Origin of the sequence: Curtobacterium sp. MCBA15_001 (genome assembly GCF_001864835.1) — a bacterium.
In the GTDB taxonomy this organism is placed as follows: domain Bacteria; phylum Actinomycetota; class Actinomycetes; order Actinomycetales; family Microbacteriaceae; genus Curtobacterium.
This window is the reverse complement of sequence record NZ_MJGI01000023.1, coordinates 204539-262209: the sequence shown is the minus strand read 5'-3', so window position 1 is coordinate 262209 and position 57671 is coordinate 204539. Positions and strand designations below refer to the sequence as shown.

Sequence of the window (57671 nt, the reverse complement as noted above, 5' to 3'; positions counted from 1 at the left end):
CAGCCGGCTGCCGAGCAGGCCGAGCGGTGCCGCAGCGATGGCCAGCGCGAACCCGACCATCGGGCCGATCGACCATGCGAGCTGCGCCGTGCCGACGTGGGCGGCGCGCTTGTCGGCGGGTGCCTGCTCGGCGATGTACGTCCAGCTGGCGGGGACGCCCGCGCCGACCGCGATCCCGGTGAGGATGAAGCCGACGAGCAGCATGCCGTAGCTGCCCGCGAAGACGGCGAGCAGGATGCCGAGCATGTAGAGCAGCAGGTCGTACGTGTAGATGAACTTGCGGCCGTAGCGGTCGCACAGTGGGCCGCCGATGATCGCACCGGCCGCGGCGCCGAACGCGTTCGCGGACAGGCTGGCCAGCAGGCCGACTTGCAGGTCCCCGACGTGGAACTGCGCCTGCCAGAGACTCAGGCTCGTGGCGATCGCGATGATCGACCCCGACTCGATGTAGTTCGACATGGCGACGGAGATCGTCGCCTTCCAGCCCGTGGTGTTCCGGGCTCCGATGCGGACCGCCATTGGTCCTCCGTTCGTGCGTGTTCGTCAGTGAATCGTTTCAACGGGTCAGCGAGACCATACGCCGGGCGGGCTGACGGCGCAAGGGGTGGGGTGCGCCCGCCGCACCCGCACTGCACCCACACCGTCCGAGGTTGTGCACACCGTGCGAGGTTGTGCGCACCGTGCGAGCCTGCCACCTCGCACCGTGTCCGGAACCTCGCACCGAACGCCCGCGCCACACCCCGGCCGCGCCGCAACCTCGCACCGTGCGAGGTCGCCGGACCGCCCAGCAGCACCGCCACACCGCAACGTCGGACACCGCAAGCGCGCCGGAACCCTGGACGGGATGTCAGGATGACCGCATGACGGTGAGCGTTCGGGAGGTCGCAGCACTCGCCGGCGTGTCCCTCGGCACGGTGTCGAACGTGCTGAACCGACCCGAGAAGGTGGCCCCCGCGACGGTCGAACGCGTGCAGCAGGCCATCGCGGAACTCGGCTTCGTGCGCAACGACTCCGCCAGGCAGCTCCGCGCGGGACGCAGCTCGACCGTCGGCCTGATCGTCCTCGACGGCGGCAACCCGTTCTTCACCGACGTCGCCCGCGGCGCCGAGGACGCGGCGATGTCGAAGGGCCTCGCGGTGCTGATCGGCAACTCGGACGAGTCCACGGAGCGTGAGCGGACCTACATCGACCTGTTCGAGGAGCGCCGCGTCGCCGGGCTGCTCGTCTCCCCCGCCGGCGACGACCTCGCGCGCCTGGCTCGACTCCGAGACCAGGGCACCGCGGTCGTGCTGGTCGACCGGCGGGCGGACGACGAGCACTTCGCGTCGGTCTCGGTGGACGACGTCGCGGGGGGCCGCATCGCCGTCGAGCACCTGCTCGCGATCGGTCGTCGTCGGATCGCCTACGTCGGCGGCCCGTTCGGCATCCGGCAGGTCGTGGACCGCCACGCCGGAGCCCTCGCGGCGGTGACCGCTGCGGGCGCGTCCCTCGAGGTGCTGCGCACGACCTCGCTGTCGGTGCTCGAGGGCCGGCGCATCGGCGAAGCACTCCAGCGCCGTCCCGCCGCCGAACGCCCCGATGCGGTGTTCGCGGCGAACGACCTGATCGCGGTCGGGCTCGAGCAGGCGTTCATCATGCGCGGGTCCGTGGCCGTGCCGGAGGAGATCGCGATCGTGGGCTACGACGACATCGCGTTCGCCGAGGCCGCGGTCGTCCCCCTGACGAGCGTGCGACAGCCGGCGCAGGACCTGGGACGCCAGGCCATCGAACTGCTCGTCCGCCAGGTGGACGGCGGCTCCGACCTGGAGCTCGACCACGTGGAGTTCACCCCGGAGCTGGTGGTGCGCCAGTCCACCGTCCGCGAGCACTGAGACCACGAGCAGCGAGACCGCGAGCACCGCTCACCTCCCCGGAGTTCCCCTACGATCGAGGGATGGTCCAGCCGCCTCGCCGTGACGGACCGCCGAGCGTGCGCCACGTCGCTGCTCGGGCGGGCGTGTCGCTGGCGACGGTGTCGAACGTCCTGAACCACCCCGAGCGCGTCCGTGATGCCACCGCGGATCGGGTCCGAGCCGCGATCGCCGACCTCGGCTACACCCCCGACCGCAACGCCAGGGCGCTGGCCTCGGGCAGCACGCGGTCGATCGGCCTGGTGGTGTCCTCGTTGCAGAACTCCCTGTTCAGCGACCTCCTGAACGGCGCGCAACTGGCGGCCCGGGCCCAGGAGTTCGCCCTGCTGATCGCCAGCAGCGAGAACGACGAGCAGGCCCAGAGCGACCACCTGGCGTTCCTGGAGAGCACCCGCACCTCCGGCATCCTCCTGGCCACGATGACCGAGTCGCGCGACCAGGTCGAGCGCACCCGTCGTCACGGCCACCCGGTCGTCTACGTCAACTACGAACCGACCGAGGTCGATGCCTGCGCGGTCGTCGTCGACAACGAGCAGGCCGGCTACATCGCGACCGCGCACCTCATCGAGCGCGGGGCACGACGCATCGGGTTCGTGAGCGCACGCCCCGACCTGCAACCCGTGGCCCGCCGACGCACCGGCGTCCTGCGCGCGATCGCCGAGCACCCCGGCGTCTCGCTGGTCGACGTCGACGCGGGCGACATCGACCCTCCCGGTGGAACCGACGCGGGCGCTCGCATCGCCCGGATGCCCGTGGACGAGCGCCCCGACGGCGTCCTGGGCGTGACGGACCTGCTCGCGATGGCCGTCGTCACCGAGCTGCGCGCCGCCGGCATCCGCGTCCCCGAGGACATCCCCGTCTCCGGCTGCGACCACAACTCGATCGCGTGGGGCGGAGCGGTGCCGCTGACCTCGGTGACGATGCACGGGGCAGACATGGGGCGGGTCGCCGTCGACCTGCTGCTCGCCGAGCTCACGGACGACCCCGCCGAGCACGTGCACCGGACGGTCGTGCTCGGCAGCGACCTGGTCCCCCGCGAGAGCACGCTCGGTCGCGAACGTCCGAGCGCCGTCCAGGCCCGAGCGGCAGTCGTTTCGACGGACCCCCGGCGCTCCGAGCCCTGACGGCGGACCTCGCACCGTGTGCGTTCTGTCCCATCGCGCGCGTCATGGAAAGCGGGATCGCGCATTGGAGGCCCGAACTCCTGACCCCCTACGCGCGATTCGACCCCCTACGCGCGACCAGACCCCCTACGCGCGAATCGACCGCGCACCGAGCGCACCAGCGCACCACCCGCCGGACGGGAGGCGCGGGGCGGCGCCGCCACGCGCCTCCCGTCCGACAGGACAGCAGGCCGGGCCGGTGGCCTCCCGACAGATCCGGACGAACGATTGACACGCTTCAATCCTCGTGGTTCCATTCCGATTGAAACGTTCTAAACAGCACGACCGGTCCCCGCGACGATGCGGCGACCGGCTCCGTTCCACCCGGGCTCCCCCAGGTCCGGGCCTTACGAGGAGGTAAGGATGTCAGCTCGTTCCCTGACCACCCGGCTGCTCGCCATCGGCGGCGCCACGGTCCTCATCGGCGGCCTCGCCGCGTGTTCGTCGGGCGGCTCGGCCGACACCGGCAGCAACGGCGGCAAGGTCCAGATCAGCTACCTGGTCGACAACTCGACCGCCACGGCAGCCACCACGAAGGCACTCGTCGCAGCGTTCGAGCAGGCGAACCCCGACGTCACGGTCAAGGTCGACACGAAGCCGCAGGGCACCGACGGCGACAACCTGGTCAAGACGCAGCTGTCGACGGGCGAGATGGACGACGTCTTCAACTACAACTCCGGCTCGCTCTTCCAGGCGCTCAACCCGGACAACACACTCGTCGACCTCTCCGACCAGAGCTGGGCGAAGGACGTCGACAAGCAGTTCAAGCAGGTCGTCAGCACCGACAAGGGCATGTACGGCGCTCCGATCGGCACCAGCTTCGGCGGCGGGGTGATGTACAACAAGAAGGTCTACGCGAAGCTCGGGCTCAGCGTCCCCACGACCTGGGACGAGTTCATCAGCAACAGCGAGAAGATCAAGGCCGCGGGCGGCATCGCGCCGATCATCCAGACGTACGGCGACACCTGGACCAGCCAGCTCTTCATCCTCGGGGACTTCGCCAACATCACAGCGCAGCAGGCGGACTGGGCGACGAAGTACACGGCGAACAAGGAGTCCTACGCCAAGCAGCCGGCGCTGGCGGGCTTCCAGCACCTGGCGGACGTCGAGGGCAAGGGCCTGCTGAACCAGGACTACGCCTCGGCCACGCAGGCGAACGGGTTGAAGATGCTCGCGGACGGCACCGGAGCGCAGTACCCGATGCTCACCAACGCCATCTCGACCCTGCAGCAGGACAGCCCCGACGCGGTCGACGACATCGGCGCCTTCGCCCTGCCGGCAGCCGACGCGAGCGACACGAACCTGACGATCTGGGAACCCAACGGGCTGTACATCCCGAAGACGACCACGGGCGACGAGCTCGCGGCGGCGAAGAAGTTCATCGCCTTCGCCAACTCGTCGGACGGCTGCAAGGTGCAGAACGACACCGGGACCCCGGGCGGGCCCTACGTGATCTCGACGTGCAAGCTCCCCGAATCGGTCCCGCCGATGCTCGGTGACGTCAAGCAGTACATCGACGACGGCAAGGCGAAGCCGGCGCTCGAGTTCCTGTCGCCGATCAAGGGGCCGAACCTCGAGAAGATCTGCGTGCAGGTCGGCTCCGGGATCTCCACCGCAGCAGTCGGTGCCAAGCAGTACGACCAGGACGTCGTGCAGCAGGCCCAGCAGCTCGGCATCAAGGGCTGGTGACGGCGGTGACCGCGACGCTCACGACGGCAGTGGTCCCGCCGCGACAGGCCCGCCCCGGTGGTGGGCCGGCCCGGAAGCGGATGCGCTCCTTCTACCCCGCATGGTTCTTCATCCCGGCGATCGCGCTGTACGTCGTGTTCTTCGCGGTCCCGACCTTCGCCGGCTTCTGGTTCTCGCTCACCCGCTGGACGTTGTTCGACCAGACCTTCATCGGCGTCGGCAACTTCGTCCGGTTCTTCCAGGACCCGCAGCTCGTCTCCGGGTTCGTGCACACGTTCGAGTACGGCTTCGTGACGAGCGCGGCGAAGGTGGTCCTCGGACTCGCCCTAGCCCTGCTCCTCACGAGCCCCGTGCTCGGCCGCGGCTACCTCCGGGCGGTCGTGTTCTTCCCGGTGCTCGTGTCCACGATCGGCATCGGCATCACCTTCAAGGCCCTGCTCGACCCCTTCCACGGGATCGTGAACGGCCTGCTCGGTTCGGTCGGCCTGCCTACCCCCGGGTGGCTGACCGACCCGGCGCTCGCACTCTGGAGCGTCGCCGCGGTGGACGTCTGGAAGGGCGTCGGCATCGCGACGCTCATCTTCATCGCCGGCATCGTCGCCATCCCGCAGGAGTACTTCGAAGCGGCACGGGTCGACGGCGCGAGCGCGTGGACGATCTTCAAGAACATCACGCTGCCGCTCTCGCGCCCGGCGATGGGGACGGTCATCATCCTCTCGCTCATCGGCGGCCTGCGGTCGTTCGACCTGATCTGGGCGATGACCGGCGGCGGCCCCGGGTTCACCAGCGACGTGATCGCGAGCGTCATCTACAAGCAGTACCAGGCGGGCTTCTACGGCCTGTCGACCGCCGGCAACGTGGTCCTGTTCGTGGTCGTCACGGCGATCATGGTCCCGGTGTCATGGCTGCTCAACCGGAAGGAGCCGGAACTGTGACCGCCGTCGACACCCCGAACGACACGCGCACCGCGCGCAAGCGCACCGACCGGCCCACCACCCCCAGGCGCCGCCGTCCCGACATCGTCCGCAAGTGGGTGATCGGCATCATCGCGATCGTCGTCAGCTTCGTGGTGTTCCTCGTGCCCTTCGTCTTCGTGCTGCTGCAGGCGGCGAAGTCCCCGGCCGAGGCGAACCAGCTCGGATTCACCCTGCCGACCCAGTGGCAGCTGTGGCAGAACCTGCAGGCGGTGTTCCAGACCGGCGAGTCCGGCATCGTCCGGGCGTTCCTCAACAGCGCCGTGCTCACCGTCGGCAGCGTCGTCATCATGGTCGTCTTCTCGGCGATGGTCGGCTACGTGCTGCAACGGCGTCCGGGGCGGTGGAACGGGGTCATCAACTTCTTCGTCCTCGCCGGCCTGATCGTCCCGCCCGCGATCGTCCCCACGATCTGGGTGCTGCAGGGCCTGAACCTGTTCAAGACGATGGGCGGCATGATCCTGATCGAGGCGACCTTCGGGCTCTCGTTCTGCATCCTGCTGTTCCGCGCGTTCGTCGCCACCATCCCGAAGGAGCTCGACGAGGCAGCGGTCCTCGACGGCGCCGGCCCGATCCGCCTGTTCTTCGGGGTCGTCCTGCCGCTGCTCAAGCCGGTCATCATCACGGTGGTGCTCGTCCAGTCGGTCGCGGTGTTCAACGACTTCGCGAACCCGCTCTACTTCCTGCCGGGGTCCGAGAACGCCACCGTGCAGCAGACGCTCTACGCGTTCCAGAGCCAGTCCGTCAGCCAGCTCAACCTGCTGTTCACGGACGTGCTGCTCATCACGATCCCCCCGCTCATCCTGTACGTCTTCTTCAACCGTCAGATCGTCGCCGGCATGACCAGCGGCGCAGTCAAGGGCTGACGCCCGACCCGGCCAGGAGGCCCGACCCGCCCCGCGCAGGTCGGCCCACCGCCGGTGGACCACACGACCATCGACGCGACCGTCATCGACGACGGCCGCCGGAAGGACACCATGACCAGCTGGACCGCATCGTTCATCGCCGCGGACTCGGACCTCGGCAGCGCACCGATCCTGCGTCGCGCAGTCACCATCGACGCGGGGCACGGCGCGATCCGCAGCGCGACCCTCGACGTCAGCGCCCTCGGCGTGGTCGAGGCGTGGCTCGGCGGCAGCCGGGTCTCCGACCACCTGCTCGAACCGGGGTGGACGAGCTACGAGTGGCGCATCCGCGTCGCGTCGCACGACGTCCTGGCACACCTGAGCGCGGTCGCGCCGGGCACGGAGACCGTCCTCGCGCTCGTCATCGGGAACGGCTGGGCCGCCGGCCGTCTGGCGTGGGGCGGTGGTCGCAGCTGGTACACCGACGAGCGCGCCGGGTTCGCCGAGCTCCGCGTCACGTTCCGCGTCACGTTCGAGGACGGCCACGTGCAGACCGTCGGCACCGACACCGACTGGCAGGCCCTGTCGAGCGCGATCACCACCGATGAGCTCTACGACGGACAGGACATCGACGCACGGCTCCGCGACGGCTCGTTCCTGCAGCCGGGCGAGGTGACCGTGCCGAGCGTCGACGGGCACGAGGGCCGGACCGTCGGGGTGCACACCGTCGACATCGGGTCCCGACAGCTCGTCGCCGACACGGTCCCGCCGGTGCGCCCGCTCGCCGAGATCGCCCCCGTCGAGGTGTGGACCAGTCCGTCGGGCGTCCCGCTGATCGACTTCGGCGTGAACCTGGTCGGGTGGATCCGTCTCACCGCGTCCGGTGCGGCCGGCACCGTGCTGACGCTGCGGCACGCCGAGGTGCTCGAGCACGACGAGCTCGGCACCCGTCCGCTCCGCACCGCGAAGGCGACGGACCACTGCACGCTGAGCGGCGGTCCGTCACCGGACACCTTCGAGCCGCGGTTCACCTTCCACGGGTTCCGCTACGCCTCGGTCGACGGGTGGCCCGGCACGCTCGACGAGCTCCGCGCCGCCGTGGTCGCCGTGCAGGTGGGGAGTGACCTGACCCGCACCGGCACGTTCGCGTCGAGCCACGACCTGCTGAACACCTTCCACGACAACGTGGTCCGGGGCATGCAGGGCAACTTCCTCAGCGTCCCGACGGACTGCCCGCAGCGCGACGAGCGGCTCGGGTGGACGGGCGACATCGCCGCGTTCGCCCCGACGGCGTCGTACCTGTTCGACACCAGGGCGTTCCTCGGCGACTGGCTGCGCGACGTCTGGCTCGAGCAGCAGCACGCCGACGGGATCATCCCGTTCGTGGTGCCGGACGTGCTGAAGTACTCCCCCGCCGAGGACTTCAAGGACCCGGACGCCACCGCGATCTGGTCGGACGCCGGGGTCTGGGTGCCGTGGACGCTCTACCAGGCCTACGGCGACAGCGCCGTGCTCGAGGACCAGCTCGAATCGATGATGGCGCACCTCCGACGGATCCGGGACCACCTGTCGCCCCAGGGTCTGTGGGACACGGTCTTCCAGTTCGGCGACTGGCTCGACCCGGACGCGCCGCCGGAGGACGCCGCCGCGGCCAAGGCCGACCCGGGGGTCGTCGCGACGGCGTGTGCGTTCCGGTCGGCGACGCTCGTCGCGCAGGCCGCGCGGGTGACGGGCCACGAGGCGGAGGCGACAGAAGCGGAGGAGCTGGCCACGGGCCTCCAGGCCGCGTTCCGGCAGCACTACGTGACCGACGGTCGGATCCGCTCCGACTGCACCACGGTGTACGCGCTCGCGATCGTGTTCGGGATCCTGTCGCCGGATGACGAGGCGGCGGCCGGCGACCGGCTCGCCGAGCTGGTCGAGGCCTCCGGACACCGGATCTCGACCGGGTTCGCGGGGACGCCGTTCATCACGGACGCGTTGACGCAGACCGGCCACCTGGACGACGCGTACCAGCTGCTGCTGCAGACGGAGTGCCCGTCGTGGCTCTACCCGGTGACGATGGGGGCGACGACGGTGTGGGAGCGGTGGGACTCGCTGCTGCCGGACGGCTCGATCAACCCGGGGCAGATGACCTCGTTCAACCACTACGCGCTCGGCGCCGTGGCGGACTGGATGCACCGGGTGGTGGGTGGCCTCGCGCCGCTGACGCCCGGGTACGAGTCCGTGCTGATCGCGCCGCAGCCGGGCGGGGGTCTGACGTGGGCGGCGACCTCGCTCGACACGGTGCACGGGCACGTCGCCCTGCGGTGGGAACTCGTCGACGGCGAGCTGCTCGTGCGCGCGACCGTGCCGGACGGGGTGACCGCGGTGGTGCGCTTGCCGGGTCTGCCGGAGCAGCGGGTCGGCGGCGGGACGCACGAGCTGCGTGCGCCGGCCGCGGTGCCCGCGGGGTAGCGCGGCCCGGCCGACCGGCCGACCGGCCTGGCCCGCGGCGCCGGCACGGATCGCACCCCGGTACGGACATTGCACCCCGCAGAATCGGGGTGCGATGTCCGAGGCGGGGTGCGATGCGCCACCGCCGCCGGCCCGGGGCGGCCGCCGCTTGCGCGGCGCGGTCCCGCGAGCTAGCCTATGAAACGATTCAATCGACACGAGGAAGTGACACGATGACATCAACGGACTTCGGCTCCATCACGGGGCAACTGGCACGGCAGCAGATCGAGCTGCCGTCCTGGGCGTTCGGCAACTCCGGCACCCGCTTCAAGGTGTTCGCAACGCCCGGCACCCCCCGCGACCCCTACGAGAAGATCGCGGACGCCGCCCAGGTGCACCGGTACACCGGGCTCGCCCCGACCGTGGCGCTGCACATCCCGTGGGACCTCGTCGACGACTTCGCCGACCTCAAGCGCCACGCGGAGGAGCACGGCGTCCGCCTCGGCACGATCAACTCGAACACGTTCCAGGACGACGACTACAAGTTCGGCGCCCTGACCCACGTCGACGAGACGATCCGGCAGAAGGCGATCGACCACCACCTGCGCTGCATCGACGTGATGGACGCAACGGGCAGCCGCGACCTGAAGATCTGGCTCGCCGAGGGCTCGAACTACCCCGGACAAGAGGACATGCGTTCCCGCCAGGACCGCCTGCACGACAGCCTGTCCACGATCTACGACCGTCTCGGCCCGGACCAGCGCCTGGTGCTCGAGTACAAGTTCTTCGAGCCGTCGTTCTACCACACGGACGTCCCGGACTGGGGCACGAGCTACGTGCAGACCGCAGCGCTCGGCGACAAGGCGATGGTCTGCCTCGACACCGGCCACCACGCGCCCGGCACGAACATCGAGTTCATCGTGATGCAGCTGCTCCGCCTCGGCAAGCTCGGCAGCTTCGACTTCAACTCGCGCTTCTACGCCGACGACGACCTCATCGTGGGGGCCGCGGACCCGTTCCAGCTGTTCCGCATCCTGGTCGAGGTGATCCGCGGCGGCGGCTACGACAACCCCGACGTCGCGTTCATGCTCGACCAGTGCCACAACATCGAGGACAAGATCCCCGGCCAGATCCGCTCGGTGCTCAACGTGCAGGAGATGACGGCCCGTGCGCTCCTCCTCGACCGTGTTGCGCTGACCGCGGCACAAGAGGCGCACGACGTCCTCGGTGCGAACGAGGTGTTCATGGACGCGTACCAGACCGACATCCGGGCAGACCTCGCCGCCTGGCGCGAGTCCCGCGGCCTCCCCGCCGACCCGATGCGCGCCTACCGCGAGTCCGGCTACCAGCGGCAGATCGCCGAGGACCGCGTCGGCGGCGTCCAGGCCGGCTGGGGCGCGTAGACCGATGACGATGAACGACCTGGAGGCTCGGGTGGACCCCGCAACGACAGCCACGACCGCAGACGAGACGGTCACCGCGCTCATCGCGCGCTCGAACGCGCTCGGCTCGGATCCCCGGATCACGAACTACGCCGGAGGGAACACCTCGGCGAAGGGCACCGACACCGACCCGGTGACCGGCGAACCGGTGGAGCTGCTCTGGGTGAAGGGCTCCGGGGGTGACCTCGGCACGCTGACCCCGGCGGGCCTCGCCGTGCTGCGGGTCGACCGGGTCCGGGCCCTCCAGGGCGTCTACCGCGGGCCCGAGCACGAGGACGAGATGGTCGCCGCGTTCGACCACACCCTCTTCGGCAAGGGCGGTGCCGCCCCGTCGATCGACACCGCGATGCACGCCCTGGTCGACGCCGCACATGTGGACCACCTGCACCCGGACGCCGGCATCGCGATCGCCACGGCGGCGGACGGCCCGGCCCTCACCACGACGGTCTTCGGCGACCGCGTGGTGTGGGTCCCGTGGCGCCGGCCCGGGTTCCAGCTCGGGCTCGACATCGCCGCCGTCCAGCGCGACCACCCCGAGGCGATCGGCGCGGTCCTCGGCGGGCACGGCATCACCGCGTGGGGCGACACGAGCGACGAGGCGCAAGGCAACTCCCGGTGGATCATCGACACCGCCGAGCAGTACATCGCCGAGCACGGCAAGGACCAGCCGTTCGGCGCCGTCCGCCCCGGCTTCGCGGCACTGCCCGACACCGAACGACGCGCCCGCGCCGCCGCCCTCGCCCCGACGATCCGCGGCATCGCCGGGCACGACAAGCCGGTCGTCGGGCACTTCACCGACAGCGACGCCGTGCTCGACTTCCTCGCGAGCGAGGCAGCACCGCGCCTGGCCGAACTCGGCACGAGCTGCCCGGACCACTTCCTCCGCACCAAGGTCAAACCACTCCTCGTCGACCTGCCCGCCACCGCGAGCATCGACGACACACGAGCCCGCCTGCACGAACTCCACGAGCAGTACCGCGCGGACTACCAGGCGTACTACGACCGGCACGCGGACGCGGACGCGACGAGCCCGGCGATCCGCGGCGCCGACCCGCTCATCGTGCTGGTTCCCGGCGTCGGCATGTTCTCCTACGGCAAGGACGCCCAGACCGCCCGCGTCGCCGGCGAGTTCTACGTCAACGCCATCAACGTCATGCGCGGCGCCGAGGCCCTCTCCACCTACGCCCCGATCGACGAGGCCGAGAAGTTCCGCATCGAGTACTGGGCCCTCGAAGAAGCCAAGCTCCAGCGGATGCCCGCGCCGAAGCAGCTGAGCACGCGCATCGCCCTCGTGACCGGGGCCGCGTCCGGCATCGGCAAGGCGATCGCGAAGCGCCTGGCGGCCGAGGGCGCCGCAGTGGTGATCGCGGACCTCGACCTCACCAAGGCGCAGGATGCCGCCGCGGAGATCGGCGGGCTGGACCAGGCCATCGGCGTCGCGGCGAACGTGACGAGTGCCGCAGACATCGAACGGGCGGTCCAGGAGACCCTGCTGCACTTCGGCGGCCTCGACCTCGTCGTGAACAACGCGGGACTGAGCCTGTCCAAGAGCCTGCTGGAGACCACCGAGCAGGACTGGGACCTGCAGCACGACGTCATGGCCAAGGGCTCGTTCCTCGTGTCGAAGGCCGCGGCGAAGGTCCTCATCGAACAGGGCCTGGGCGGCGACATCGTCTACATCTCGAGCAAGAACTCGGTGTTCGCCGGTCCGAACAACATCGCCTACTCCGCCACCAAGGCCGACCAGGCCCACCAGGTGCGGCTGTTGGCGGCCGAGCTCGGCGAGCACGGCATCCGCGTCAACGGCATCAACCCCGACGGCGTCGTCCGGGGCTCCGGCATCTTCGCCAGCGGGTGGGGTGCGAACCGGGCGAAGACGTACGGCATCGACGAGCAGGACCTCGGGGCGTTCTACGCGCAGCGCACGATCCTCAAGCGCGAGGTCGTGCCCGAGAACGTCGCCAACGCGGTGTACGCCATCTGCACGTCCGACTTCTCGCACACGACCGGCCTGCACGTCCCCGTCGACGCCGGGGTCGCCGCGGCCTTCCTGAGGTAGCGCGATGCACACGAGCGGCAGCGTGGCAGCGGTCGACCTCGGCGCGACCAGCGGCCGGGTCATCGTCGGCCACGTCGACGCCGACGGCGTCCGGATGGACCACGTCGCCCGGTTCCCGAACGGGCCGGTCGCCCTGCACGAGGGGACGACCGACACCCTGCACTGGGACGTCGTCGAGCTGTACCGCCAGGTCGTCGACGGGCTCCGCACCGCGTTCGGCCAGCACGCGGAGATCGCCAGCATCGGCATCGACTCGTGGGCGGTCGACTACGGGCTGCTCCGCGACGGCCGCCTGCTCGGGCTCCCCACGCACTACCGCGACGAGCGGCACCAACGCGGTGTCGCGCGGGTGCACGCCGCGGTGGACGCCGCCGAGCTCTATGCCAGGAACGGCCTGCAGCACCTGCCGTTCAACACGCTGTTCCAGTGGGCTGCGGACCCCTCGCTCGCCCTGGCCGACCGCGCGCTCCTGGTGCCGGACCTGCTCGGGTACTGGCTCACCGGCGTCCAGGCCGCCGAGCGGACCAACGTGTCCACCACCGGAGCGTTGAACGCGACCACCCGCGGATGGGACCCGGCGTTGCGGGCTGCCGCGGGCCTCCCGTCCGGCCTGCTGCCCACGCTGCGCGACCCGGGCGACCGGCTCGGTCCCCTGCTGCCCTCCGTCGCCGACGCCGTGGGCGGCAGCGCACCCGTCACGCTCGTCGGGTCGCACGACACGGCGAGCGCCGTGGTCGCGGTCCCCGCGACGACCGGCGACTTCGCGTACATCTCCAGCGGCACGTGGTCACTCGTCGGCGTCGAGCTCGACGCGCCCGTCCTGTCGGACGCGGCCCGCGCCGCCAACTGCACCAACGAGGGCGGCGTCGACGGCCGGGTCCGGTTCCTCAAGAACGTGTCCGGCCTGTGGCTGCTGTCCGAGAGCGTGCGGACCTGGGAGCGCACCGGCGACCACATCGACCTGGAGGCCCTGCTCGCCGCCGCCGCGGCCGTCACCGCACCGGTCCCCGTCTTCGACGTCGCGGACGAGTCCTTCACGCCCCCCGGGGACATGCCGGCCCGGATCAGCACGTGGTGCGTCGAGCACGGGCTGTCGGCGCCGGCATCGCGTGCCGAGGTCGTCCGCTCCATCCTGGAGTCCCTCGCCGATGCCTACGCCGCCACGCTCGCGACCATCGGCGCCGTGACGGGCAAGGACATCCGACAGGTCCACATCGTCGGGGGCGGATCACAGAACCGACTGCTCTGCCAGCTGACGGCGAACCGCACCGGGCGCCCGGTCCTGGCCGGCCCCGTCGAGGCGACCGCACTCGGCAACGTCCTGGTGCAGGCGCGGGCCGCGGGGCTGGCCGGCCTCGGCGGAGCGTCACTCGAAGCGCTGCGGGCCGTGGTCGCGCGGACGGTCGAGCCGGTCCGCTACACGCCGTCCGCAGAACGTACCCCCACCCGGACCACCCCGAGACGTAGGATGTCTGTATGACCTCGACCGATGACCAGCGACGTGTCGACCCGGCGACCGGAGCGCCTGCGCCGACCCCGGGAGCACCCTCGACGCGCCGCACGCCGGTGAAGCGACAGCTGCCCACGGTGCGCGACCTGGCGCCGCTCATGCAGTTCAAGAAGCCCGCGTTGCCGGGTCGGCGGCAGCGCCTGGAGTCCGCGCTGACGATCTGGGACCTGCGCGCCATCGCGGCCCGACGAACCCCGAAGGCGGCGTTCGACTACACCGAAGGCGCGGCCGAGGCGGAGATCTCGCTCGCGCGTGCACGGCAGGCGTTCGAGGACATCGAGTTCACCCCCGCGATCCTGCGCGACGTGTCGCAGGTGTCCACGTCGCGCGAGGTGCTCGGAGCGCCGGTGGCGTACCCGTTCGGCATCGCCCCGACGGGGTTCACGCGGATGATGCAGACCGAGGGCGAGCGTGCCGGTGCCCGGGCAGCAGGTCGCGCCGGCATCCCGTTCTCCCTGTCCACGATGGGCACCACCGCGATCGAGGACGTCCGCGACGCCAACCCGCACGGCCGTAACTGGTTCCAGCTGTACATGTGGAAGGACCGCGACAAGTCGATGGCGCTGGTCTCCCGCGCGGAGAAGGCCGGGTTCGACACGCTGCTCGTCACCGTGGACGTCCCCGTCGCCGGTGCGCGCCTGCGGGACAAACGCAACGGGTTCTCGATCCCACCGCAGCTCGGCATCAAGACCGTCGTCAACGCGATCCCCCGCCCGTGGTGGTGGTTCGACTTCCTGACCACCGAGCCCCTGTCGTTCGCCTCGCTCGACCGCTGGTCCGGCACCGTCGGCGAGCTGCTCGACTCGATGTTCGACCCGACCGTCACGTACGAGGACCTTGCGTGGATCCGGTCGCAGTGGCAGGGCAAGGTCGTCGTCAAGGGCGTGCAGTCGTTGGCGGACGCGAAGCGCCTTGCGGACATGGGCGTCGACGGCATCACACTGTCGAACCACGGCGGCCGGCAGCTCGACCGCGCACCCGTCCCGTTCCACCTGCTGCCGTCCGTGGTCAAGGAGGTCGGGATGGACACCGAGGTGCACCTGGACACCGGCATCATGTCCGGCGCCGACATCGTCGCCGCGGTCGCGCTCGGGGCGAAGTTCACGATGGTCGGCCGCGCCTACCTGTACGGGCTGATGGCGGGCGGCGAGGCCGGGGTCGACCGGATGATCCAGATCCTGTCCGAGCAGATCGAGCGGACCATGCGCCTGCTCGGGGTCGCGTCCCTCGACGAACTCGAACCCGGGCACGTCACCCAGCTGGCGCGGCTGTCACCGATCGCGCGTCCGTAGCGCGGCGCGGCGCGGCGCGTTCGCGTTCGCGTTCGCGTTGCATTGCATCGCACCCAGCAGCACCCCCGGCGTCGCCAGTAGGGTCAGCGCGACGAGATTGGGGGCTCCATGGCCGGGGCGAGCATCAGCGTGCAGGACTTCGTGATGCGGTTCGGGGACCGCACGGTCGTGGACGGGCTGTCCTTCGACGTGGCACCCGGCGAGACGTTCGGCCTGCTCGGCAGCAACGGCTCGGGCAAGACGACGACGATCCGCGCACTGCTCGGCATCACGTCCCCCACGGCCGGCACCCTGACGATCGACGGAGCGCCCTACCGCCCGGCGACCGGCGGCATCGGGTACCTCCCCGAGGAGCGTGGGCTGTACCGCAAGGAGTCGGTCATCGACGTGATGACCTACTTCGCGGCGCTGCGCGGGATGCCACGGTCCGAGGCGACGCGGTGGTCGACGGACTACCTGGCGCGCGTCGGGCTGGGCGACAAGGCCAAGCTCCGGGTCGACAAGCTCTCCGGCGGTCAGCAGCAGAAGGTGCAGCTCGGCATCACGATCATGGACCGGCCGCGCCTGCTCATCCTCGACGAGCCGACCAAGGGCCTCGACCCGGTGAACCGTCGGCTGCTGCTCGACCTGGTCGACGAGCGCAAGGCCGACGGCGCCACGGTCGTCCTGGTCACCCACCACATGGACGAGGTCGAACGGCTGTGCGACCGGATCCTGCTGCTCAAGGACGGCACCGCTGCCGCCTACGGCACGATCCCGGACGTCCAGGACCGGTTCGGCGGCGCCGTCGCGAAGGTCGCCCTCGACGGTCCGGTCCCCCGCTCCACGCTGTACCGGCTCGCCCGGCACGAGGGCCACGTCGCCTACCTGGTGCCGTCGAGCACCGCCGCCCCCGACGGCTCCGACATCCTCGCCGCGCTCGTCGCCGCAGGCGTGCACGTGACCGGCTTCGAGATGCGTCGGATCCCGCTCGACGAGATCTTCGTGCAGGTCTACGGCCACGACGCGGGCGAGGACGAGACGACGTCCGCGACCGGACCGGCGTCCGCGTCTGCGTCTGCGTCTGCGTCTGCGTCGACAGGAGGGGTCCGATGAGCCGCCTGGGCACCGTCATCCGGTTCGAGTTCGTCCGGGCCGTCAAGAAGCCGGCGTTCTGGATCGGGACACTCGCGCTGCCGGTCGTCATCGTGGTCGTGTCGCTGCTGGTCGGTGTCGGACAGAGCGCCGGCACCGACTCCGTGCTGTCGAGCTCCTCGGCGACGAAGACCCCGTTCCACTACGTCGACCGCTCGGGGCTGGTGTCCGAGTCCGTCGCGGCCCGCTGGGGTGGCACTCCCTCGACCGACGAGGCCGGCGACCGGGCCGACGTCGTCGCGGGGCGGCTCGACGCGCTGATCGTCTTCCCGCGCACCCCGTCGAGCCAGTCGATCCAGGTCACCGCGAAGGACCGCGGCCTGTTCGAGAACGGGTCGTACTCGTCGCTGGCAGAGCGGGTCCTCGAGCAGAGCGTCGCTGCCGGCGTCGACGACCCGGAGTCGGTCAGCATCCTCCGCTCGCCCCCGAACGCCGAGGTCACGGCGTACGTCGAAGGCAGGGTCGCACCCGGGTGGCTGTCGATCGTGCCGCCGCTGGTCTTCGTCGCCGCGTTCTTCGGTCTCGTGCTGCTGCTCGCCGCCCGCATGGTCACGGTGGTCGTCGAGGAGAAGGAGAACCGGATCTCCGAGATGATCCTCACCACGGTGACCGCCGGTGACCTGATCCGCGGCAAGGTCATCGCGATGCTGCTGGTGGGCCTGGTGCAGATCGGGGTCTTCCTGGTCCCGGGACTGCTCTCGCTCGCGGTCGTCGTGCCGCTCCTGGCGAGCCGCGTCGGCCACGTGGTCATCGACCCCTGGCGGATGGTCGTGGGCGCGCTGCTGCTGATCGGCGGGGTCCTGCTGGCCTCGGCCCTGTTCGTCGTCGTCGGCGCTGCCGTCCCGACGATCAAGGACGCCTCGACGCTGCAGTCGGCGGCGATCTTCGCGCTGATCATCCCCGTCTACGCCGCGTTCTTCGTCATGACCAGCCCGACCACCCCCGTCGCGGCGTTCTTCACGTACTTCCCGACGTTCACCCCGGTGACCGCGATGGTCCGGAACGCGGTGGGCGCGCTGTCACCGGTCGAGTCGGTCATCTGCATCGTCGAGGTGTTCGCCGTGGCGGTCGTGCTGCTCTGGTTCGCGCAGTACCTGTTCCGGCACTCGGTCGCGCAGTACGGCTCGAAGGTCACCGTGCGCCAGGTCCTGTCCTGGCGCCGGGGCCGGGGGCGGACGGACTCGGGCCAGTAGGCGCTGAACACTGCCTGCTGGACACTGCCTGCTGGGCACTGCGTGCTGGGCGCTAGGCGGGCACGACCACGTCGGTCACCCCGGTGTCGGCGGCGACCGGCCCGGTGGCGGCAGCGACGGGCAGCGCCATCCCCAGCGGATCGTCCTGCACGACCTCGAGCGCCAGCGCGATGGCGCCGTGCACGACGACGTCCGCACCGAGTCCCGACGCGACGATGCGTGGCACCGGGTCGAGGCTCCACGCGGCCAGCAGCTCCTGCGCGTGCTCGATCACCGCGCCGGCGGGCTGAGCGATCGCGCCGGCGACGACCACTCGATCGATGTCGAGCAGGCTCGCGAGCACGATGCAGACCCGCGCCAGCCGGTCCCCCAACTGGTCGACGACCTGCTGCGCGACCGGGTCACCACTGCGGGCGGCGGCGAACACGGCGGCAGCGTCGGTGCGGCCGGCGCGCACCGCGGTCGCGAGCGGTGTGCCGGAGGCGATCCGGCCCTCCTGGGCGGCGCGTTCGACGAGGGCCTTGGCGGTCTTGCCGAGCCCGTCGGCCGACCCCACGCCCTCGACCATGCCGAGCACGCGCATCTCACCGGCGCCGCCGTGCGCGCCGCGCAGCAGGCGCCCGTCGACGACCAGGCCGGTGCCGAAGCGCTCCCCGGCGAGCAGGGCTGCGAACGAGCGGTCGGCGCGGACGTCGCGTTCGGCGACCGCGGCGAGGTTGGCGTCGTTCTCGACGACGATCCGGCCGTGTCCGGTGACGTCACCGAAGCCGGGGTTCATCGCGGCCCAGTAGCCGCCGTCGCCGGGCAGGGAGGTGCCGTCGGCGGAGACGGGTGCCGGGACGCCGATCGTGGTGACGAGCACGCGGCCCGGACCGACGCCGGCGGTGGCGAGGGCCGTCGCGATCGTGTCCGCGACCGTGCGGATGCGGTGCGGGACGTCGAGGTCGTCGATCCCCGTGGAGCCCTCGGCCCGCGCCAGCGTGCGCCCGCGCAGGTCGGCCACGAACGCGGTGACCCGGTGCTGGCCGGCATCGACGCCGACGACCACGCCCGCGCGCTCGTCGAGGCCGTAGCGCTTGGCGGGCCGGCCGATGCGGTACTCCCCCACGGCGCGGGCATCGCGCAGTTCGCGGATCCACCCGAGCCGGACGAGCTCGTCGCACGCCGCCAGGACGGTGGAGCGGGTCAGTCCGGTGGCGTGCATCGCCTCGGTCGCAGTGAAGCCGCGCGCGGCGAAGGCATGGTCGAGCACGGTCTCGGTGCTCGACCCGCGGACGGTCCCACGACGCAGCGGCATGCGGTGAGACTACCGCGCCAGAAGTTCCTTGCGCTATTAGATTTTCTCGCTACATTTAGTCATGCGGGCGGCACCGGAGCCGGACGCGGGACCAGGACGGCAAGGATGCCGGGCCCGGTTGATCGGAGACGACGTGCAACAACACGCCACGACACGGAAGACCGCCGGGTTCAGCCGACGCTCCTTCCTGCTCGGGGCCGGTGGCATCGCCAGCGGCTTCGCCCTCGCTGGATGCGCCCCGATGTCCTCGTCCTCGAGCGGCACCGAGACGATCACGTTCTACGTCTCGAAGCCCGAGGTCATCGGCTACTTCGACGACGTCATCGCGAAGTTCCACAAGAGCCAGTCGAAGATCCGGGTCATCCGCGACTCGACGTCGTCGTTGCCCGCCGACTTCGTGCGGAGCTCGCCGCCGGACCTCGGCTGCCTGAACTACAACTACGCCATGGTGTCGTTCGTCGAGCACGGCGCGCTCACCGACCTGTCCGACCTGGACGAGGCGAAGGCGATCAACCCGGACCTCTGGACGCTCATGGAGCAGACCGCGTCCTACCCGGGTGAACGGAACGCGCTGCCGTACTCGGTGACCGCCGCGTCGGTTATCTACAACAAGAAGATCTTCGCCGAGCAGGGTCTCGAGGTCCCGACGACCTGGACCGAGCTGACGGCGGTGTGCGAGAAGCTGCTCGCCGCGGACATCACCCCGTTCTACGGCACGTACAAGGACACGTGGACCATCGCGCAGGGGATGTTCGACTACTCCATCGGCGGGATGCTCGACGTGGAGAAGACCTTCTCGGCGCTCGACCAGGAGGGGACGTCGCTCACCCCGTCGTCGCCGGTCTCGTTCTCGAAGGACTTCGAACCGCCGATGGGCCGTATGGAGCAGCTGGCGAAGTGGATGAACAAGAACGCCGCCAGCCGCGCGTACGGCGACGGCAACCTGGCGTTCGCCAAGGGCGAGTCGGCCATGTACCTGCAGGGACCGTGGGCGCTCATCGAGATCGCGAAGACGACGCCGGACATGGACCTCGGGACCTTCCCGCTGCCCGCGACCGACGACCCGGACGACCTGAAGGTGCGGGTCAACGTCGACCTGGCGCTCTGGATCCCGAAGGCGTCGAAGAAGCAGGAGGCGGCGCGGACGTTCCTGAAGTTCCTGATGTCGCCCGAGATCGCCGACCAGTACAACGCGGACAACAACGGGTTCGGCACGCGCAAGGACTCGCCGCCCGTCGCGAACCCGACGCTCAAGGGCATGCAGCAGTACTACGACGACGCCGCGTTCTACCTCGGGGTGTCCCAGCTGGTCCCCGCCGAGATCCCGGTGGCGAACTACGCGCAGTCGATCGCCCTCGGCGGCGCACCCGCTCCGCAGCTCCGCACCCTCGATGCCGACTGGGCGCGCGTGGCGCGTCGGAAGGCCTGACCCGGTCCGCGGACCGAGGAGACGATCCCCATGGCCATCGCCACGACGTCATCCGGCGGCAGTCGCCGGAACGAACAACGCCCAGGAAGCCCGGACACCGCGCCGCACGGCTCCCCCACGGCGGGCTCCCGCACCACGCGGACCCCCCGTGCCCACATGCACCGCATCCAGCCGGTGTTCCTGGCCTTCCTGCTGCCGACCCTGGTCGTGTTCACGCTCGCGATCACGGTCCCGGCGGTGATGGGCATCGTGCTGAGCTTCACGGACTCGGTCGGCTTCGGCGAGTTCGGCTTCACCGGGCTGACGAACTACCTCGCCATCTTCAGCGACCCCGCGATCCTCAACGCGTACCTGTTCACGATGGGCTTCTCGCTCGTCACCGTGCTCGTGGTGAACGCGATCGCCCTGCTGCTGGCGATCGCCCTGACGAGCCGGATCCGGGCGAAGGTCACCCTCCGCGCGGTCTTCGTGTTGCCGATGGTCATCTCGGGCATCGTCATCGCCTACGTGTTCTCGTTCCTGTTCGGCAACAGTCTCCCCGCCCTGGCGACGTCGCTCGGCTTCGCACCGCTCGAGACCAGCATCCTTGCGAACCCGGACCTGGCCTGGGTCGCGATCGTCATCGTCACGACGTGGCAGGCGATCCCCGGCACGCTCCTCATCTACATCGCCGGCGTGCTGGCGATCCCGGGCGAGGTGTACGAGGCGGCCGCGATCGACGGCGCGTCGTCGTGGCGCCAGTTGATCTCGATCACGATGCCCCTCACCGCGGGCTACATCGTCATCAACCTCATCCTCGGGTTCAAGAACTTCCTGAACGCGTACGACATCATCGTCGGCCTGACGGCGGGCGGCCCCGGAACCTCGACGACCAGCGTCGCGATGTCGATCTTCAACGGGTTCAACAGCGGCGACTACTCGTACCAGATGGCGAACGCGACGATCTTCTTCGTCATCACCGTCGTCCTCGCGCTCGTCCAGCTGCGGCTCAGCCGCGGGAAGGCCCTCTTCTCATGACGCTCCAGGCACCCCTCCAGCCGGGCACGACCCGCACCGGCAGCATGCAGTCCGTCGACGCCGACAGCGCCCGCGGACGACGGTCGAAGAGCGGCTGGAACTGGCCGCTGACGATCATCCTGGCGGTCTGCACGCTGACCGTCCTGGTCCCGCTGTACGTCACCGTCGTGATGGCGTTCAAGACGACCGGGCAGGCCATCGACGGCAACGCGTTCTCGCTGCCGGCTCCGTTCAGCATCGAGGGCTTCGTCAAGGCATGGGAGCTGACCGACTTCCCGCGGGCGTTCGGCGTCTCGGTCCTGGTCGCCGCGATCTCGGTGTCCGGCACGATCCTGCTCGCGTCGTTCGCTGCCTACGCGATCTCGCACAACTGGCAGCACCGGCTGTTCCGCTGGTCGTTCTTCTACCTGCTCGCGGCGATGTTCCTGCCGTTCCCGGTGCTCGCGCTGTCGCAGGTGAAGCTCACCGGCATGGTCCACCTCGACAACCCCATCGGCGTCGCGATCCTGCACATCATGTTCCAGCTGTCGTTCAGCGTGCTGCTGTTCACCGCGTTCCTGCGGTCGATCCCGGGCGAGCTCGAGGAGAGCGCCCGCATCGACGGCGCGAGCGTCGGCCAGGTGTTCTGGCGGCTGCTGTTCCCGCTGCTCGCCCCGATGAGCGCCACCGTCGGGATCTTCGCGTTCCTGGCGTCGTGGAACGACTACATGATGCCGGCGCTCATCACCGCCGATCCCGCGCTGCAGACGCTCCCCGTGCTGCAGCAGATCTTCCAGAGCCAGTTCAGCAACAACTACAACGTGTCGTTCGCCTCGTACCTCATGGCGATGGCCCCGTCGATCATCGTGTACGTGCTCACCCAGCGGTGGGTCATGTCCGGTGTGACCCAGGGCGCCATCAAGTGACGCGCCGCGACCGACGGAAGGACTCCCGATGACGGACACCATGACCTCGCCCGCCACCACCGCCACCCCGACCGCCTCGACGCCCGACGAGACCTGGTGGCGCCAGGCGAGCGTCTACCAGGTGTACCCCCGGTCGTTCGCCGACGCGAACGGCGACGGCATCGGCGACCTCGCCGGCATCACCGACCGGGTCCCGTACCTGGCCTCGCTCGGCATCGAGGCGGTGTGGCTCAGCCCGTTCTACCCGTCCGCACTGGCCGACGGCGGCTACGACGTCGACGACTACCGTGACGTCGACCCGAAGCTCGGCACGCTCGACGACTTCGACACGATGGTCGCCGCGCTCCACGGTGCCGGCATCCGCGTGATCGTCGACATCGTGCCGAACCACTCCAGCGACCGGCACGCCTGGTTCCGCGAGGCCCTGGCTGCGTCGAAGGGCTCCCCCGCCCGGGACCGCTACGTGTTCCGCGACGGCACCGGCCCCGACGGCCAGGACGCCCCCGCCGACTGGGTGTCGATCTTCGGCGGACCGGCCTGGACCGCGGTCGGCGACGGCCAGTGGTACCTGCACAGCTTTGCGAAGGAGCAGCCCGACCTGAACTGGGCGAACCGCGAGGTCCGTGACGACTTCCTGCACACGCTGCGCTTCTGGTCCGACCGCGGGGTCGACGGTTTCCGCATCGACGTCGCACACGGGCTGTCGAAGGACCTCGGCGCGGTGCTGCCGACCTGGGCGGAGCTCTCCGCGATGCCGAAGGACGGGTCGCACCCGCTGTGGGACCGCGACGACGTGCACGAGATCTACGCCGAGTGGCGCCGGGTCTTCGATGAGTACACCCCTGCACGCACCGCGGTCGCCGAGGCCTGGGTCGCCGCTGACCGTCGTGCGCGCTACGCCAGCGCTGAGGGGCTCGGGCAGGCGTTCAACTTCGACCTGCTGGAGGCCGACTTCGACGCCGGGTCCTTCCGCAGCATCATCGAGTTCAACCTCGGTCTGGCCGAGCAGTCCGGGTCGTCGACGACGTGGGTGTTCTCGAACCACGACGTCGTGCGGCACGCCACGCGCTACGCCCTGCCCGACCGGAGCGACCCCGACGAGAAGCAGGGCGGCGCCTGGCTGCTGGCCGGCGGCGCGCCGGACGCCCTCGACCGCGAGCTCGGCCTGCGCCGGGCAAGGGCCGCGACGCTGCTCGAGCTCGCGCTCCCCGGTTCGGCGTACCTGTACCAGGGCGAGGAGCTCGGCCTGCACGAGGTCGGCGACATCCCCGATGCCGACCGGCAAGACCCGGCGTTCTTCCGGAACCCGGGCATCGACATCGGGCGCGACGGGTGCCGCGTGCCGCTGCCGTGGACGCGCGAGGGCTCGTCGTTCGGCTTCGGTCCCGGCGGGTCGCACCTGCCGCAGCCGGCGTGGTTCGGCGAGTCGAGCGTCGAGGCCGAGGACGCCGACCCCGGCTCGACGCTGAACCTGTACCGCCGGGCGCTCGCCCTGCGCGGTCAGCTGCAGTCCGACGAGCACCTGGAGTGGCTGGAGACCGGACGCGAGGACGTCCTGGCCTTCCGTCGCCCGAACGGCTGGACGAGCGTGACGGTCTTCACCGACACGCCCTACGACCTCCCCGCTGGGGAGCTCCTGCTCGCCTCGGCACCGGTGGCAGACGGTGCCCTGACGGGCGTGGGGACGGTCTGGTTGCGCGCGTAGGGACGCGACCAGGAGACGGACGGGCGCGCCCCGCTCAGCGGCGACGCGAAGCGTTGCGCGGGGCGCGCCGACCGAGCCTGCGAGGGAGGACGGTGCTGGCAGGCACCGGGCCTCCTGTCCGTCCCAGGACCGGCCTAGGGCGCCTGGTCGCTCCCCGCGATCTGGCGGAGCGCGTCGAGGTGGTCGCGCCAGGCGGCGCGACCCGCGCGCGTCAACGTCAACGAGGTCCGCGGTGTCTTGCCGACGAAGGCCTTGCCGACGTCCACGTACCCTGCCCCCTCGAGCGCGGCGACCTGCTTGCTCAGTGCCGAGTCGGTGACCTCCACGGCGTCGCGGACCTCGCGGAACCCCAGCGTTCCAGCACGGTCGAGCGCCGCGACCACCGAGAACCGGACCGGGTTCTGCAGCAGGTCGTCGAGCCGGTGCCGCGGGTGCGTGCCCTGCTCGACGCTCACGAGCGCGACTCCCACGCGGCGCAGGCCAGTGCGACCAGCAGGACCAGTCCGGACGTGGTGGCCGACCACACCACCGAGCCGTGCACCCAGGCGACCACGGCGATCGCGGCGCAGTAGCTCACGGCCCAAGCAGCGATGTAGGCGGTCCACCGTCGGCTGCGTGCGAAGGCCGCTCGGCCGCGGATCGCGACCATGAACCCGAGCAGGAGCGCGAAGACCGCGGCGAGGGTGCCGACGTAGACGGCGGCGAACGCCGTCCCCGTCGTCAGCCCCATGCCGAGGGTACCGAGCGAGGTCGCGACCCCCAGCGCGGTGATGAACGTGACGTAGGGCCAGCGCACCGCGTCGTGTGCGCGGCGGCTGGTGCGCTCGGCGTGGTCGAGCAGGGCGCGGGCCTCGGTCGGGCCGATGCTGCCGGTGGTGGAGTCGGTCATGGTGTCCCCTCTCGGTGACTCCATCATGGCAACAAGTTTCCACTTTGGCAAGTGGTTTCCGTGCGGACCGCCACGACAGATCGGATCGGTCGCGGCAGACCGGTCCGGTCGTGTCAGACCGGCAGGATCGGCGAGGTCGGCACGGAGTCGAGGTCCCACGCCGGGACCGGACGCGGCTTCCGCCAGCCCTCCCGCAGACCGCGCACGGCTTCGTCCCACTCTGCCAGCACGTCCACGCCGGGACGGACGAGCAGCTGGATCTGGAAGCCCTCGTACAGGGCGAGCAGCTGGGTCGCCGCACGCTCCGCCGTGATGACGGACTGCTCGACGCCGGTGTCGAAGTCCCGACGCAGTGCGGTGGCGAGCTCCGTGGCGTACTCCTCGTAGCGCTTGCGGAACAGCTCGGCGAAGCTCGTCTCGGCACCGGCGATGTTGATCACACCGGCGAGGACCCGCACGAGGCCCGGGTCGGCGACGTCCTCGGCCAGGGTCATGCGGACGTGCTCGATCGCGCACGAGGCCTTGCGGCGGCGGGTCGAACCGCGCAGCTGGACCCAGTAGTCGTAGGTCACCAGGAGGAGCGCGTCCCACGAGGGGAAGGCCCGGTGCACGTCCTCGAGGGTCACGCCGGCGACCTCGGCCACGACGGCGGCGTCGACGTCGGTGAACGCGTACATGCGGTAGGCGCGGATGGCAGCCCGGGTCAGGCGCTCCGCGATCGTCTGTTCTTCGACGATGGTGTCGTCAGTGCGAGTCTCCACGAGGACATCCCACCCCATCCCCGCGCTGGTGTCGTGTCCCAGAGCGGGGGGCGTGTCCGCTCGCTCGTCGGGCAGGCCGCTCGCGCTGCCGTCCGCGCGACAACACCGCTGTCGTACGACATCGACCGTGTCGCCGGAGCCGCAGCGCCCCCGCCCGCAGCGCCCGCGCGTGCCCGCGCCCCCGCCCGCAGCGCCCGCGCGTGCCCGCGCCACCGCCCGCGCGACAAGACCGCCGTCGTCCGACATCGACCATGTCGCCGGAGCCGCAATCGCCGCCCGCTCCACGGCCCGCGCGACACCACCGCTGTCGCACGACATCGACCGTGTCGCCGGAGCCGCAGCGCCGCAGCGCCGCAGCGCCGCCGCGCCCGCCGCAGTCCCCGCCCGCGCCACCGCCCGCGCGACACCACCGCTGTCGTCCGACATCGGCCCTGTCGCGGAGCCGCAGTGCCCCCGCCGCAGTTCCCCACCCCCAGCACCACGCCGGGCTCACTCGTCGGGCAGGACGACCTTCGACCCGCGCGGCTCTGGGTTGCGCGGGCGCAACGGCGACTCGGGCTCGATCGGCGGCAGCGCAACGACCCGTCGTCGCGTCAGCTCCGCACGGCCGAGCCAGACGACCGCTGTGATGGTGGTGCCACCCTGCACCAGCGCGAACACCGGCGGCAGCAGGAGTGCGACGACACTCTGCGAGGCGAGCCCGAGGGCGATGCCACCGACCCAGGCGGCGAGCCACATGGCGGGGATCCAGCGAAGCCGGTCGACCGTCACGACCGCGGGCGCCACCACCTCGGCCGCGCGCGCGAGCACCGCGTCCCGGTCCTCGGGCAGGAGCTCGGGCGGGCGGGCCGAGAACTGCGCGCCGATCCGCTCGGATCGCCGCCAGCCGCCGGGGAGCGGCGCACTCCGCGTCGCGGAGGCAGTCCGACCGGTCCGGCAGAAGACCGCGACGAGGCACCCGACCGCCGCAGCCGAAGCGACCAGACCGACCACGGCCTCCAGGGCGGGAGCACCCGTCCAGCCGGACAGCATCTGGGACACGACCAGGACCGTCCCGGCGAGGGCGGCGGCAGCGCCGCTGACGACCCGACGGCGACGCACGCGCGTCGGGTCGAGGACCTCGGACCGGTGCGCGCGGTACTCCCGCAGCCCGGTGACCAACACGCCATCGTTCACCGGCCCATCCTGCTCCGGGCAGGGGCGCGGGGTCAGCCGACCGTCACGGGCGCCGCCGACGGCCGGGTCCGCTGGCGCATCCACACGAAGAAGCCCGTCAGCGTGAAGACGCCGTAGACCACGTACATCAACCCGGAGGCGTAGTAGCCGGCGGAGAACAACAGCGGCACCCCGACCAGGTCGACGGCGACCCAGATGAGCCAGAACTCCACCCAGCCCTTCGCCATCCCGTAGGTCGCCAGCAGCGAGCCGACGAAGATCCAGGCGTCCGACCAGACGGGCTCGTAGGAGCCGAGGGCCCGGAACAGGGGCGTCAGCAGCGCGGTCCCACCGACGAGTGCGACGGCCAGCAGACCGCGGGTCCGCCAGGAGGCCCAGCGCGGGTCGATCACGGTGGTCGCCTCGGCGGGACGGTGCGTCCACCGGTACCAGCCGTAGACGCTGACGACGATGAACATCACCTGGCGCCCGGCCTGCCCGAGCAGGTTCACCGGGTTCGGGGTGTCGAAGAGCGCACCCATGAAGACCGTGAAGAGCAGGGCGTTCCCGACGATGCCGACCGGCCACGCCCAGACCTTGCGGCGCATGCCCCCGAGCGCGCTGAGCAGCCCGAAGACGTTGCCGATCACCTCGCGCCAGAGCACCGTCTGGTCACCGATGACGATCTGCGCGTCGAACAGCCAGCGCACGATGCCCATCTGGGTCCCTCCTCGTTCCGCTGCGTGCAACTGTCCGAGCATGCCCGACATTCCATCGGCACGGACCCGAGGAACGGGGTACAAACAATGTCCACACTCTCGGGGACGAAAATCACCCCCGTTCTGGGTCCATGAATTTGCATCATCTTCGTTGTCAGCACTTTGGGGGACGGGTACGGTCGAAGACAGGAGCGATCCAGCCCGCCCGAGCCGCCTCCCTGCGAGCTCCGGAGCCCGGCGATCCTCCTCGGCACCGGTCAGCCGCGCCCCCGCGTTCACGCAGGGGCGACAGACACCGTCCCACCGGCACCTCGACCCGAACCACCGTGCCGCTGGCTCGAAGCGCATCCCCCTGCGCGGAAACGGACACCTCATGCACAAGATCGTCACCGGCACCATCGCCGGCGCCGCCGGCATCGCGCTGCTCCTGGGCGGCGCCGGGACCTTCGCACTCTGGAACGCCAACGCCTCCACCGCCGCCACCACCGTGAACTCCGGCACGCTGACGCTGAGCGCCGCGAACGACGGTGTCTGGACCGACGTCACGAACGGTCGGTCGAACACGATCGACCCCGCCTCGGTGCTGATGGTGCCGGGCAACAAGTACCAGTTCACGCAGACCCTGAACATCGGCGCGACCGGTCAGGACCTCAAGGCGAACCTGACCTACGCCACCCAGAGCATCACCGGCGACGCCGGCCTGCTGGCAGCGACGACGAAGACCCTGTCCGTGACGTCGACGAGCGCCTCGGTCGTGCAGTCCACCGCGGACGCGAACACCTTCGTGGTCTCGCCGTCGAGTGCGACCAGCGCCGTCAAGGTGCTCTTCACGATCGAGCTGCCGTCGTCGGCGACGACCGGGCAGAACGGCAGCGTCAACGTCGGCGCGCTCGCCTTCACGCTGACGCAGACCGCGATCGGCTCCTAGACCCCGGCGCGGTCGGTCCCTGATCCGCCGACCGCGCCGGCCCCACCACCGTCGACCACGAAGCACAGGGGGTGACCGAGGATGACCCGCAGCACGACCACCACGGCACGCCACCGCGCGCCCCGCTCCCGAGCCCTGCGCGCCCGGGTGCTGTGGTCCGCCGTCGTCGTCCTCCTCGTCGCCGTCCTGGTCTCCCTGCTCGGCACGGGCGGCACCTACGCCCTCTGGAACGCCTCGGCCAGCACGAAGGGCGCCACCGTGAAGTCCGGCACCGCCACGCTCACCGTCAGCCCGCTGTCGGCGATGTACTCCCCCGCGCTCGGACCGGGATCGAGCACCGTCGGGTCCTTCACCGTCCGGAACAGCGGGACGGTCCCGCTGTCCGTCCGGGTCATGACGACCGCGACCAAGGTCTCCTACGCCGGCACCACCGACGCGGTCGTGCTCGGCACGCAGACGCTCAAGCTGGCGAGCGTGGCGTCGGCGTCCGCCTGCCGTGCCGGCCTCGGCGGTGCGAGCGGACCGCTCGCGTCGTTCGACACCGGCAGCGGGTACTACACGCTCCCCGTCGGTGCGACCGGGACCGCCTGCCTGGAGGTCGTGCTCGCCTCCGACGCGCCGCAGAGCGTCTCCGGCGCCGTCACCGACTTCACCCTCACCGTGACCGGGACGCAGGTCGCGCCGTGACCCGCCGGATGCGTGTGGCCGTCGCGCTCGTGCTCAGCGCGCTGTTCGTCGTCGGCGGATCGAGCGCGGCCTGGGCACTGTGGACGACGAGCGGCACTGCGACCTCGAGCACCACGATCGGCAAGCTGGCCGCCGGGATCGCCGGCACGGACGCCATGACCGTGACGTTCTCCGACTCGGTGCCGTCGATGACCAAGCCGGTGACCCTGACGAACGCGGGCAACATCGCCGGGACGACGAGCACCACGGTGTCGTCGCCCGCCGGTGCCTCGACGGCGCTGGCCCAGGCGGTCGACGTCGTCGCGTGGCCGGTCGCGTCGACCGACGCCTGCACGGACGGCGCCGCGGTCGGCACGGGTTCCGTCACCGGTACCTGGGCGTCGCTGCCGAGCATGACCTCGTCGCTCGCGGCCGGAGCGAGCGCCGTGTGGTGCACCCGGAGCACCCTGCAGTCGACCGCGCCGGCGTCGAGCACCTCGAACGTCGTGATCTCGCTGACGACGAGCTGGGGCAGCTGGCGGTCGGCGGCGGTCACAGGCGGCTTCTACCTCAACACGGGCGCGGCGACGTCCGCCGCCGCGCCCGCACTGACCTGCACCGACCACAGCGGGAACTACGTCGACGTCACGTGGCCGTCCTCCTCGCGGCCGATGGACACGTGGTACGCCGCCTACGTGCGCGACACCATGGTCGGTTCGCGGGCGCAGATGTACTCGGGGTTCATCACCCTCGCGCCGAACGACCTGGCGCCCGCCGCCACGACCGGCACGCAGACCGTCGTCGTGAAGGTGCTGGACAGCGCTGGCAACCCGACCACGACCGTGGCCGGCAGCGGGCCGGTCACGCTCTTCACCCAGAACGACGGCCCGGCGATCCGGTGCGGCGCATGAGGTCGCGTGGCGCGGCCGAGCGGACCGGGTGGCGCGCGGTCGTGCACGCCGTCGTGCTCGGGCTGAGCACCGGCATGCTCCTGGTCGTGGCCGGCCTGGCCGTCGTGCTCATCGTCGTCCCGAAGGCGACCGGGTCCACGCCGCTGACGGTGCTGACCCGGTCGATGGAGCCCGCGCTGCCGCCCGGCACGCTGCTCGTCGTCCGCCCGGTCCCGCTCGACGACGTCCGCGTCGGGGACGTCCTGACGTACCAGGTCGTCTCCGGGCAACCCGCCGTGATCAGCCACCGGGTCGTCGCCGTGTCGTCGTCGTCCGACGGCGCGCGCACGTTCGTCGTGCAGGGCGACGCCAACGCCGAGCCGGACGCCCCGGTCCGTGCCGTCCAGGTGCGGGGCGTGCTCTGGTACAGCCTCCCCGGGCTCGGGTACGTCAACCAGGTGGTCAACGGATCGCGGGGCTGGGTGGTGCCCCTCGTCGCCGGGGTGCTCATCACCTACGGTGCCGTGATGGTCACGACGGGCGCCGTGTCGTCCGTCCGACGTCGCCGCGCCGGCCGCCGGCAGGCTGGTCGTCCGCACGGTCGCCGTTCGGCCGCACCGGCCCGGGGGCGGCGCGTCTAGGCTCGGTGGACGTGACGGACGGTGTGACCCAGGCGCGGGAGCTGCTCGACGCGGCGGCCCGACGACTGCGGGATGCGGCCGTGCCGGACGAGGCGCTCGGCGAGTACGTCGAGCCCAAGCCCGTGCTCGGCATCCGGCGCGAACCGACGATGCGGTCCCTGGGTCGCGTCTGGCGGGTGGGCGCCCTGCTGGTGGGGTCGAGCGTCGAGACCGGCGGCCGCGTCTGGGCGACCGGCACCATCACCCGCGTGACCGAGCCCGGACGTGCGCAGTTCCAGTCGGTGTCCGCCGAGACCCGACGGGCGTACCGGGCAGCGGCGGTCCGCGGGCACTTCGCCGCGGGCGACACCGTGAACCACGGCGCGCGCGAGGTGCCCCTCGACGACTCGCTCGTCGATGGGGACGGCGCGCTCTTCGTCGACGGGGACGTGCCCATGGTGCGGTGGTCCCCGACCGCCGCCACCGCGGTGCCCCTGGCCGACTACCTGGCGGACCGTGTCGGCCTGCTCGTCGACCCTCCAGCAGGCGCGACGGACTGAGCCCGGCGCGCACGGCCGAGCCGAGCCTCCCGTCCGGATCCGCTGCGGACTGCCGGCCAGCGCGCACGGCGGCCAGTGTCGGGCGCGCCGCAGACCGCTCGCGTACCGTCCGCGGGGTGACCGATGCCCCGCGTACCCGCCTGGTCCTGCCCGGCCAGTACGGCCCGCTCTTCGACGACGGCGGGCCGACCCTGGTCGTCGAGGCCACCGAGTTCTTCGCCGCCCGCCCCGTGCACCGGGCGAAGGCCCACCTGTGGCTGAGCGCACTGCGACACCGGGTGCGCGAACTCGGCGACCGGGCCGAGCACGTCCAGGTGGATCACCTGCGGGACGCCCTGGTCGGGCGGGACGACCTGGAGGTCGTCGACCCGCCGTCGCGACACCTGCGCGGGCAGGTCCGACACTGGGGAGACGGGACGCGCATCCTGCCGAGTCGCGGGTTCGTCACGAGCGAGGACGAGTTCGGCGCCTGGGCTGCCGGGCGTGGTGACCGGTTCCTGATGGAGACCTTCTACGAGCAGGTCCGTCGCCGCGAGGGCTGGCTGATGGACCGCGACGCCCCCGTCGGCGGGCAGTTCAGCCACGACGCCGACAACCGGCAGCCGCCGCCGAAGGGCGCCACGACGCTCGGGCTGCCCGACCCGTGGTGGCCCACCGAGGACGATGTCGACGACCAGGTGCGCCACGACCTGGACCGGTGGGAGCGCGACGGTGTCGTGCAGTTCGTCGGGCAGGACGACCGTCGGCGCTTCGCGGTCACCGCCGCCGAGGCCGAGGCCGCGCTGGCGGACTTCGTCGAGGTCCGTCTCGGAGACTTCGGCCCGTACGAGGACGCGGTCCTGACGAACGACTGGACGATGGCGCACTCGCTGCTCAGCGTGCCGATGAACCTCGGCGTCCTCGACCCGCGCACCGCGATCGACGCGGCGCTCTCCGCGTACGCCGACCAGTCGGCTCCCCTGCACAGCGTCGAGGGCTTCGTCCGCCAGATCGCGGGCTGGCGCGACTACGTCTGGCACCTCTACTGGTGGTTCGGCGACGAGTACGCGGCGTCCGCCGCACCGCTCGGAGCCGCTCCCCCGGGTCCGCCTGCCGCGCTGGTGGCGAGAGCTCGACGCCTCCGAGGTCGAGGCCGTCTGCCTGTCCACCGCGATCGACACCGTCGCCGAGCACGGCTGGGCGCACCACATCCAGCGGCTCATGGTCCTGGGCAACTGGGCGCTGCAGCGGGGCTACGACCCGGTCGAGCTGACCGAGTGGTTCACCGACGTGTTCGTCGACGGCACCGACTGGGTGATGCCCGCCAACATCGTCGGGATGTCGCAGCACGCCGACGGTGGCCGCGTCGCGACGAAGCCGTACGCCGCGGGTGGGCGCTACGTCGACCGGATGTCCGACCACTGCGGCGGGTGCCGGTTCGACCCGACGAAGCGGCTCGGCGAGGACGCCTGCCCGTTCACCGCCGGCTACTGGGCGTTCCTGGACCGTGCCGAACCGGCGCTGCGGGGGAACTCGCGGATGATGCGGCCGCTCCAGCAGCTGCGCGGGTTGGCCGACCGCGAGCAGGTCGTCGCCCAGGAGGCCCACCGCACGATGCCGTAGCGGCCCGCGACGGTCCGTGCTTCCGCACGACGTCGCTGCGTGCCAGAGTGCCGGTGTGGTCCTGCATCCCCTCTGGCGGCCGTTCGACGGCGGCGCCAACGCCGCCCGACAGTCGGAGCGTGTGGCGTTCCGGCAGACCGAGCCCGGCCCGTTGCAGGCCCACGACCCCGGTTGGGCGGACGCGTTCCGGACCGTCCGCGCCGCAGTGGAGGCTGCGCTCGGCCCCGGCGTCCGGCTCACCCACGTCGGTTCCACCGCCGTCCCCGACCTGGTCGCCAAACCGGTGGTCGACGCGGACCTGCTGGTGCCGGACGTGCTCGACGAGGACGCCTGGCTCCCGCCCCTGGAGGCCGTCGGCTTCCGGTTGCTGTTCCGTGACGACCTGGGCGGGGACGCGCACCGGCAGCTCACCCTCGCCGAGCCGAACACGAACCTGCACGTCTGGGCGCCGGACGCCCGCGAGCCCGCCCGCCACCGTGCCTTCGTGGCCTGGCTGCGGACGCACCCATCGGACCGCCAGGCGTACGCCGACGCCAAGCTGGCGGCCGCTGCACCCGGGACGACGCTGCGCTACAACGACGCCAAGGCCGCGGTCGTGTACGACGTGTACGAGCGCGTCTTCGCGGCCGACCCGGAGCATCCGCACGACCCGCAGCCGCGGGGGTGATCAGGCATCCGGCTCCGGCTTCATCCAGAACGGCGACCAGTGGTAGCCGTCCGGGTCGTCGAACTGGCGCTGGTACATGAACGGGTACTCGTCGGTGTCGCCGATCCGCCCGCCAGCGGCAGCGGCCCGATCGAGCAGGTCGTCGACCGCCTGGCGGCTGTCGAGGTCGAAGGAGACGGTGACCTTCGACGGGGTGTCCGGACCGCCGATCAGGTCCTCGGTCCCGCCGACGCTCGCGTACATCTCGCGGCTGCTGAGCATGACGTACTGCTCCGGCGCGACGGCGAAGCACGCCACCTGGTCGTTCGACATCTCCGCGTTGTGGGTCCAGCCGAGGGCTGTGTAGAAGGCGGTCGCGCGTTCGACGCTCTCGACCGGACAGGCGATGAAGAGGCTCATGTCGGCGATGGTCCTCGTGTCCGGGGCGACGGTCAAGGGCAGTCTTGCAGAACGGAACGCCGTTCCGTATATTCGGAACAGCATTCCGTTTGGAACGCCACTGAGGAGAGGCCATCACCGTGATCGAGCAACAGCACCCCGTCGGATCTGGTTTCCGTACCGCGACCACAGCCTCCGAAGTCCTCGCCGGGCTCGACCTGACCGGCCACCACGTCGTCGTCACCGGCGGCCACGGTCGGCTCGGCCTCGAGGTCACCCGGTCGCTCGCGGTGGCGGGTGCGACCGTCACCGTCGCTTCCCGCGACGTCGCACGCGCGTCGGCCGTCGTTGCGGGGATTCCCCGCGTGCAGGTCGAACACCTCGACCTGACGGACCCCGGCTCCGTCGATTCGTTCACCGCACGGTGGAACGCCTCCGGCCGGCCGCTCCAGGCGCTCGTGGCCAACGCGGCGGTGCTCTTCTCCCTGGAGCGACGGCTCGACGCCCGCGGGAACGAACTGGCGTTCTCGACGTCGCACCTCGGGCACTTCCAGCTGGCGCAGGGCCTGCTGCCGGCGCTGCGGTCAGCGGGGGGAGCCCGGGTGGTGACCGTGACGTCCGGGGCAGCCCGCATCGGTGCGATCCGTTGGAACGACCCCACCTTCGCCCACGGGTACGACGCCGGCGCCGCGTACGCACAGTCGAAGCGGGCGAACGTACTCTTCTCGGTCGCGTTCGACCTCCGCCATGCTGCTGAGGGCATCCGAGCCACGGCAGCGCACCCCGGTGTCGTGATCGGCCCGGGTCCGCACCGACCCGATCGGGTCGCGGCGTACCGGGAGCAGGGCCTCGTGGACGAGCACGGGGCGACGGTCATCGACCCCGAGCGCGGCACGAAGACGATCGAGCAGGGCGCCGCGACCCTGGTGTTCGGCGCCGTGCACCCGGCCCTCGACGGCGTCGGGGGCGTCTACCTGAAGGACAGCGAGGTGGCCGTGATCGACGACGAAGTGCGTCCCCTCACCGCACAGCGCATCCCCGCCGACGCCAACTCCGCGATGCTCGACCCCGACGACGCCGAGCGGCTCTGGCGACTCAGTGAGGTGCTGACCGCCCGCCGCTGAGCCAGGACCAACGGACGCTGGTGGTGCACACCGGCCCGCGTGGCAGGCTCTCGGGCATGCGCCGACACAGCAGGACGATCAGCATCCTGATGGCGGTGCAGGCCGTGGCCGTCCTCGCTGTCGCGCTGCTCGGAGCGCCCACGACCCGGCCGGTGACGGTGACCCTCGGTGAGCAGCCGACGTCGACGCTGTCGCAGGTCGACGTCGCCGTGGCGATGGTCGTGGTGCTCGCGCTGGCGGCCGTGGCGTGGGCGTGGTCCTCGCGGTGGTCCGGCACGCTCGACCCGCTCCTGACCACGCCGGTCACCGTGTTCGTCGTCGCGCAGCTCAACGGGATCCGCGACGTCGGGGCATTGGTCGGCATCTACGCGCTCGCGTCCGCGGGCGTGCTGTTCGCGGTGGTCCAGCGGCGCTCCCCCGACCGTTCGCGGGTTCCGCTCGGCCTCGGGTCGGCGGTCGGGATCGTGCCGTGGGGCATCATCGCGTTCCACCAGGTGGGCGCGGGACTCGTGGGGCATCCCCTGCCGGGCATCGTCGTGGCGATCACCCTGACGGCGCTCGTCGCAGCGGTCGCCGAGTTCGTGGCGACGTGGCGCGGGCGTCCGGCAGCGGCATCGGTGCTGCGCGCGGCAGGGATCTCGGCGGTCGCGTGGATGGTGGCAGCGGCGCTCTGACCCCGGCCGGACGATCAGCGGGCGGCACGCCGGGTGCGGGCGCTGGCCGCGGGGCCGCCGGACACACGGCACCGGTAGGGTCGGCTCGTGGCATCGATCAACGACGCGTTCACCGCCCGCTTCGACCTGCGCGAGTTCCAGCCCGGCACCGATGCCGACGGAGCTCCAGACACGCAGACCGCTCCCTGGATGGAGGCGGTCGGCCTCGGCTTCCACGAGGCGTCGCCCTCCCCCGAGCTCGCGGCGCGCATGGCAGCGAACTTCATCGCGGACCAGGAGACCTTCCTGGGCGCGTACGTCAAGGACCCGGTGCCCGGATCCGTCGACGAGACCTGGCCCGCCGGCACGTTCACCTGGTTCCGCAAGGCGCTCAGCTGGGGCGACGGGTCCTTCGTCGACACCCAGGCGATCTCCGCGGTCACCGTCCGACCGACGGAACGTCGCCGCGGCATCCTCCGCGCGATGATGACGCACGCGCTCGAGCGCGGCGTCGAGGAGGGCTACGCGATGGCGTCCCTCACGGCGTCCGAGGGCACGATCTACCGCCGCTTCGGGTTCGGGTGCGCCATCCGTGAGCGCGCCGTCCGCGTGCGCCGCAACCGCGCACTGCCGTTCGTCGCACCCACCTCGGGCGTCGTCACCATGGTCCCGACGACGTGGCTCGCGGACGGTGTCGGCAAGGACGTCTTCGCACGCTTCCACGAGCGCACCCCGGGCTCCATGGTCCGGAACGCCGGCACCTGGCCGATCGTGTTCGGCGAGTACGGCGGCGACGGCGAGAAGGCGAAGGGCGTCCGCGCCGCCGTGCACCGGCCAACGGCGTCGGACGAGGTCGACGGGTACGTCACCTGGCGCGTCTCGGAGTCCGGCTCGGAGACCGTGGTCGAGGTCCTCGACCTCGTCTACGCGACGGACGCGGCGTACCTGTCGCTCTGGGAGTTCCTGCTCTCGATCGACCTCAACGACGTCGTGAAGTACAACCGCTCGCGGCTCGACGACCCGATCGTCGCGGCGCTCGGCGACAACCGGGCGTACGACGTCGACCACGAGGAGGACCACGTGTGGCTCCGCGTGCTCGACGTCGCTGCGGCGCTGACCTCGCGGCCGTACGCGGTCGACGGCAGCGTGGTGCTCGCCGTCGCCGACGCGATGGGGTTCGCCACGGGCACGTACCGGCTCGACGTCGTCGACGGGGTCGGCAGCGTCACCCGTCTGGCCGATGACGTCGACGGGCACGACGACGACGGGCACGACGTGGACGAGCGCCACGACGTCGACGTCCGGCTCGACGTGGCGGACCTCGGCGCGCTGCTGATCGGGGCGGTGTCGCCGGTCACGCTCGCCGCTGCCGGGCTCCTGCGGGCGTCGGACCCGGCGGTGCCGGTGCGGCTGCGCGCGATGCTGCTGCCCGCGCGGACCCCGCACGGCATCACGTACTTCTGACGCACTGAACCGTCTCCGGCTGGTGACGGGTCGACCGCTCGGTGCACGGCAACGACCGCGCACCGAGCGGACGACCGCGCACCAGGCAGCAAGCTCGCACGGTGCGAGCCAGCGCGCAGCGCCTACGCCCGGCGCCGCACCCGAGGGTCGACGACGGCGTAGACCACGTCGACGATCACGTTCGCGGTGACCACGAGGAACGCCGAGAACAGCGTGAAGCCCACTACGACCTGCAGGTCGAGCGTGTGCACCGCGTCGATGAGCAGCGCGCCGAGCCCCTGCATCGAGAACACCTTCTCGGTGATGACGGCCCCGCCGAGCAACGACCCGAGGTCGAGCCCGAACAGCGTCACCACGGGCAGGATCGCCGTCCGCAGCCCGTGCCGCACGACGACCTGGCGCTCGCGGATGCCCTTCGCGCGGGCCGTCCGGACGAAGTCCTGCGACATCGCCTCGAGCATCTCGCCGCGGGTCAGGCGCGCGTAGATCGCGGCACTGATGAACGCGAGCACGCACCACGGCAGCACCAGGTGGGTCAGCCAGCCGACGGGGTCCTCGCCGAACGGGACGTACCCGCTCGTGGGCAGGATGCCGAGCACGAAGCCGAACAGCAAGATGGACAGCAGCCCGATCAGGTACGCCGGCGAGGACACCCCCGCGACCGCGATGCCCATCACCGTGCGGTCGAGCACCGATCCCCGGCGCAGCGCCGAGGCCGCTCCCCCGGCCACACCGGCGACGAGCCACAGCACCGCTGCCCCCACGGCGATCGACGCCGTGACGGGCAGGCGCGTCAGGATGAGCGACGTCACGCTGTCGTGCAGCTGGAACGAGTACCCGAAGCACGGGGCGGCGCAGTGGATGGCACTGACACCGCTGCCAAAGGTCCGCCCGGTGAAGATCCCACCGAGGTAGGCCCCGAACTGCGCGATCCACGGCTTGTCCGTGCCCAGGAACGCCTGCACCTGCGCCAGCCGGTCGGGCGTGCAGGGCTTGTCGCAGATCGCGCGCGCGGGGTTCGTCGGCAGCAGCATGAACAGCGCGTACGTCACCGCGGCGACCACGAGCAGGACGACCACGGCACCGAGCACGCGGAAGAGCAGGAACCGCAGGGCGCTCATCGGGTGCCTCCTCGCGGGTCGAGGGCGTCACGCAGGGCGTCGCCCAGCACGTTGAACGCCAGGGTGATCAGGAACAGCGCGGCACCCGGGAAGACCAGGTACATCGGGTCGGTCTGCACCCACCCGATCGCGTCGCCGATGCTGCGCCCCCACGACGGTGTCGGCGGGGTGACGCCGACGGCCAGGAACGACAGCGCCGCCTCGGCCCCGATCATCGACGGGATCGAGATCGTCGCGTAGACGGTGATCGTCGCCGCCAGGTTCGGCAGCAGCTGCGTACGGATGACGTGCCAGCGACCGGCTCCGAGCGCGATCGACGCGACGACGTAGTTCCGGGTCCGCAGCGAGAGGGTCTGACCGCGGACGACGCGGGCGACGGCCGGCCACCCGAAGAACCCGATGACCAGCACCACCAGCAGCGGCTTCGGGAACGAGGTCGGCACGACGGCCGTCAGCGCGATCATGAACACCAGCGACGGGAACCCGAACATCACGTCGACGACCCGGCTCAGCACGCGGTCGTACCAGCCGCCGAAGAACCCGGTCGTGACGCCGACGAGCACCCCGATGACGATGGACATGCCCGTAGCCGCGAGCCCGATCCCGAGCGAGGTCCGCGCGCCGTACGTCACGATGGCGAACAGGTCCCGCCCGGTCAGTGGTTCGACGCCGAACCAGTGCATCCCGTTCACCCCACCCAGCGAACCGCTCGGTGCGCCGAACGAGTTGAGCGCGTCGATGTGGTAGCTGTACGGGTCCTGCCCGCTGATCGCGGCGATCACCGGGGAGAGCACCGCGACGAGCACGAACACGACGATGACGAGGGCCGAGGCCACCGCCCAGCGGTCACCGCGGACCCGGCGGACCACCGCGCGGAACCCGGTCGAGCGCGAGCCCGACGCGGCGACCGGACGGTCGACGACGTTCGCGGTCACGAGGCGACCTCCGTCAGACGGCGCCAGGCCTCGCGGCGCGCGGTCTGACGAGCCGGGTCGGCAACGGGAGCGGCGGCGAGCAGCATGCGGGTGTAGTCCTCCTGCGGGTCGTCGAGCACGACGGCGGTCGCACCGCGTTCGACGACGCGGCCGTCACGCAGCACGACGACCTCGTCGGCGAGCTGGCGCACGACGGCCAGGTCGTGGCTGATGAGCAGCATGCCGAACCCGAACTCGTCCTGCAGCGCGGACAGCAGCTCGAGCACGGCGGCCTGCACGGTGACGTCGAGCGCCGAGGTCGGCTCGTCGGCGATCACGAGCGCGGGTCGGAGCGCCAGGGCACGGGCCACCGCGACCCGCTGCCGCTGCCCGCCGGACAGCTCGTGCGGGAACCGCTCCGCCCACGTCGGGTCGAGCTGGACGGCCTCGAGCAGGTCGCGGACGCGACGAGCACGCTCGGCCGCGTCGGAGCCGTGCACCAGCAGCGGTTCCGCGATGCTCCACCCGATGGTCTGCCGCGGGTTCAACGACGACGCGGGGTCCTGGAACACGATCCCGACACGACTCCGCACCTGCCGGAGTCGCCGGCCGCGGGCGGTGCGCAGGTCACTGCCGTCGACCTCGACCGACCCGGCGACGACCGGCACCAGGCCGGCGAGCGCGCGGCCGATGGTGGACTTGCCGGAACCGGACTCCCCGACCAGGCCGAGGGTCTCACCGGCACGCAGCTCGAAGTCGATGCCCGAGACGGTCGGCGCCCCGCGCCGCTCGTACCGGACGCTCACGTCGCGGACGCGCGCCACCACCGGACTGGGCCCACGCCGCCGGTCCCGGACCGACGCGCCAGCGGCGGGCCGGCCGTGCCGGTGGGGAGAGGCGCGGCTGGCGTCCGCCCCGCCGGTCGCGTCGTCGGAGGCGAGCTGCGTGGCGGACGCGGGTCCAGCCTCCAGGACGGGGACGGCCGCCAGCAGGGCGCGCGTGTAGTCGGCCCGCGGCGCGCGGAACAGCGCGTCAACCGCGCCGTGTTCGACGGGCTCGCCCCGGCGCATGACCAGGACCTCGTCGGCGACGTCCGCGACCACGCCCATGTCGTGGGTGATGAGCAGCACGGCGAGGTCCCGCTCGCGGCAGAGGCCCCGCAGCAGGTCGAGGGTGCCCGCCTGCACGGTGACGTCGAGCGCGGTCGTCGGCTCGTCGGCGATGAGCGCGACCGGGTCACCGGCCAGTGCCATGGCGATCATGGCGCGCTGGAGCTGGCCACCGGAGAGCTCGTGCGGGTAGGCGCGGCGGATCCGTGCCGGGTCGGACAGGCCCGCAGCGCGCAGGAGCTCGTCGATGCGCGCGGACACCCCGGCCCGGTCGAGCCCGCGCGGGTGCGCCCGGACCGCCTCGGCGATCTGCGTCCCGATCGACAGCACCGGCGTGAACGAGTTCATCGGTTCCTGGAACACGACCCCGATGCCGGCGCCGCGGACCGCGCGGAGCTGCTCGGTGGTCGCACCCACGAGCTCCTGGCCACGGAACCGGATGCTGCCCGAGACCCGGGCCTGCGGGGGCAGCAACCCGAGCACGCTCATGGCGCTGACGGACTTGCCCGAGCCGGACTCCCCGACCAGGGCGAGCACGCGGCCGGGTGTCAGGGCGAAGGAGACGTCACGGACGACGGGCTCCGCGCCGCTGAACGCGACGCGGAGCCCCTCGACCTGCAGGATCGGATCGGTCACTTGGCGAGCGACACCGTGAGGTAGTTCGGGTACGCCGGGAAGTCCGCGATGCGGAAGTTCTGGACGTTCGAGCCCGCCAGGAAGGACTGCTTGGCGTAGATCAGCGGGACGACCGGGGCGTCCGCCATGATCTTCTCGTCGGCCTCGGCCCACAGCTTCTGCGCGTCCTGCTGGTCGACCGTGCTGGTCGCCTGCGCGATGAGCGCGTCCACGTCCGGGTTGCTGTACTTCGAGACGTTGTACCCGCCGCCACCGATCTGCGACGACGCGTACAGCGGCTGCAGGTTGGCGTTCGCGCTCGGGAAGTCGGGCTGCCAGCTCGAGAGCGACAGGTCGAAGTCCGTGCCGTTCGTCGTGGCCTGCGTGAACGAGTCGTAGTCGAGCGGCTTGAGCGTGACGGTGATGCCCGCGCGCTTCAGGCCGGACTGCAGTGCCTGCGCCTGCGCGAGGTAGGTCGGGTCGTTCTGCGTGACGAGGGTCAGCTCGAGGTCGGACGCGCCGGCCTCCTTGAGGAGTTCCTTCGCCTTGGTGACGTCACCCGAGGCGCCGGTCTTGTACAGGTCGTAGTCTTGACGACCAGCGATGCCCGGGGTGATCAGCGTCGAGGCGTACGACCCGGCGAGCGCGCCACCGGCCGCGATGCGGAAGGACTTGCGGTCGACCGCGTACTGCAGCGCCTGACGCACCTTGAGGTCCTTGAGCTGCCCGCGTTGGGTGTTGATCGCCATGTACGTGATCGGGCCGGCCTTGCTCGTGGCGAGACGGTCCTGGGCGGCCGGGTTCGAGCGGACCTGGTTGAGCTCGGCGGCACCGAGGTAGATCGCGCCGAACGAGTTCTTCGCGTCGCCGTTGTCGGCGATCAGGCTCTGGGTGATCGTGGAGGCGTCCTGGCCCTCCTTGAACACGATCTTCGACGGACCGGCGGTGCGCACCGAGTCGGTCTTCGCGCTCCACTCCTTGTTCCGGACGAGCGTGACCTGCGAGCCCTGCGTGTTCGACTCGATCTGGTACGGGCCGCTGGCGACCGGCTTGGCGTCGTACGCGCCGGTGTCGGTGCCCTGGCCCTCGGGGACCGGGGTGAACGCGGGCATCGATGCGAGCCACGGCCAGTCACCGTAGGGCGCGTTGAGCTTGAAGACGATCGTCGAGTCGTCCGGGGTCTCGATGCTGTCGAGGGTCCCGCCCTCGAACGGCCCCTGGTAGGTGTCGCCGCCGACCAGCAGCGACTTGTGGTAGCTCAGACCACCGGTCAGCGTCGGCGCGAACGAGCGCTCGATGCCCCACTTGATGTCCTTGGTCGTGATCGCCGAGCCGTCCTGGAACTTGAGCCCCGACTTGAGGTGGTAGGTCCAGGTCTTGCCGCCGTCGCTGGAGTCACCCGTGGTCGTGGCCAGGTCCGGGACGACCTTCGCGGTCTTGCCGGGCTCGACGCTCCACGTCGTCAGGCGGCGCGCGACCAGGCCCATCGACGTGATGCCGAGGCTCTGGCTGGTCGCCGGGTCGAAGTGCAGCGCGGTCTGCGGCGTGAGGATGTCGAGCGTGCCGCCCTTGCTGGTGCCGGCCGACGCGTCGTCCGAGGCGCCGCCGCCCGAGCAGCCGGTGAGGACCAGGGCTGCGGCTGCGGCCACGGCCGCGGTGATGGTCAGGCGCTTCGGGCGTCTCATGACGGTGGTGCTCCTCGTGGGGGTGGTTGCTGCGGTGCGCGCGGCGGTGTCACGCCACGGCGGCGTCCATCCTGGCACCGCGCGCGGCGGGCGGCACGCAGAGGAGGACGCACGACGAAACAATGCAAGTCGTGCGTCCCTGCGCCCATTCCCGATCGGGCGCGTCCCGTGGCAGGGTCAGCGGTCGAACAGCCCGCCGAGGAGGTCGTTGCCGAGGTTCGAGGCCTGCTCTCCCAGTCCGGACGCCTGCTCCCCGAGCCCGGAGACGTGGTCGCCGAGGCCCGACGCCTGCTCGCTGAGCCCGTCGACCCCGGCGCCGAGGTCCCCGCCGAGGTCCTCGCCCAGGTCTGCGAGGCCGAGGTCGCCGATGCCCGAGGCGATCCCCTCGAAGTCGACGCCCATGTCCATCGCGCCTGCCAGCACCGGACCAGCGGCCGCGCTCACGATCGCGCCGCCGGCGACGGCCACCGCGATGCCACCGATCGCCATCGCACCGGCACCCACGGCGGCGCCGCCGGCCATCGCACCCATGCGGCTGCGTCCCGCGCCGTTCGTGCCACCGCCGCCGAGCACCCGGCGGATCAGTCCGGGCCGCGCGACCTCGCCGCGGGTCATCGCCCGGGCCATGCCCTGAGCGGAGTCGTCGGTGGGACGCTCGTGCGGCGGGAGCTCGGTGTTCATCCGCTGGAGCACCTGCTGGCGCTGCTCGGGGGTGAGCCGGGCGAAGGCGTCGTGGTGGACCTGCTCGAGCTGTTCCGGCGACGCGGTCCGGAGCAGGTAGTCGTACTTCGCCAACGCGACCTTGTCGGCATCGACCGGCCCGCGCTGCTGCGGAGCGCCGAACTGCTGCGACTGCGGGCGCTGCTGCACGGGCCGCTGCTGGGGGTTCCGGTCGTCGCCGGTCAGCTTGTCCGCCGCAGTCCGGACCATGCCCCGCCAGTCCGTCCCACCCTGCGGCTGCTGCCCGGTGCTCGCAGCGGCGCTCCCCTGCCCGCGCTGCTGCATCTGCTTGGAGATGACCTTCGAGGCCATGCCGATGAATCGAGAGAGGTTCGCCATGGACCGACCTTTGCGTTCCCACATGTGAGCACTCAGCATCACGCCGGTGCAGCACCCGCGGGTCCGGTGCGGATCCCCTGTGAGCCGGAGTAGAACATCAATGCCGGTAGGCTGGTACCGGGGCTGCGTCACCACCGGAGCCCGCTCCTCGCACGACGCCGGACAGGAGGCCCGGGTCGCCCCTGTCAGGCCAGCACGCGCTCCAGGAACGGGTTGCGGAAGCGCCCCGCCGGGTCCAGGTCCCGCGCGAGGTCGGCGAACGCCGCCAGGTGCGGGTACGCCGCGTGCAACCGTTCGGGCGACGCCGCCGACACCTTCCCCCAGTGCGGCCGGGGGTCGAACGGGGCCAGCGCCTCCTCGATCCGGACGACCGCAGCGGCGACGGCGTCCACGTCCCGTCGGAACGTGAAGTGGAAGCCGACGGACTGCCGCTCGGACGAGGGCGCCAGCCAGGCGGTGTCGGCCGCGACGGTCCGGAGCTCGGCGGCGATGAGGATCGGCGCGAACAGGTCGTGCAGCGGACGGAGTGACTGCAGCGCGTCGACGGCCGACGCGGCTGGGATGAGGTACTCCGCCTGGATCTCGGCCCCGGTCGACGGGGTGAACGACGACCGGAAGTGCGGCAGTCGCTCGGACCACGGCCCCGGCACGCCGCCCTGCTCGGTGACCCCGGCGGTGTCGTTCTCCCCCGGGTGCACCGGCCCGTCGGCGATGCGGGCACCGAGTGCGACGAGGTCGACGCGCGGTGCGGGCTCGTCGACGCGGTGCTTCGTCCAGACCTGCCGTGCGCCACGGTCGTCGAACGCGGTGAACATCGACACCGAGTACGCGTCGGCCATCACGGCGTCGAAGTGCGCGAGCACGGCGTCCCACGGCAGGTCCAGGTGCACGGTCGTGGCGACCTGGAACGACGGCTCGATCGCGAGCTCGACCGCGGTGACGACGCCGAGCGCACCGAGGGCGACCCGGTGCGCGTCGAGCTGACCGGCGCCGGAACCGCCGTCCACCCGGTCGAGCGAACCGTCCGCCCGGACCACGTCGAGCCCGACGACGGCCTGGGCGAGCGAGGGGTTGCGCACGCCGGAACCGTGCGTGCCGGTGGCGACCGCCCCGGCAGTGGAGATGTGGGGCAGGGACGCGAGGTTCGCGAGGGCCCAGCCCCGCGCCTCCAGGCCGGCGGCGACGGCAGCGTGCGTCATGCCGGCGGCCACGCGGACCACCTGCCGCTCCGTGTCGATGTCGAGCACGGGCGGCAGGTCGGCCAGCGTGACCTGCACGGCGTCGGTGTCCGCGATGGTGTTGAACGAGTGCGTGGACCCGAGCGCCGTCAGGCGCGGGGTGGCCGCGACGAGCGACCGGAGCGATACGACCGAGGTCGGGCGCGCGAGCGCCGACGCCCCGTAGGTCACGTTGCCGGCCCAGTTCGTCCGGGTGCGCTCCGTCGTCGTCACGGTCACGAGCCTAGAACCCGCGGTCGAGCCGGTGCCAGGTCTGCTGCCCACGGACCTCGTCGCGGAAGCCGCGCGAGGTCGTGTGCTCGTCGATGACCAGGAGCTCGGTGCCGAGCATCGTCGCCAGGTCCTCGACGACCTGCAGGCCCACGGCCGTCGTCATGACGGTGTGGTGGGCGGCGCCGGCGGTGAGCCAGGCCTCTGCGGCGACGGGGAACGACGGTCGGGGCTCCCAGACGGCGCGGCCGACGGGGAGCTTCGGCAGCGCCTCGGTCGGCGGGACCACGTCGACGACGTTCGCGGTGAGGCGGAAGCCGTCGCGGGTGTCGGAGAGCGCGACCACGACGGCCTCGCCGGAGTCGGCGGTGAAGACCAGGCGCACCGGGTCGTCCTTCCCGCCGATGCCGAGCGGGTGGATCTCGAGGGTCGGGGTGGCGGAGGACAGCGTCGGCGAGACCTCGAGCATGTGGGCACCGAGGATCTTCTCCGCACCCGGGGTGAGGTCGTACGTGTAGTCCTCCATGAGCGACGCGCCACCGGGCAGCCCGGCACCGGCGACGTTCATCGCGCGGACCAGGACCGCGGTCTTCCAGTCACCTTCGGCGCCGAAGCCGTAGCCGTCGGCCATCAGCCGCTGGACGGCCAGGCCGGGGAGCTGCTTGAGCGTCCCGAGGTCCTCGAAGTTCGTGGTGAAGGCGGCGCTGTCGTTCTGCGACAGCAGGGCGCGCAGGCCGAGCTCGATCGCGGCGCCGTCACGGAGCGACTGGTGGCGGTCACCGCCGTCGCGGCGCAGAGACGGGTCGACGTCGTAGTCGCGCTCGTAGACCGCGACCAACTCGTCGATCGCAGCTGTGTCCGACTCGGCCGCGGACACCGCTGCGGCCAGCTCGTTCACGGCCCAGGTGTTGACCTGCACGCCGAGCTCGATCTCCGCCTCGGTCTTGTCGCCCTCGGTGACGGCGACGTAGCGCATGTTGTCGCCGAAGCGCGTCAGCTTGAGCGTGCGGATCGCGGCGGCACCGGCCGCGGCGCGGGACCAGTCGGACACCCGCTGCTGCACGCGCTCGTCGGACACGTGGCCGATCGCGGTCGCGTGCCGGACGCCCATGCGCGCCAGGGCGTAGCCGAACTCACGGTCGCCGTGCGCGGCCTGGTTCAGGTTCATGAAGTCGAAGTCGATCTCCGACCACGGCAGCGCGACGTTCGCCTGCGTGTGCAGGTGCAGCAGCGGCTTCGTCAGCGCGTTGAGCCCGCCGATCCACATCTTCGCGGGGCTGAACGTGTGCATCCAGGCGGTGACGCCGATGACCTTGTCGTCGGCGCTGGCCTCGATCAGGGCGCGGCGGATGCCGTCGGCGTCCTTGAGGACCGGCTTCCACACGAGCTTCACCGGCACGTGCGGCGCCAGCTCGGCGTGCACGGCGCGGCTCTGCGCCTCGACCTGGCGCAGGGTCTCCTCGCCGTACAGGCCCTGGCTGCCCGTGAGGAACCAGACCTCGTAGCTCTCGAGGGTGGCTCGGGGGTTGACCTGCGTCATCGCATGGCTCCTTCGGGGTTCTGTCCGTAGACGTTCTGGTAGCGATCGAAGAGTCGATCGATGTCTGCTGCCGCGATCGGGACGACGTCGCCGCCCTGCTTGGCGATGTGCACGGTCCGGGCGACGTCCTCGCACATGACCGCGGCCTTCACGGCGTCCTTCGCGTCCTTGCCGATCGTGAACACGCCGTGGTTCTGCATGAGGACGGCGCGGCTGCGGTGGCCGCTGAGGGTGTCGACGATGCCGTGGCCGATCGAGTCGTCGCCGATGATCGCGAACGGGCCGACGGGGATCGGTCCGCCGAACTCGTCCGCCATCGCCGTGATGACGCACGGGATCGCCTCGGCGCGGGCCGCCCACGCGGTCGCGTAGGTCGAGTGGGTGTGCACGACGCCGCCGACCTCGGGCATGTTCCGGTACACGTAGGCGTGCGCGGCGGTGTCGGAGCTCGGCCCGTGGGCGTTGCCCCAGCCGTCGGCCGGGACGCCGTCCAGCGTGCACACCACCTGGTTCTCCGGCGTCAGGTCGTCGCTGGACACCCCGCTCGGCTTGATGACGAACAGGTCGTGCCCGGGGACGCGCTCGGAGACGTTGCCGCCGGTCCAGATGACCAGGCCGTACCGCACCAGCTCGCCGTGCAGGCGCGCGACGCGTGCGCGGGTGGCGGCCACGGCCTCCTGGGTCGTTGCTTCCGTCATCGGGTCGGCTCCTTCTCGGTGGTGTCGGCCGTCTGGGCCGTGTCGGCCGTTCCGGCCGTGTCGGTCTGGAGGCTCGGCTCGGCTCCGGCCGTCGTCTCGGTTGGTCGTGTGGTCGTTGCTGCCACTGCCGCGGCCTGCAGCGGCAGGCCGGCGCGGAAGCGCTCGAGGTACGCGCGGAAGCCGGCCACGTCGCGCTCGGCCGGCTCGGCCACGTGCACGCCGTCACCGTCGAAGACCTGCTCGCCGAGGAACGTCGCCAGGTCGGTGGTGTCGGCGTGGGCCAGGTACGCCGCGAGGACCGCGATGCCCCACGCGCCGCCCTCACCCGCGGTCTCCTCGAGGGCGACGGGCACGTCGAGCGCCGCCGCCAGCAGCTGCTGCGGAGCGCCGGGCGTCCGGAAGAGGCCACCGTGCGCGGTCATCCGGTCGACGGCCACGTCCTCGTCGTGCAGCACGTCCATGCCGATCGCCAGGGTCGCGAACGCCCCCTGCACCTCGGCCCGGACCAGGTTGCCGAGCGTGAAGCGGCCGTCGGGGCTGCGCACGAGCACCGGGCGGCCGTCGGCGACGCCGGTGACCGGCTCGCCGGCCAGGTAGTTGTAGGACAGCAGGCCACCCGCGTCGGGGTCGGCGTCGGCGGCCTCGGCGAGCAGCGTCGCGTAGACGTCGTCGATGTCGATGCGCGTGCCACCGGTCCGCTCGGCCGCGGCGTCGGAGAAGCGTCCGAACACCCGCGCCCAGGCGGCGATCTCGCTCGCGCCGTTGTTGCAGTGCACCATCGCCACGGCGTCGCCGGCGGGGGTGGTGACGACGTCGAGCTCCTCGTGCGCCTGGGCCAGCGGGCGTTCGAGGACGACCATCGCGAAGATGCTCGTGCCGACGCTGACGTTGCCGGTCCGGGGCGCGACGGCGTTCGTGGCGACCATGCCCGTGCCCGCGTCACCCTCCGGCGGGCAGAGCGGCAGGCCGGGCTCGAGCGTGCCGGTCGGGTCGAGCCACGCGGCGCCCTCCGGGGTGAGCGCGCCGGCGTCCTGCCCGGCGACCAGGACCTCGGGGAACAGGGCGCGGAGGTCCGTGCCGAGTCGTGCCGTGCCGATGAGCTCGTCAGCCGTCGTGAGCATCGCGGCGTCGTAGTCGCGGGTGGCTGCGTCGATCGGGTCGGTGCCGATGGGGTCGGTGCTGATGGGGTCTGTGCTGATGGGGAACATCCCGCTCGCGTCGCCGACCCCGAGGACGTCGCGGCCGGTCAGGCGGTGGTGCACGTACCCGGCCAGTGTGGTGACCCGGGCGACCTCGGCGACGTGGGGCTCCTCGTCGAGGACGGCCTGGTACAGGTGCGCGACCGACCAGCGGAGCGGCACGTTGAAGCCGAGCGCCTCGCTCAGGGCGGCCGCCGCGGGACCGGTCGAGGTGTTCCGCCACGTGCGGAAGGGCACGAGCAGTGCGTCGTCGGCGTCGAACGCCAGGTAGCCGTGCATCATCGCGGACACACCGGCGGCGCGGAACGTGGTGGGGCGGACGCCGTACTGCGCCTCGACGTCGGCGACCAGGGCGGCGTACGCAGCCTGCAGCCCGGTCTCGACGGCCTCGAGCGAGTAGGTCCACCGGCCGTCGACGAAGGCGTTCTCCCACTCGTGGTCGCCGCTGGCGATCGGGCGGTGCTGCTCGTCGATCAGGACGGCCTTGATGCGCGTCGATCCGAGTTCGATCCCGAGGGTCGTCCGGCCGTCCGCGACCTGCTGTCGGCGGTCCTCGCCCATGGTGTCCTCCCGAGACTCCGTCGTCTGCGCCACCCGTCGGATGAGCGCTCACATCCTGGCACGTGAGCGCTCACTCTCGCAACGCGGCGCGCCTCTCGTCCGGTTGCCACCACGTCGATCGGGGTGCTGTCCCGCTCTCGGACGCCGAGGTGACGCAACTCGCCGATCACGTCCGCCCCGGTTCCACGAACGGTCGGTGCGCACGCTTGCGGTGCCAGAATTCTGGAACCTCGAGGGGCTCGGAGCAGTGCTGTCCCGCCGCGGGTCAGGCGCCGAGGGTGCTCTCGCGCAGCACGAGGGACGGGGCGACGACGGCGGACTGGGCAGCGGAGCCCTCGATCAGGTCGAGCAGCGCCCGCCCCGCGACCCGACCGAGCTCCTCGAGACGCAGGTCGACGGTCGTCAGCGGCGGCCGGCTCGCCAGCGCCATCACGTCCCAGTCGTCGAACCCCGTCACCGCGACGTCGTCCGGCACCGACCGGCCGAGCTCCCGCAGCCGGTCGCACACGCCGCGCGCGATCTGGTCCGAGCCGCACACCACGGCGTCGATCGTGTCGTCGCCGCGGACCAGGACGTCGACCGCCTGCCGGCCCCAGCGCTCCGACCACTCCCCGAAGAGCGCCGGACCCACGAGCGCCGACCCGAGCACCTCGGACGCCCCAGCCGCGCGTGACGTCGCCGACCGGTGCCGCGCGGGCCCCGTCACGACCGCGACCCGGCGCCGACCGATGGTGCGCAGGTGCGCTGCCACGAGCTGCGCCCCGAGCGCGTCGTCGAGCGTGATCGACACGTCGGCGTCGTCGGTCGAGGGGGTGAATGCGTAGACCACGGGGATGTCGACGTCGATGGGCGGCCGTGCGTCCGCGGATCGTCCGGTCACGATGACCCCGTCGACGCCGCGGGCCACCAGCGAGCGGAGGTAGTGCGCCTCGCGGACGTGGTCGTCGCGGGTGTCGCACAGCAGCACGGCCATCTGTCCCGCAGAGAGGACGTCCTCGGCGCCGAGCAGCACCGGCAGTGAGAAGCGACCGAACGAGTCCGTGGTGACCATGCCGACGGTGTACGTCCGGCCGGACGACAGGGCCCGTGCTCGTGCATCCCCGACGAAACCGAGCTTCGCCGCAGCGGCGCGCACCCGGGCCCGCGTCTCCTCGCGCAGCTGTCCGGTGTCGTTGAGGGCCTTCGACGCGGTGCCGATCGAGACCCCGGCGAGCGCTGCCACGTCCGTGATGCGCACGGGGGCGCCGCTCAGCCTGCCGGGACGTTCGAGCATCGCGGCAACTCCTTTCCGGGTCGGGGACGGGCGCGGGGGACGTTCCCGAGCATACGGCGCGATCGACTTCGGGACTCTTGTGCGCGGACTCCAGGTGTCGTAGCGTCCCGGATCAGAAAGCGTTTTCCGTACCCGTCGACCGATGGCTGCGGACCGAGGGCACCGCGGCCCGCTCGTGGCCGTGCCGCCCGTCACCTGGAGACGACATGACGACCACGCTCGCGACCGACAGCCGTGCATGCACCGCGACCCCGGTCCTGCCGACCGCTGGTGCGCACCTGACGGTGCGGCCGCTCCCGACCGGCGTCGCGCGCATCACCGGCGGGTTCTGGCACCTGCGGCAGGAACGCAACGGTCGCGACGCGATCCGTGACGGCTACCGGCAGCTCGACGCCGCCGGCAACTTCCGGAACCTGCGGATCGCGGCGGGTGTCGAGCAGGGTGAGGCGGTCGGCCCGATCTTCATGGACTCCGACGTGTACAAGTGGCTCGAGGCCGTCGCGTGGGAGCTCGGCCGCGAGCCCGCCGACGACCTGCGCGACCTCCAGCGCGAGGTGACGGCCCTCGTCGCGTCGGCCCAGGCGGAGGACGGCTACGTCGACTCCGTCCAGCAGGTCCGGTTCGACGGAGCGCGCTACACGGACCTCAAGTGGAGCCACGAGATGTACTGCGCAGGGCACCTGATGCAGGCGGCCGTGGCCCAGTCCCGCGCGACGGGCGACTCCGCGCTGCTCGACGTGGCCGTCCGGAACGCCGACCACCTGGTCCGGACGTTCGGCGACGGCCCCGACCAGGTCCGCGACGTCGACGGCCACCCCGTCGTCGAGATGGGCCTGGTCGAGCTCTACCGCGAGACCGGTACCCGCGCCTACCTCGACCTCGCCCACTGGTTCGTCGACGCCCGGGGAGACGGGATCATCGAGCGCGCCGGCGGCGAACCGACGTACTTCTCGGACCGGGTGCCCGCGCGCACGGCGACCACCGTCGAGGGCCACGCCGTCCGGGCCGTCTACCTGGCCGCCGGCGCAGTCGACGTCGCGATCGAGACGGGCGACGGCGAACTGCTGGCCGCGAGCGAGCGGCAGTTCGCGGACATGATGGCGACGAAGGCCTTCATCACGGGCGGCCTCGGTGCGCGCTGGGACTTCGAGGCCTTCGGCGATCCGTACGAGCTGCCGACGGACCGCGGCTACGCCGAGACCTGCGCCGCGATCGGCGGCGTGCAGTGGGCGTGGCGCCTGCTGCTGGCGACCGGCGGGCCCGAGTACGCCGACGCGATCGAGCGCCTGCTGTACAACGCGTTCCTGCCCGGTGTCAGCCTGGCGGGCACCGAGTACTTCTACGTCAACCCGCTGCAGCAGCGCGACCACGCCCACGCCGACGAGAACCGCTCCCCCGCGCACGGACGCCGCGGCTGGTTCGACTGCGCGTGCTGCCCGCCGAACATCATGCGGACCTTCGCCAGCCTGGACGGCTACCTGGCCACCGCCACCGACGGCGGCCTGCAGGTGCACCAGTACGCGACGGCTGACCTCGGCCCGGTGCGCGTCGAGACCGGGTACCCGCACGACGGCGCGGTGCGGGTCACGGTGACGCAGGACGGCCCCCTCGCGCTCGGCCTCCGGGTCCCCGCGTGGTCGGACACCACGACCGTGACCGTCGACGGCAGCTCCGAGCACCCCGCCGCCGGCACCGTGCACACCATCGAGCGCGACTGGCACGCCGGTGACACGGTCGAGGTCGTGTTCGACACCACCCCGCACCGCTTCGTGGCCGACGCCCGGATCGACGCTGCGCGGGGTCAGGTCGCGATCGAGCGCGGGCCGCTCGTCTACGCGGTCGAGCAGCCCGACCAGGACGGCTTCACGGTCGACGACCTGACCGTGGACGCGACCGCACCGATCACCGAGGAGCCGCAGGACGGGCTGCTCGACGGCGTCGTCACCCTGCGGATCCCGGCGCACGCCCCCGCGACGCACGCGCAGCCGGCCTGGCCGTACCGGCGCCTCGACGTGACGGTCGATGGCGGAGCCGAGCCGCTCCTCCAGCCCGTGTCGGCGGTCGCGATCCCGTACTACGCCTGGGCGAACCGCGGCGCGACGCCGATGCGCGTCTGGCTACCGCTCGCCTGACCCCGGGGCCACCCCGCGCCCTACGCGCTCCGGCGCACCACGAGCTCGGGCTGCAACAGGATCTCGTCGAGGGGCTCCCCCTCGACCAGGGACCGCGCCGTCGCCAACACCCGCTCCCCCATCGCCTGGAAGTCCTGCCGCACGGTGGTCAGCGGCGGCGTGAAGTGCGCCGCCTCGGGGATGTCGTCGAAGCCGAGCACCGCGATGTCGTCCGGCACCCGCAGTCCGTCGTCGGCGAAGGCGTGCAGGACCCCCAGCGCCATCTGGTCGTTCCCGCAGAACACGGCGTCGACCGCGGTGGTGTCGAGCGTCCGGGCGGCGGCGAACCCGCTCGCCGGCGTCCAGTCCCCGTCGAGCACGACGGGTTCGAGTCCCGCTGACTCCATCGTCGAGCGGTAGGTCGCACGGCGGACCTCGGCCTCTTGCGAGACGGTCGGCCCCGCGATGTGCACGACGCGCCGGTGCCCTCGGTCGAACAGGTGCTGCATCGCCATCCGGGTACCGGCGGCCTGGTCGATCGCGACCGCGGCCACGGTGGGGAGCCGCTCGGCCCGTCGGGCGTCCCGCTGCACCGCGTTCGACACGACCACAGGCACGGCGACCGGCACGGTGAGCGATGCGAGCGAGTCGAGCACGCGGTTGTCGGCGGCGACGAGCACCACGGCGGCGACGTCCTGGGCCAGCAGGGTGGTGAGCGCACTCGACAGGTCGGCGGGGCGCGGGTCGTCGGGCAGGGTCGACAGCAGCACGTGGTAGCCGGCGTGCCGCGCGGCGCGTTCGAACCCGATCGCGGTGCTGGACGGTCCGTAGAGCGCGTCCCCCGCTGTCACCAGTCCGAGGGCCTTGCTCCGGCCGCCGGCGAGCGCCCGGGCCGCGGCCCGGGGACGGTACCCGAGCTCGGTCACGGCCGTCGTGACGCGGGCCCGGAAGTGGTCACGGACGGTCGGGTCCCCGTTGATCACGCGGGAGACGGTCTGGTGCGACACCCCTGCACGCTCGGCGACGTCGAAGATCGTCGGGGCCTTGCGCCCCTTGCCGTTCGTCGTCGATGCGGTGGTCACGTGCACACCGTACCGCTCGGTCCGCGAAGCGCCAGACGAGAAGATGCTCATGTCCTGAGTTGACACGGCGTCACACAACCCACAAGATGTGAGCGCTCACTTCCGAGCGATCACATCTCCGACTCACGGCACAGCAGCCGAGGTCACACGATCCACGTCGACGTCGACGTGGGGGGAACAGAGGTACTTCGATGATGAAGCGCAGGATCGTCGCGGGCGTCGCAGCCCTCGGCATCGCCATCGCACTCGCCGGTTGCTCCGCCGGCGGCCGCGCGTCCTCCGACGGCGCCGGCAGCTCCACCGACAACAAGGGCGCCCTGGTGGGCGTCGCCATGCCGACCAAGGTCTCCGAGCGCTGGATCAAGGACGGCGACGCCGTCAAGAGCGACCTCGAGAAGGCCGGCTACAAGGTCGACCTCGAGTACGGCGACAACAAGGTCCAGCAGCAGGCCCAGCAGGTCAGCAACATGATCACCAAGGGCGCCAAGGTCCTGATCATCGCGTCGATCGACGGTGGCGCGCTCTCCGACCAGCTCGACGCCGCCGCCAAGGCCGGCATCAAGGTGATCTCCTACGACCGCCTGCTCACGGGCAACAAGAACGTCGACTACTACGTGTCGTTCGACAACGAGAAGGTCGGCGTCGACCAGGCGACCAGCCTGCTCACGGGCCTGGGCGTCGTGGACGCCGACGGCAAGCCGACCGGCAAGAAGGGCCCCTTCAACATCGAGGTCTTCGCCGGGTCGCTCGACGACAACAACGCGAGCTTCTTCTTCAACGGCGCGATGAAGACCCTCAAGCCGTACCTCGAGGACGGCACGCTGAAGATCCAGTCCGGCCAGGACCAGCTCTCGCAGGCCGCGACGCAGCAGTGGGACCCGGCGACTGCCAAGGCCCGCATGCAGAACCTCATCGCCAAGTCCTACTCGGGCGGCGAGACGCTGAACGGCGTGCTCTCCCCGTACGACGGCATGTCGATCGGCATCATCTCGGCCCTGCAGGGCGCGGGCTACGGTTCGAGTGACCGTCCGCTCCCGATCGTCACCGGTCAGGACGCCGAGGCCGCCTCGGTGAAGTCGATCATCGCCGGTCAGCAGTACTCGACCATCTACAAGGACACGCGCAAGCTCGCCAAGCAGTCGGTCACCATGGCCGAGGACCTGCTCACCGGCAAGAAGCCCGAGGTCAACGACACGAAGAGCTACGACAACAAGGTCAAGGTCGTCCCGACCTACCTGTTCCAGCCGACCGTCGTCACGAAGGACAACTACAAGGAAGTCCTCGTCGACAGCGGCTACTACACGGAAGCCGACCTCAAGTAGGTCCTTGCCATCTGTCGGACAGGAGGCGCGGTGCCAGCCCGCACCGCGCCTCCCGTCCGTCTCCACCAGCGCGCCCAGCGCGCACGACGGAAAGGCGTCCACATGGCGGACACCATCCTCGAGATGCGGGACATCACCAAGACGTTCCCCGGGGTCAAGGCCCTGCAGGGGGTCTCGATCGAGGTCGAACGCGGGCAGGTCCACGCGATCTGCGGCGAGAACGGCGCGGGCAAGTCCACCCTGATGAAGGTGCTGTCGGGCGTCTACCCGCACGGCTCGTTCGACGGCGAGATCCTGCTCGACGGCAAGCCGGTGAAGTTCGGGTCGATCAACGACTCCGAGGCCGCGGGCGTCGTCATCATCCACCAGGAGCTCGCACTGAGCCCGTTCCTGTCGATCGCCGAGAACATCTTCCTCGGCAACGAGCGCTCCAGCGGCGGGCTCATCGACTGGAACAAGACCAACCTCGAGGCCGCCGCGCTGCTCAAGCGTGTGGGCCTCAAGGACAACCCGGTCACGAAGATCGTCGACATCGGTGTCGGCAAGCAGCAGCTCGTCGAGATCGCGAAGGCGCTCTCGAAGGAGGTGAAGCTCCTCATCCTCGACGAGCCCACCGCCGCGCTGAACGACGACGACTCCGAGCACCTGCTCGAGCTGATCCGCTCGCTGCAGGCCGAGGGCATGACGGCGATCATCATCAGCCACAAGCTCAACGAGATCAAGGCGATCTCCGACAAGGTCACGATCATCCGTGACGGCAAGACCATCGAGACGCTCGACATGCACGCCGACGAGGTCTCCGAGGACCGCATCATCCGCGGGATGGTCGGTCGCGACCTGTCGAACCGGTACCCGGAGCACGAGCCGAAGATCGGCACAGAGCTGCTGCGCATCGAGGACTGGACCGTGCACCACCCGCTCGACGGCTCCCGCGAGATCATCCACCAGGCCAACCTCACCGTCCGCGAGGGCGAGATCGTCGGCATCGCCGGGCTGATGGGCGCCGGACGGACCGAGCTCGCGATGAGCGTGTTCGGCCACTCGTACGGCACCGGCATCTCCGGCACCGTGTACAAGCGCGGCACCCCGATCAAGACGCACACGGTGACGCAGGCGATCGACAACGGCATCGCCTACGCCACCGAGGACCGCAAGCGCTACGGCCTGAACCTGCTCGACGACATCAAGCGGAACATCTCCGGGTCGGCACTCGGCAAGCTCGCCAGCTGGGGCTTCGTGAACGGCTCCGAGGAGACCACCGTCGCGCGCCGGTTCCTCAAGGACATGAACATCAAGGCCCCGACCGTCAACGCGGTCACGGGCAAGCTCTCCGGCGGCAACCAGCAGAAGGTCGTCCTGTCGAAGTGGATGTACGCCGACCCCGACGTGCTCATCCTCGACGAGCCGACCCGCGGCATCGACGTCGGTGCGAAGTACGAGATCTACACGATCATCAACCAGCTCGCGGACCAGGGGAAGGGCATCATCGTCATCTCCTCGGAGCTGCCGGAACTCCTCGGCATCTGCGACCGCATCTACACGCTCTCCGAGGGCACCATCACGGCCGACGTCCCGCGCTCCGAGGCGACGCCCGAAGTCCTCATGCAGTACATGACCCAGGAACGGGAGACCCCAGTCAATGAACGCGCTCAAGTCCGCAGCTAGCTACCTCACCGGGCAGCTCCGCCAGATCGGGCTGTTCATCGCACTGATCGTCATCGTCGTCTTCTTCCAGGTGACGACGAACGGCATCACCCTGGCCCCGATCAACGTCTCGAACCTGATCGTCCAGAACAGCTACATCCTGATCCTGGCGATCGGCATGGTGATGGTCATCATCGCCGGGCACATCGACCTGTCCGTCGGGTCGATCGTCGCCTTCACCGGTGCCATGGCCGGCGTGATGATCACCCAGTGGGGCATCCCGTGGCCGATCGCCGTGGTGCTGTGCCTGGTGCTCGGCGGCCTGGTCGGCGCGTGGCAGGGCTTCTGGATCGCCTACTTCGGGATCCCGGCCTTCATCGTGACCCTGGCGGGCATGCTCGCCTTCCGCGGTGCCGCGCAGATCGTCCTGCAGAACCAGCAGATCTCGCCGTTCCCGACGGGCTTCCGTGCCCTCGGCTCCGGCTTCCTGCCGACCTTCGGCAGCTCGGGCTACGAGCCGCTGACGATGATCCTCGGCTTCGCCGCCGCAGCGGTCATGGTCGTCGTCTCGCTGCGGGGTCGTGCGACGCGTCGCAAGTACCAGCTCGAGAGCGAGCCGTTCGTCTGGTTCATCGTCAAGCTGGCCTTCGGTGCCCTGCTCGTGATCTACGTCGCCCTGCTGCTCGCCAGCTACAGCGGCACGCCGATCGTGCTCGTCATCCTCGGCCTGCTCGTGGTCGTCTACTCGGTGGTCATGCGCAGCGCGGTCTTCGGTCGCCACGTGTACGCCATCGGCGGCAACGCCCTGGCAGCACAGCTCTCCGGCGTGAAGACGAAGCGGGTCACCTTCCTGCTGTTCGTCAACATGGGCGTCATCGCGGCCCTGGCCGGCGTCGTGTTCACCGGTCAGCTCAACCTGGCGGCCCCGGGCGCGGGCAACGGCTTCGAGCTCGACGCCATCGCCGCGGTGTTCATCGGTGGCGCGGCCGTCACGGGTGGCATCGGCACGGTGCCGGGCGCCATCATCGGTGGTCTCATCATCGGTCTGCTGAACAACGGCATGTCGATCCTCGGTGTCGGCACCGAGTTCCAGTCGCTCATCAAGGGCCTGGTGCTGCTCGCCGCCGTCGCGTTCGACGTGTTCAACAAGCGTCGGGCAGCGTCCGCGCGCAAGTAGCGGTCAGCGCGTCCCAGCCGCGAAAGCGACAGATCCC

At 71.2% G+C, this 57671-nt stretch carries 49 protein-coding genes and 1 pseudogene (1 of these 50 cut by a window edge); 31 read left to right on the top strand and 19 right to left on the bottom strand.

What is annotated here, in order from left to right:
• Window positions 1-519: the 5' end (the start) of an MFS transporter gene (locus BIU90_RS10525; protein WP_083403871.1), read on the bottom strand. Its footprint begins 855 nt before the window's first position; 519 of the gene's 1374 nt are visible here — the first part of the coding sequence; its start codon is at window positions 517-519; the stop codon falls past the left edge of the window.
• 341 nt (window positions 520-860) lie between these two features.
• On the opposite strand from BIU90_RS10525, the gene BIU90_RS10520 reads away from it, so the two are divergent.
• The 12 genes from BIU90_RS10520 (at window position 861) to BIU90_RS10465 (ending at window position 17647) form a co-directional block, all read left to right on the top strand.
• On the top strand, window positions 861-1871 hold the full coding sequence (locus tag BIU90_RS10520) for a LacI family DNA-binding transcriptional regulator (RefSeq protein ID WP_071300160.1): 1011 nt from the start codon (window positions 861-863) through the stop codon (window positions 1869-1871).
• A 62-nt stretch (window positions 1872-1933) separates the two neighbouring features.
• A complete protein-coding gene (locus tag BIU90_RS10515; RefSeq protein ID WP_071300159.1) occupies window positions 1934-3034 on the top strand; it encodes a LacI family DNA-binding transcriptional regulator in 1101 nt (366 codons plus the stop codon).
• Between the two features lie 402 nt (window positions 3035-3436).
• Window positions 3437-4762, top strand: a complete 1326-nt coding sequence (locus BIU90_RS10510; protein ID WP_071300158.1) for an ABC transporter substrate-binding protein — start codon at window positions 3437-3439, stop codon at window positions 4760-4762.
• Between the two features lie 80 nt (window positions 4763-4842).
• Window positions 4843-5697 carry a carbohydrate ABC transporter permease gene (locus BIU90_RS10505; protein WP_083403914.1) on the top strand — a complete coding sequence of 285 codons (855 nt, stop codon included), beginning with the start codon at window positions 4843-4845 and terminating at the stop codon, window positions 5695-5697.
• A gap of 83 nt (window positions 5698-5780) precedes the next feature.
• Window positions 5781-6602 carry a carbohydrate ABC transporter permease gene (locus tag BIU90_RS10500; RefSeq protein WP_071300360.1) on the top strand — a complete coding sequence of 274 codons (822 nt, stop codon included), beginning with the start codon at window positions 5781-5783 and terminating at the stop codon, window positions 6600-6602.
• Window positions 6603-6656: 54 nt separating this feature from the next.
• A complete protein-coding gene (locus BIU90_RS10495; protein WP_368086277.1) occupies window positions 6657-9038 on the top strand; it encodes a family 78 glycoside hydrolase catalytic domain in 2382 nt (793 codons plus the stop codon).
• 212 nt (window positions 9039-9250) lie between these two features.
• Entirely contained in the window at window positions 9251-10420 is a 1170-nt protein-coding gene (gene rhaI / locus BIU90_RS10490) for an L-rhamnose isomerase (protein WP_071300157.1), read from the top strand.
• A gap of 10 nt (window positions 10421-10430) precedes the next feature.
• On the top strand, window positions 10431-12518 hold the full coding sequence (locus BIU90_RS10485; RefSeq protein WP_071300156.1) for a bifunctional rhamnulose-1-phosphate aldolase/short-chain dehydrogenase: 2088 nt from the start codon (window positions 10431-10433) through the stop codon (window positions 12516-12518).
• Between the two features lie 4 nt (window positions 12519-12522).
• A complete protein-coding gene (locus tag BIU90_RS10480; protein WP_071300155.1) occupies window positions 12523-13998 on the top strand; it encodes a rhamnulokinase family protein in 1476 nt (491 codons plus the stop codon).
• A 128-nt stretch (window positions 13999-14126) separates the two neighbouring features.
• Window positions 14127-15320 (top strand): alpha-hydroxy acid oxidase, encoded by a 1194-nt coding sequence (locus BIU90_RS10475; protein ID WP_071300358.1) that lies wholly within the window; start codon window positions 14127-14129, stop codon window positions 15318-15320.
• Between the two features lie 108 nt (window positions 15321-15428).
• Window positions 15429-16415, top strand: a complete 987-nt coding sequence (locus BIU90_RS10470) for an ABC transporter ATP-binding protein (protein ID WP_254787008.1) — start codon at window positions 15429-15431, stop codon at window positions 16413-16415.
• Window positions 16412-17647, top strand: a complete 1236-nt coding sequence (locus tag BIU90_RS10465) for an ABC transporter permease (protein WP_071300154.1) — start codon at window positions 16412-16414, stop codon at window positions 17645-17647. Before BIU90_RS10470 ends, BIU90_RS10465 begins: the two co-directional genes overlap by 4 nt.
• A gap of 52 nt (window positions 17648-17699) precedes the next feature.
• Here the strand turns inward: BIU90_RS10465 and BIU90_RS10460 are convergent, their stop codons facing one another.
• Window positions 17700-18944 carry an ROK family protein gene (locus BIU90_RS10460; RefSeq protein ID WP_071300153.1) on the bottom strand — a complete coding sequence of 415 codons (1245 nt, stop codon included), beginning with the start codon at window positions 18942-18944 and terminating at the stop codon, window positions 17700-17702.
• 133 nt (window positions 18945-19077) lie between these two features.
• On the opposite strand from BIU90_RS10460, the gene BIU90_RS10455 reads away from it, so the two are divergent.
• From BIU90_RS10455 to BIU90_RS10440, 4 genes are all read left to right on the top strand, one after another.
• Window positions 19078-20373, top strand: a complete 1296-nt coding sequence (locus BIU90_RS10455; protein ID WP_071300357.1) for an ABC transporter substrate-binding protein — start codon at window positions 19078-19080, stop codon at window positions 20371-20373.
• A gap of 156 nt (window positions 20374-20529) precedes the next feature.
• Complete coding sequence (locus BIU90_RS10450) at window positions 20530-21390, top strand: carbohydrate ABC transporter permease (protein ID WP_071300152.1); 861 nt, start codon at window positions 20530-20532, stop codon at window positions 21388-21390.
• Window positions 21387-22295 (top strand): carbohydrate ABC transporter permease, encoded by a 909-nt coding sequence (locus tag BIU90_RS10445; protein WP_175470190.1) that lies wholly within the window; start codon window positions 21387-21389, stop codon window positions 22293-22295. Before BIU90_RS10450 ends, BIU90_RS10445 begins: the two co-directional genes overlap by 4 nt.
• A 40-nt stretch (window positions 22296-22335) precedes the next feature.
• Window positions 22336-24000, top strand: coding sequence for a glycoside hydrolase family 13 protein (locus BIU90_RS10440; protein WP_071300355.1), 1665 nt, complete (start codon window positions 22336-22338; stop codon window positions 23998-24000).
• 134 nt (window positions 24001-24134) lie between these two features.
• Here BIU90_RS10440 and BIU90_RS10435 read toward each other — a convergent pair whose 3' ends face one another.
• The 5 genes from BIU90_RS10435 to pnuC form a co-directional block, all read right to left on the bottom strand.
• On the bottom strand, window positions 24135-24455 hold the full coding sequence (locus BIU90_RS10435; protein WP_071300354.1) for a transcriptional regulator: 321 nt from the start codon (window positions 24453-24455) through the stop codon (window positions 24135-24137).
• On the bottom strand, window positions 24452-24889 hold the full coding sequence (locus BIU90_RS10430) for a chemotaxis protein CheY (protein WP_071300151.1): 438 nt from the start codon (window positions 24887-24889) through the stop codon (window positions 24452-24454). Before BIU90_RS10430 ends, BIU90_RS10435 begins: the two co-directional genes overlap by 4 nt.
• A 113-nt stretch (window positions 24890-25002) precedes the next feature.
• Window positions 25003-25650: a TetR family transcriptional regulator C-terminal domain-containing protein gene (locus BIU90_RS18690; RefSeq protein WP_175470189.1), complete on the bottom strand. Its 648-nt coding sequence runs from the start codon at window positions 25648-25650 to the stop codon at window positions 25003-25005.
• A 489-nt stretch (window positions 25651-26139) separates the two neighbouring features.
• The gene (locus BIU90_RS10420; RefSeq protein WP_071300149.1) at window positions 26140-26826 is read right to left on the bottom strand and encodes a hypothetical protein; all 687 of its coding nucleotides are present in this window, start codon (window positions 26824-26826) and stop codon (window positions 26140-26142) included.
• Window positions 26827-26858: 32 nt separating this feature from the next.
• Window positions 26859-27524, bottom strand: coding sequence for a nicotinamide riboside transporter PnuC (gene pnuC / locus BIU90_RS10415; RefSeq protein WP_071300148.1), 666 nt, complete (start codon window positions 27522-27524; stop codon window positions 26859-26861).
• Between the two features lie 373 nt (window positions 27525-27897).
• Between pnuC and BIU90_RS10410 the strand changes: the two genes are divergently transcribed.
• The 8 genes and pseudogenes from BIU90_RS10410 to BIU90_RS10380 all read left to right on the top strand — a co-directional run bounded on the left by BIU90_RS10410 (window position 27898) and on the right by BIU90_RS10380 (window position 33457).
• Window positions 27898-28452: an alternate-type signal peptide domain-containing protein gene (locus BIU90_RS10410; RefSeq protein ID WP_071300147.1), complete on the top strand. Its 555-nt coding sequence runs from the start codon at window positions 27898-27900 to the stop codon at window positions 28450-28452.
• Window positions 28453-28533: 81 nt separating this feature from the next.
• Entirely contained in the window at window positions 28534-29139 is a 606-nt protein-coding gene (locus BIU90_RS10405; protein WP_071300146.1) for a TasA family protein, read from the top strand.
• Complete coding sequence (locus BIU90_RS18685) at window positions 29136-30029, top strand: hypothetical protein (protein ID WP_071300145.1); 894 nt, start codon at window positions 29136-29138, stop codon at window positions 30027-30029. The genes BIU90_RS10405 and BIU90_RS18685 overlap by 4 nt, the downstream gene beginning before the upstream one ends.
• On the top strand, window positions 30026-30649 hold the full coding sequence (locus BIU90_RS10395; protein ID WP_139195226.1) for a signal peptidase I: 624 nt from the start codon (window positions 30026-30028) through the stop codon (window positions 30647-30649). The genes BIU90_RS18685 and BIU90_RS10395 overlap by 4 nt, the downstream gene beginning before the upstream one ends.
• 11 nt (window positions 30650-30660) lie before the next feature.
• Complete coding sequence (locus BIU90_RS10390) at window positions 30661-31188, top strand: hypothetical protein (RefSeq protein ID WP_083403866.1); 528 nt, start codon at window positions 30661-30663, stop codon at window positions 31186-31188.
• Window positions 31092-31826: pseudogene (locus BIU90_RS19250) on the top strand (cryptochrome/photolyase family protein); the annotation flags it as partial. The gene BIU90_RS10390 and the pseudogene BIU90_RS19250, both read left to right, overlap by 97 nt.
• Before the next feature lie 562 nt (window positions 31827-32388).
• The gene (locus BIU90_RS19020; RefSeq protein ID WP_254787007.1) at window positions 32389-32790 is read left to right on the top strand and encodes a hypothetical protein; all 402 of its coding nucleotides are present in this window, start codon (window positions 32389-32391) and stop codon (window positions 32788-32790) included.
• A gap of 55 nt (window positions 32791-32845) precedes the next feature.
• Window positions 32846-33457 carry a GrpB family protein gene (locus BIU90_RS10380; protein WP_175470188.1) on the top strand — a complete coding sequence of 204 codons (612 nt, stop codon included), beginning with the start codon at window positions 32846-32848 and terminating at the stop codon, window positions 33455-33457.
• Here the strand turns inward: BIU90_RS10380 and BIU90_RS10375 are convergent, their stop codons facing one another.
• On the bottom strand, window positions 33458-33856 hold the full coding sequence (locus BIU90_RS10375) for a VOC family protein (RefSeq protein WP_071300353.1): 399 nt from the start codon (window positions 33854-33856) through the stop codon (window positions 33458-33460). It lies immediately after the preceding gene.
• Between the two features lie 119 nt (window positions 33857-33975).
• Between BIU90_RS10375 and BIU90_RS10370 the strand changes: the two genes are divergently transcribed.
• The 3 genes from BIU90_RS10370 to BIU90_RS10360 all read left to right on the top strand — a co-directional run bounded on the left by BIU90_RS10370 (window position 33976) and on the right by BIU90_RS10360 (window position 37076).
• Window positions 33976-34959, top strand: coding sequence for an SDR family NAD(P)-dependent oxidoreductase (locus BIU90_RS10370; protein ID WP_071300142.1), 984 nt, complete (start codon window positions 33976-33978; stop codon window positions 34957-34959).
• A gap of 56 nt (window positions 34960-35015) precedes the next feature.
• Window positions 35016-35633, top strand: a complete 618-nt coding sequence (locus tag BIU90_RS10365; protein WP_139195224.1) for a hypothetical protein — start codon at window positions 35016-35018, stop codon at window positions 35631-35633.
• An 87-nt stretch (window positions 35634-35720) separates the two neighbouring features.
• The gene (locus BIU90_RS10360; RefSeq protein ID WP_071300140.1) at window positions 35721-37076 is read left to right on the top strand and encodes a GNAT family N-acetyltransferase; all 1356 of its coding nucleotides are present in this window, start codon (window positions 35721-35723) and stop codon (window positions 37074-37076) included.
• A gap of 122 nt (window positions 37077-37198) precedes the next feature.
• Here the strand turns inward: BIU90_RS10360 and BIU90_RS10355 are convergent, their stop codons facing one another.
• The 10 genes from BIU90_RS10355 to BIU90_RS10310 all read right to left on the bottom strand — a co-directional run bounded on the left by BIU90_RS10355 (window position 37199) and on the right by BIU90_RS10310 (window position 50298).
• On the bottom strand, window positions 37199-38197 hold the full coding sequence (locus tag BIU90_RS10355; protein ID WP_071300139.1) for an ABC transporter permease: 999 nt from the start codon (window positions 38195-38197) through the stop codon (window positions 37199-37201).
• Complete coding sequence (locus tag BIU90_RS10350; RefSeq protein ID WP_071300138.1) at window positions 38194-39132, bottom strand: ABC transporter permease; 939 nt, start codon at window positions 39130-39132, stop codon at window positions 38194-38196. Before BIU90_RS10350 ends, BIU90_RS10355 begins: the two co-directional genes overlap by 4 nt.
• Window positions 39129-40856, bottom strand: a complete 1728-nt coding sequence (locus BIU90_RS10345) for an ABC transporter ATP-binding protein (RefSeq protein WP_071300137.1) — start codon at window positions 40854-40856, stop codon at window positions 39129-39131. The genes BIU90_RS10350 and BIU90_RS10345 overlap by 4 nt, the downstream gene beginning before the upstream one ends.
• On the bottom strand, window positions 40853-42520 hold the full coding sequence (locus BIU90_RS10340) for an ABC transporter substrate-binding protein (RefSeq protein ID WP_071300136.1): 1668 nt from the start codon (window positions 42518-42520) through the stop codon (window positions 40853-40855). The genes BIU90_RS10345 and BIU90_RS10340 overlap by 4 nt, the downstream gene beginning before the upstream one ends.
• Window positions 42521-42697: 177 nt before the next feature.
• Window positions 42698-43579 carry a hypothetical protein gene (locus BIU90_RS10335; protein WP_071300135.1) on the bottom strand — a complete coding sequence of 294 codons (882 nt, stop codon included), beginning with the start codon at window positions 43577-43579 and terminating at the stop codon, window positions 42698-42700.
• Between the two features lie 185 nt (window positions 43580-43764).
• A complete protein-coding gene (locus BIU90_RS10330) occupies window positions 43765-45030 on the bottom strand; it encodes a D-arabinono-1,4-lactone oxidase (RefSeq protein ID WP_071300352.1) in 1266 nt (421 codons plus the stop codon).
• Between the two features lie 10 nt (window positions 45031-45040).
• On the bottom strand, window positions 45041-46567 hold the full coding sequence (gene araA, locus BIU90_RS10325) for an L-arabinose isomerase (RefSeq protein WP_071300134.1): 1527 nt from the start codon (window positions 46565-46567) through the stop codon (window positions 45041-45043).
• Window positions 46564-47265 (bottom strand): L-ribulose-5-phosphate 4-epimerase, encoded by a 702-nt coding sequence (locus BIU90_RS10320; RefSeq protein WP_071300133.1) that lies wholly within the window; start codon window positions 47263-47265, stop codon window positions 46564-46566. The genes araA and BIU90_RS10320 overlap by 4 nt, the downstream gene beginning before the upstream one ends.
• Window positions 47262-49025, bottom strand: coding sequence for a xylulokinase (locus BIU90_RS10315; protein ID WP_083403913.1), 1764 nt, complete (start codon window positions 49023-49025; stop codon window positions 47262-47264). Before BIU90_RS10315 ends, BIU90_RS10320 begins: the two co-directional genes overlap by 4 nt.
• Window positions 49026-49290: 265 nt before the next feature.
• Window positions 49291-50298 (bottom strand): LacI family DNA-binding transcriptional regulator, encoded by a 1008-nt coding sequence (locus BIU90_RS10310; protein ID WP_071300132.1) that lies wholly within the window; start codon window positions 50296-50298, stop codon window positions 49291-49293.
• A gap of 206 nt (window positions 50299-50504) precedes the next feature.
• On the opposite strand from BIU90_RS10310, the gene BIU90_RS10305 reads away from it, so the two are divergent.
• Window positions 50505-52430 carry a glycoside hydrolase family 127 protein gene (locus tag BIU90_RS10305; protein ID WP_071300131.1) on the top strand — a complete coding sequence of 642 codons (1926 nt, stop codon included), beginning with the start codon at window positions 50505-50507 and terminating at the stop codon, window positions 52428-52430.
• Window positions 52431-52450: 20 nt separating this feature from the next.
• On the opposite strand, the gene BIU90_RS10300 is transcribed toward BIU90_RS10305, so the two are convergent.
• A complete protein-coding gene (locus BIU90_RS10300; RefSeq protein ID WP_071300351.1) occupies window positions 52451-53491 on the bottom strand; it encodes a substrate-binding domain-containing protein in 1041 nt (346 codons plus the stop codon).
• A gap of 191 nt (window positions 53492-53682) precedes the next feature.
• Between BIU90_RS10300 and chvE the strand changes: the two genes are divergently transcribed.
• The 3 genes from chvE to mmsB all read left to right on the top strand — a co-directional run bounded on the left by chvE (window position 53683) and on the right by mmsB (window position 57634).
• Window positions 53683-54813 (top strand): multiple monosaccharide ABC transporter substrate-binding protein, encoded by a 1131-nt coding sequence (gene chvE, locus BIU90_RS10295; RefSeq protein WP_071300130.1) that lies wholly within the window; start codon window positions 53683-53685, stop codon window positions 54811-54813.
• Window positions 54814-54915: 102 nt separating this feature from the next.
• Window positions 54916-56478 (top strand): multiple monosaccharide ABC transporter ATP-binding protein, encoded by a 1563-nt coding sequence (mmsA, locus tag BIU90_RS10290; protein WP_071300129.1) that lies wholly within the window; start codon window positions 54916-54918, stop codon window positions 56476-56478.
• Window positions 56453-57634 (top strand): multiple monosaccharide ABC transporter permease, encoded by a 1182-nt coding sequence (gene mmsB / locus BIU90_RS10285; protein WP_071300128.1) that lies wholly within the window; start codon window positions 56453-56455, stop codon window positions 57632-57634. The genes mmsA and mmsB overlap by 26 nt, the downstream gene beginning before the upstream one ends.
• The last annotated feature ends 37 nt before the right edge of the window (window positions 57635-57671 follow it).

What these genes read in the sequence shown, in the direction of transcription:
- pnuC (WP_071300148.1), bottom strand. Translation starts at nt 27,524, where the DNA reads ATGGGCATCGTGCGCTGGCTGTTCGACGCGCAGATCGTCATCGGTGAC.
- BIU90_RS10340 (WP_071300136.1), bottom strand. Translation starts at nt 42,520, where the DNA reads ATGAGACGCCCGAAGCGCCTGACCATCACCGCGGCCGTGGCCGCAGCC.
- BIU90_RS10480 (WP_071300155.1), top strand. Translation starts at nt 12,523, where the DNA reads ATGCACACGAGCGGCAGCGTGGCAGCGGTCGACCTCGGCGCGACCAGC.
- BIU90_RS10375 (WP_071300353.1), bottom strand. Translation starts at nt 33,856, where the DNA reads ATGAGCCTCTTCATCGCCTGTCCGGTCGAGAGCGTCGAACGCGCGACC.
- chvE (WP_071300130.1), top strand. Translation starts at nt 53,683, where the DNA reads ATGATGAAGCGCAGGATCGTCGCGGGCGTCGCAGCCCTCGGCATCGCC.
- BIU90_RS10515 (WP_071300159.1), top strand. Translation starts at nt 1,934, where the DNA reads ATGGTCCAGCCGCCTCGCCGTGACGGACCGCCGAGCGTGCGCCACGTC.
- BIU90_RS10470 (WP_254787008.1), top strand. Translation starts at nt 15,429, where the DNA reads ATGGCCGGGGCGAGCATCAGCGTGCAGGACTTCGTGATGCGGTTCGGG.
- BIU90_RS10485 (WP_071300156.1), top strand. Translation starts at nt 10,431, where the DNA reads ATGAACGACCTGGAGGCTCGGGTGGACCCCGCAACGACAGCCACGACC.
- BIU90_RS10440 (WP_071300355.1), top strand. Translation starts at nt 22,336, where the DNA reads ATGACCTCGCCCGCCACCACCGCCACCCCGACCGCCTCGACGCCCGAC.
- BIU90_RS19020 (WP_254787007.1), top strand. Translation starts at nt 32,389, where the DNA reads ATGGTCCTGGGCAACTGGGCGCTGCAGCGGGGCTACGACCCGGTCGAG.
- mmsA (WP_071300129.1), top strand. Translation starts at nt 54,916, where the DNA reads ATGGCGGACACCATCCTCGAGATGCGGGACATCACCAAGACGTTCCCC.
- BIU90_RS10320 (WP_071300133.1), bottom strand. Translation starts at nt 47,265, where the DNA reads ATGACGGAAGCAACGACCCAGGAGGCCGTGGCCGCCACCCGCGCACGC.
- BIU90_RS10335 (WP_071300135.1), bottom strand. Translation starts at nt 43,579, where the DNA reads ATGGCGAACCTCTCTCGATTCATCGGCATGGCCTCGAAGGTCATCTCC.
- BIU90_RS10460 (WP_071300153.1), bottom strand. Translation starts at nt 18,944, where the DNA reads ATGCCGCTGCGTCGTGGGACCGTCCGCGGGTCGAGCACCGAGACCGTG.
- BIU90_RS10505 (WP_083403914.1), top strand. Translation starts at nt 4,843, where the DNA reads ATGCGCTCCTTCTACCCCGCATGGTTCTTCATCCCGGCGATCGCGCTG.
- BIU90_RS10430 (WP_071300151.1), bottom strand. Translation starts at nt 24,889, where the DNA reads ATGACCGACTCCACCACCGGCAGCATCGGCCCGACCGAGGCCCGCGCC.
- BIU90_RS10510 (WP_071300158.1), top strand. Translation starts at nt 3,437, where the DNA reads ATGTCAGCTCGTTCCCTGACCACCCGGCTGCTCGCCATCGGCGGCGCC.
- BIU90_RS10310 (WP_071300132.1), bottom strand. Translation starts at nt 50,298, where the DNA reads ATGCTCGAACGTCCCGGCAGGCTGAGCGGCGCCCCCGTGCGCATCACG.
- BIU90_RS10445 (WP_175470190.1), top strand. Translation starts at nt 21,387, where the DNA reads ATGACGCTCCAGGCACCCCTCCAGCCGGGCACGACCCGCACCGGCAGC.
- mmsB (WP_071300128.1), top strand. Translation starts at nt 56,453, where the DNA reads ATGAACGCGCTCAAGTCCGCAGCTAGCTACCTCACCGGGCAGCTCCGC.
- rhaI (WP_071300157.1), top strand. Translation starts at nt 9,251, where the DNA reads ATGACATCAACGGACTTCGGCTCCATCACGGGGCAACTGGCACGGCAG.
- BIU90_RS10450 (WP_071300152.1), top strand. Translation starts at nt 20,530, where the DNA reads ATGCACCGCATCCAGCCGGTGTTCCTGGCCTTCCTGCTGCCGACCCTG.
- BIU90_RS10520 (WP_071300160.1), top strand. Translation starts at nt 861, where the DNA reads ATGACGGTGAGCGTTCGGGAGGTCGCAGCACTCGCCGGCGTGTCCCTC.
- BIU90_RS10305 (WP_071300131.1), top strand. Translation starts at nt 50,505, where the DNA reads ATGACGACCACGCTCGCGACCGACAGCCGTGCATGCACCGCGACCCCG.
- BIU90_RS10405 (WP_071300146.1), top strand. Translation starts at nt 28,534, where the DNA reads ATGACCCGCAGCACGACCACCACGGCACGCCACCGCGCGCCCCGCTCC.
- BIU90_RS10465 (WP_071300154.1), top strand. Translation starts at nt 16,412, where the DNA reads ATGAGCCGCCTGGGCACCGTCATCCGGTTCGAGTTCGTCCGGGCCGTC.
- BIU90_RS10355 (WP_071300139.1), bottom strand. Translation starts at nt 38,197, where the DNA reads ATGAGCGCCCTGCGGTTCCTGCTCTTCCGCGTGCTCGGTGCCGTGGTC.
- BIU90_RS10315 (WP_083403913.1), bottom strand. Translation starts at nt 49,025, where the DNA reads ATGGGCGAGGACCGCCGACAGCAGGTCGCGGACGGCCGGACGACCCTC.
- BIU90_RS10365 (WP_139195224.1), top strand. Translation starts at nt 35,016, where the DNA reads ATGCGCCGACACAGCAGGACGATCAGCATCCTGATGGCGGTGCAGGCC.
- BIU90_RS10395 (WP_139195226.1), top strand. Translation starts at nt 30,026, where the DNA reads ATGAGGTCGCGTGGCGCGGCCGAGCGGACCGGGTGGCGCGCGGTCGTG.
- BIU90_RS10475 (WP_071300358.1), top strand. Translation starts at nt 14,127, where the DNA reads ATGCAGTTCAAGAAGCCCGCGTTGCCGGGTCGGCGGCAGCGCCTGGAG.
- BIU90_RS10410 (WP_071300147.1), top strand. Translation starts at nt 27,898, where the DNA reads ATGCACAAGATCGTCACCGGCACCATCGCCGGCGCCGCCGGCATCGCG.
- araA (WP_071300134.1), bottom strand. Translation starts at nt 46,567, where the DNA reads ATGACGCAGGTCAACCCCCGAGCCACCCTCGAGAGCTACGAGGTCTGG.